General features: G+C 68.2%; 56 protein-coding genes (2 of these 56 running past the window's edge). 27 read left to right on the forward strand and 29 right to left on the reverse strand.

Annotation, left to right across the window (positions count from 1 at the left end; translation table 11 throughout):
• Positions 1-2,354, reverse strand: partial view of a DUF4132 domain-containing protein gene (locus AB0E94_RS05590; protein ID WP_360322946.1) — the 5' portion only. The gene continues 1,030 nt to the left of window position 1, outside the view; 2,354 of the gene's 3,384 nt are visible here — the first part of the coding sequence; its start codon is at positions 2,352-2,354; its stop codon lies beyond the left edge, outside the window.
• A 199-nt stretch (positions 2,355-2,553) separates the two neighbouring features.
• Here AB0E94_RS05590 and AB0E94_RS05595 point away from each other — a divergent pair, with 199 nt between their 5' ends.
• On the forward strand, positions 2,554-3,642 hold the full coding sequence (locus tag AB0E94_RS05595; protein ID WP_360322948.1) for a beta-eliminating lyase-related protein: 1,089 nt from the start codon (positions 2,554-2,556) through the stop codon (positions 3,640-3,642).
• On the opposite strand, the gene AB0E94_RS05600 is transcribed toward AB0E94_RS05595, so the two are convergent.
• Positions 3,639-5,294, reverse strand: coding sequence for a polysaccharide lyase family 1 protein (locus tag AB0E94_RS05600; protein WP_360322950.1), 1,656 nt, complete (start codon positions 5,292-5,294; stop codon positions 3,639-3,641). The two genes, AB0E94_RS05595 and AB0E94_RS05600, sit on opposite strands and share 4 nt — an antisense overlap.
• Before the next feature lie 171 nt (positions 5,295-5,465).
• Here AB0E94_RS05600 and AB0E94_RS05605 point away from each other — a divergent pair, with 171 nt between their 5' ends.
• The 6 genes from AB0E94_RS05605 (at position 5,466) to AB0E94_RS05630 (ending at position 10,838) form a co-directional block, all read left to right on the forward strand.
• Positions 5,466-6,095, forward strand: coding sequence for a hypothetical protein (locus AB0E94_RS05605; RefSeq protein WP_360322952.1), 630 nt, complete (start codon positions 5,466-5,468; stop codon positions 6,093-6,095).
• Positions 6,096-6,198: 103 nt separating this feature from the next.
• Positions 6,199-7,350, forward strand: coding sequence for a Gfo/Idh/MocA family oxidoreductase (locus AB0E94_RS05610; RefSeq protein ID WP_360322954.1), 1,152 nt, complete (start codon positions 6,199-6,201; stop codon positions 7,348-7,350).
• A gap of 1 nt (position 7,351) precedes the next feature.
• Complete coding sequence (locus tag AB0E94_RS05615; RefSeq protein WP_360322956.1) at positions 7,352-8,494, forward strand: dihydrodipicolinate synthase family protein; 1,143 nt, start codon at positions 7,352-7,354, stop codon at positions 8,492-8,494.
• Positions 8,491-9,282, forward strand: coding sequence for a sugar phosphate isomerase/epimerase family protein (locus AB0E94_RS05620; protein ID WP_360322958.1), 792 nt, complete (start codon positions 8,491-8,493; stop codon positions 9,280-9,282). Before AB0E94_RS05615 ends, AB0E94_RS05620 begins: the two co-directional genes overlap by 4 nt.
• A 107-nt stretch (positions 9,283-9,389) precedes the next feature.
• Positions 9,390-9,716 (forward strand): TfoX/Sxy family protein, encoded by a 327-nt coding sequence (locus tag AB0E94_RS05625; RefSeq protein WP_360322960.1) that lies wholly within the window; start codon positions 9,390-9,392, stop codon positions 9,714-9,716.
• A 273-nt stretch (positions 9,717-9,989) separates the two neighbouring features.
• Positions 9,990-10,838 (forward strand): phosphotransferase, encoded by an 849-nt coding sequence (locus AB0E94_RS05630; protein ID WP_360322962.1) that lies wholly within the window; start codon positions 9,990-9,992, stop codon positions 10,836-10,838.
• An 88-nt stretch (positions 10,839-10,926) separates the two neighbouring features.
• On the opposite strand, the gene AB0E94_RS05635 is transcribed toward AB0E94_RS05630, so the two are convergent.
• The gene (locus tag AB0E94_RS05635) at positions 10,927-11,265 is read right to left on the reverse strand and encodes a metalloregulator ArsR/SmtB family transcription factor (protein WP_360322964.1); all 339 of its coding nucleotides are present in this window, start codon (positions 11,263-11,265) and stop codon (positions 10,927-10,929) included.
• Positions 11,266-11,507: 242 nt separating this feature from the next.
• Between AB0E94_RS05635 and AB0E94_RS05640 the strand changes: the two genes are divergently transcribed.
• Positions 11,508-11,879 (forward strand): hypothetical protein, encoded by a 372-nt coding sequence (locus AB0E94_RS05640; RefSeq protein WP_317789618.1) that lies wholly within the window; start codon positions 11,508-11,510, stop codon positions 11,877-11,879.
• A gap of 9 nt (positions 11,880-11,888) precedes the next feature.
• Positions 11,889-12,608 carry a DUF2071 domain-containing protein gene (locus tag AB0E94_RS05645; protein WP_360322966.1) on the forward strand — a complete coding sequence of 240 codons (720 nt, stop codon included), beginning with the start codon at positions 11,889-11,891 and terminating at the stop codon, positions 12,606-12,608.
• Positions 12,609-13,226: 618 nt separating this feature from the next.
• On the opposite strand, the gene AB0E94_RS05650 is transcribed toward AB0E94_RS05645, so the two are convergent.
• The 3 genes from AB0E94_RS05650 to AB0E94_RS05660 all read right to left on the reverse strand — a co-directional run bounded on the left by AB0E94_RS05650 (position 13,227) and on the right by AB0E94_RS05660 (position 16,739).
• Positions 13,227-13,838, reverse strand: coding sequence for a biotin transporter BioY (locus AB0E94_RS05650; RefSeq protein ID WP_360322968.1), 612 nt, complete (start codon positions 13,836-13,838; stop codon positions 13,227-13,229).
• Positions 13,839-13,980: 142 nt separating this feature from the next.
• Positions 13,981-15,957 carry a M4 family metallopeptidase gene (locus AB0E94_RS05655; RefSeq protein WP_360322970.1) on the reverse strand — a complete coding sequence of 659 codons (1,977 nt, stop codon included), beginning with the start codon at positions 15,955-15,957 and terminating at the stop codon, positions 13,981-13,983.
• A 182-nt stretch (positions 15,958-16,139) separates the two neighbouring features.
• Complete coding sequence (locus AB0E94_RS05660; protein WP_360322972.1) at positions 16,140-16,739, reverse strand: DNA mismatch repair protein MutL; 600 nt, start codon at positions 16,737-16,739, stop codon at positions 16,140-16,142.
• A 36-nt stretch (positions 16,740-16,775) separates the two neighbouring features.
• On the opposite strand from AB0E94_RS05660, the gene AB0E94_RS05665 reads away from it, so the two are divergent.
• The 12 genes from AB0E94_RS05665 to AB0E94_RS05720 all read left to right on the forward strand — a co-directional run bounded on the left by AB0E94_RS05665 (position 16,776) and on the right by AB0E94_RS05720 (position 30,622).
• Positions 16,776-17,462: a response regulator transcription factor gene (locus AB0E94_RS05665; protein ID WP_360322974.1), complete on the forward strand. Its 687-nt coding sequence runs from the start codon at positions 16,776-16,778 to the stop codon at positions 17,460-17,462.
• Positions 17,459-18,763, forward strand: coding sequence for a HAMP domain-containing sensor histidine kinase (locus AB0E94_RS05670; RefSeq protein ID WP_360322976.1), 1,305 nt, complete (start codon positions 17,459-17,461; stop codon positions 18,761-18,763). Before AB0E94_RS05665 ends, AB0E94_RS05670 begins: the two co-directional genes overlap by 4 nt.
• Positions 18,764-18,866: 103 nt before the next feature.
• Positions 18,867-19,658, forward strand: coding sequence for a lytic polysaccharide monooxygenase (locus AB0E94_RS05675; protein ID WP_360322978.1), 792 nt, complete (start codon positions 18,867-18,869; stop codon positions 19,656-19,658).
• A complete protein-coding gene (locus AB0E94_RS05680) occupies positions 19,655-20,272 on the forward strand; it encodes a DUF305 domain-containing protein (RefSeq protein ID WP_360322980.1) in 618 nt (205 codons plus the stop codon). The genes AB0E94_RS05675 and AB0E94_RS05680 overlap by 4 nt, the downstream gene beginning before the upstream one ends.
• Before the next feature lie 89 nt (positions 20,273-20,361).
• On the forward strand, positions 20,362-21,450 hold the full coding sequence (locus AB0E94_RS05685; RefSeq protein WP_360322982.1) for a PQQ-binding-like beta-propeller repeat protein: 1,089 nt from the start codon (positions 20,362-20,364) through the stop codon (positions 21,448-21,450).
• A 61-nt stretch (positions 21,451-21,511) separates the two neighbouring features.
• Positions 21,512-22,546, forward strand: a complete 1,035-nt coding sequence (locus AB0E94_RS05690; protein WP_360322984.1) for an MFS transporter — start codon at positions 21,512-21,514, stop codon at positions 22,544-22,546.
• 353 nt (positions 22,547-22,899) lie between these two features.
• A complete protein-coding gene (locus tag AB0E94_RS05695) occupies positions 22,900-25,539 on the forward strand; it encodes a Z1 domain-containing protein (RefSeq protein ID WP_360322986.1) in 2,640 nt (879 codons plus the stop codon).
• Positions 25,536-26,564 carry a PD-(D/E)XK motif protein gene (locus AB0E94_RS05700; protein WP_360322988.1) on the forward strand — a complete coding sequence of 343 codons (1,029 nt, stop codon included), beginning with the start codon at positions 25,536-25,538 and terminating at the stop codon, positions 26,562-26,564. Before AB0E94_RS05695 ends, AB0E94_RS05700 begins: the two co-directional genes overlap by 4 nt.
• A complete protein-coding gene (locus tag AB0E94_RS05705; RefSeq protein WP_360322990.1) occupies positions 26,561-28,477 on the forward strand; it encodes a hypothetical protein in 1,917 nt (638 codons plus the stop codon). The genes AB0E94_RS05700 and AB0E94_RS05705 overlap by 4 nt, the downstream gene beginning before the upstream one ends.
• Positions 28,478-28,779: 302 nt before the next feature.
• Positions 28,780-29,412 carry a hypothetical protein gene (locus tag AB0E94_RS05710; RefSeq protein ID WP_360322992.1) on the forward strand — a complete coding sequence of 211 codons (633 nt, stop codon included), beginning with the start codon at positions 28,780-28,782 and terminating at the stop codon, positions 29,410-29,412.
• Positions 29,409-30,182 carry a DUF6339 family protein gene (locus tag AB0E94_RS05715; RefSeq protein ID WP_360322994.1) on the forward strand — a complete coding sequence of 258 codons (774 nt, stop codon included), beginning with the start codon at positions 29,409-29,411 and terminating at the stop codon, positions 30,180-30,182. The genes AB0E94_RS05710 and AB0E94_RS05715 overlap by 4 nt, the downstream gene beginning before the upstream one ends.
• 5 nt (positions 30,183-30,187) lie before the next feature.
• Positions 30,188-30,622: a very short patch repair endonuclease gene (locus tag AB0E94_RS05720; RefSeq protein ID WP_360322996.1), complete on the forward strand. Its 435-nt coding sequence runs from the start codon at positions 30,188-30,190 to the stop codon at positions 30,620-30,622.
• A 21-nt stretch (positions 30,623-30,643) separates the two neighbouring features.
• On the opposite strand, the gene AB0E94_RS05725 is transcribed toward AB0E94_RS05720, so the two are convergent.
• The gene (locus AB0E94_RS05725; protein ID WP_360322998.1) at positions 30,644-31,726 is read right to left on the reverse strand and encodes a DNA cytosine methyltransferase; all 1,083 of its coding nucleotides are present in this window, start codon (positions 31,724-31,726) and stop codon (positions 30,644-30,646) included.
• A gap of 160 nt (positions 31,727-31,886) precedes the next feature.
• Here AB0E94_RS05725 and AB0E94_RS05730 point away from each other — a divergent pair, with 160 nt between their 5' ends.
• The gene (locus AB0E94_RS05730) at positions 31,887-32,723 is read left to right on the forward strand and encodes a phosphoribosylaminoimidazolesuccinocarboxamide synthase (protein WP_360323258.1); all 837 of its coding nucleotides are present in this window, start codon (positions 31,887-31,889) and stop codon (positions 32,721-32,723) included.
• A gap of 55 nt (positions 32,724-32,778) precedes the next feature.
• Here AB0E94_RS05730 and AB0E94_RS05735 read toward each other — a convergent pair whose 3' ends face one another.
• The 4 genes from AB0E94_RS05735 to AB0E94_RS05750 form a co-directional block, all read right to left on the reverse strand.
• Positions 32,779-33,414, reverse strand: a complete 636-nt coding sequence (locus tag AB0E94_RS05735; RefSeq protein ID WP_360323000.1) for a malonic semialdehyde reductase — start codon at positions 33,412-33,414, stop codon at positions 32,779-32,781.
• Positions 33,415-33,567: 153 nt separating this feature from the next.
• Positions 33,568-33,903: a helix-turn-helix domain-containing protein gene (locus AB0E94_RS05740; RefSeq protein ID WP_360323002.1), complete on the reverse strand. Its 336-nt coding sequence runs from the start codon at positions 33,901-33,903 to the stop codon at positions 33,568-33,570.
• A 10-nt stretch (positions 33,904-33,913) separates the two neighbouring features.
• Positions 33,914-34,069, reverse strand: a complete 156-nt coding sequence (locus AB0E94_RS05745) for a hypothetical protein (RefSeq protein WP_360323004.1) — start codon at positions 34,067-34,069, stop codon at positions 33,914-33,916.
• A complete protein-coding gene (locus AB0E94_RS05750; protein ID WP_360323006.1) occupies positions 34,066-34,368 on the reverse strand; it encodes a hypothetical protein in 303 nt (100 codons plus the stop codon). Before AB0E94_RS05750 ends, AB0E94_RS05745 begins: the two co-directional genes overlap by 4 nt.
• A gap of 318 nt (positions 34,369-34,686) precedes the next feature.
• On the opposite strand from AB0E94_RS05750, the gene AB0E94_RS05755 reads away from it, so the two are divergent.
• Entirely contained in the window at positions 34,687-35,577 is an 891-nt protein-coding gene (locus AB0E94_RS05755; RefSeq protein ID WP_360323008.1) for a helix-turn-helix transcriptional regulator, read from the forward strand.
• Positions 35,578-35,761: 184 nt separating this feature from the next.
• Here AB0E94_RS05755 and AB0E94_RS05760 read toward each other — a convergent pair whose 3' ends face one another.
• Positions 35,762-35,998 (reverse strand): DUF397 domain-containing protein, encoded by a 237-nt coding sequence (locus AB0E94_RS05760; RefSeq protein ID WP_317789642.1) that lies wholly within the window; start codon positions 35,996-35,998, stop codon positions 35,762-35,764.
• Positions 35,999-36,263: 265 nt separating this feature from the next.
• Between AB0E94_RS05760 and AB0E94_RS05765 the strand changes: the two genes are divergently transcribed.
• Entirely contained in the window at positions 36,264-36,512 is a 249-nt protein-coding gene (locus tag AB0E94_RS05765) for a hypothetical protein (protein WP_360323010.1), read from the forward strand.
• On the forward strand, positions 36,505-36,867 hold the full coding sequence (locus AB0E94_RS05770; RefSeq protein ID WP_360323012.1) for a hypothetical protein: 363 nt from the start codon (positions 36,505-36,507) through the stop codon (positions 36,865-36,867). The genes AB0E94_RS05765 and AB0E94_RS05770 overlap by 8 nt, the downstream gene beginning before the upstream one ends.
• Before the next feature lie 199 nt (positions 36,868-37,066).
• Here AB0E94_RS05770 and AB0E94_RS05775 read toward each other — a convergent pair whose 3' ends face one another.
• The 4 genes from AB0E94_RS05775 to AB0E94_RS05790 all read right to left on the reverse strand — a co-directional run bounded on the left by AB0E94_RS05775 (position 37,067) and on the right by AB0E94_RS05790 (position 41,740).
• Positions 37,067-37,888: an SAM-dependent methyltransferase gene (locus AB0E94_RS05775; protein WP_360323014.1), complete on the reverse strand. Its 822-nt coding sequence runs from the start codon at positions 37,886-37,888 to the stop codon at positions 37,067-37,069.
• 110 nt (positions 37,889-37,998) lie between these two features.
• Positions 37,999-39,573, reverse strand: a complete 1,575-nt coding sequence (locus AB0E94_RS05780; protein WP_360323016.1) for a diguanylate cyclase — start codon at positions 39,571-39,573, stop codon at positions 37,999-38,001.
• 143 nt (positions 39,574-39,716) lie between these two features.
• Entirely contained in the window at positions 39,717-41,315 is a 1,599-nt protein-coding gene (locus AB0E94_RS05785; protein ID WP_360323018.1) for an MDR family MFS transporter, read from the reverse strand.
• Positions 41,312-41,740, reverse strand: a complete 429-nt coding sequence (locus AB0E94_RS05790; RefSeq protein WP_360323020.1) for a MarR family transcriptional regulator — start codon at positions 41,738-41,740, stop codon at positions 41,312-41,314. The genes AB0E94_RS05785 and AB0E94_RS05790 overlap by 4 nt, the downstream gene beginning before the upstream one ends.
• A 105-nt stretch (positions 41,741-41,845) precedes the next feature.
• Between AB0E94_RS05790 and AB0E94_RS05795 the strand changes: the two genes are divergently transcribed.
• Entirely contained in the window at positions 41,846-42,454 is a 609-nt protein-coding gene (locus AB0E94_RS05795) for a TetR/AcrR family transcriptional regulator (protein ID WP_360323022.1), read from the forward strand.
• A 52-nt stretch (positions 42,455-42,506) separates the two neighbouring features.
• Here the strand turns inward: AB0E94_RS05795 and AB0E94_RS05800 are convergent, their stop codons facing one another.
• Positions 42,507-43,952 carry a cellulose binding domain-containing protein gene (locus AB0E94_RS05800; protein WP_360323024.1) on the reverse strand — a complete coding sequence of 482 codons (1,446 nt, stop codon included), beginning with the start codon at positions 43,950-43,952 and terminating at the stop codon, positions 42,507-42,509.
• An 82-nt stretch (positions 43,953-44,034) separates the two neighbouring features.
• Positions 44,035-44,598, reverse strand: a complete 564-nt coding sequence (locus AB0E94_RS05805; RefSeq protein WP_360323026.1) for a helix-turn-helix domain-containing protein — start codon at positions 44,596-44,598, stop codon at positions 44,035-44,037.
• A gap of 89 nt (positions 44,599-44,687) precedes the next feature.
• On the opposite strand from AB0E94_RS05805, the gene AB0E94_RS05810 reads away from it, so the two are divergent.
• The gene (locus tag AB0E94_RS05810; protein WP_360323028.1) at positions 44,688-45,437 is read left to right on the forward strand and encodes a dienelactone hydrolase family protein; all 750 of its coding nucleotides are present in this window, start codon (positions 44,688-44,690) and stop codon (positions 45,435-45,437) included.
• Here the strand turns inward: AB0E94_RS05810 and AB0E94_RS05815 are convergent.
• From AB0E94_RS05815 to AB0E94_RS05865, 11 genes are all read right to left on the reverse strand, one after another.
• The gene (locus tag AB0E94_RS05815) at positions 45,430-45,852 is read right to left on the reverse strand and encodes a VOC family protein (protein WP_360323030.1); all 423 of its coding nucleotides are present in this window, start codon (positions 45,850-45,852) and stop codon (positions 45,430-45,432) included. The two genes, AB0E94_RS05810 and AB0E94_RS05815, sit on opposite strands and share 8 nt — an antisense overlap.
• A 37-nt stretch (positions 45,853-45,889) precedes the next feature.
• Positions 45,890-46,231: a hypothetical protein gene (locus AB0E94_RS05820; RefSeq protein ID WP_360323032.1), complete on the reverse strand. Its 342-nt coding sequence runs from the start codon at positions 46,229-46,231 to the stop codon at positions 45,890-45,892.
• A gap of 14 nt (positions 46,232-46,245) precedes the next feature.
• Entirely contained in the window at positions 46,246-47,868 is a 1,623-nt protein-coding gene (locus tag AB0E94_RS05825) for a polysaccharide deacetylase family protein (RefSeq protein WP_360323034.1), read from the reverse strand.
• Complete coding sequence (wecB, locus tag AB0E94_RS05830; RefSeq protein ID WP_360323036.1) at positions 47,868-49,049, reverse strand: UDP-N-acetylglucosamine 2-epimerase (non-hydrolyzing); 1,182 nt, start codon at positions 49,047-49,049, stop codon at positions 47,868-47,870. The genes AB0E94_RS05825 and wecB overlap by 1 nt, the downstream gene beginning before the upstream one ends.
• Positions 49,050-49,098: 49 nt before the next feature.
• Complete coding sequence (locus AB0E94_RS05835; RefSeq protein ID WP_360323038.1) at positions 49,099-50,427, reverse strand: glycosyltransferase family 2 protein; 1,329 nt, start codon at positions 50,425-50,427, stop codon at positions 49,099-49,101.
• Positions 50,428-50,705: 278 nt separating this feature from the next.
• Positions 50,706-51,464, reverse strand: coding sequence for a hypothetical protein (locus tag AB0E94_RS05840; RefSeq protein ID WP_360323040.1), 759 nt, complete (start codon positions 51,462-51,464; stop codon positions 50,706-50,708).
• 123 nt (positions 51,465-51,587) lie between these two features.
• Positions 51,588-52,214 carry an ATP/GTP-binding protein gene (locus tag AB0E94_RS05845; protein WP_093622394.1) on the reverse strand — a complete coding sequence of 209 codons (627 nt, stop codon included), beginning with the start codon at positions 52,212-52,214 and terminating at the stop codon, positions 51,588-51,590.
• On the reverse strand, positions 52,192-52,653 hold the full coding sequence (locus tag AB0E94_RS05850; protein ID WP_360323042.1) for a DUF742 domain-containing protein: 462 nt from the start codon (positions 52,651-52,653) through the stop codon (positions 52,192-52,194). The genes AB0E94_RS05845 and AB0E94_RS05850 overlap by 23 nt, the downstream gene beginning before the upstream one ends.
• Positions 52,650-53,096 (reverse strand): roadblock/LC7 domain-containing protein, encoded by a 447-nt coding sequence (locus AB0E94_RS05855; protein ID WP_093622396.1) that lies wholly within the window; start codon positions 53,094-53,096, stop codon positions 52,650-52,652. The genes AB0E94_RS05850 and AB0E94_RS05855 overlap by 4 nt, the downstream gene beginning before the upstream one ends.
• Positions 53,093-56,092 carry a nitrate- and nitrite sensing domain-containing protein gene (locus AB0E94_RS05860; RefSeq protein ID WP_360323044.1) on the reverse strand — a complete coding sequence of 1,000 codons (3,000 nt, stop codon included), beginning with the start codon at positions 56,090-56,092 and terminating at the stop codon, positions 53,093-53,095. Before AB0E94_RS05860 ends, AB0E94_RS05855 begins: the two co-directional genes overlap by 4 nt.
• A 2-nt stretch (positions 56,093-56,094) precedes the next feature.
• Positions 56,095-56,156, reverse strand: partial view of a hypothetical protein gene (locus tag AB0E94_RS05865; protein ID WP_360323046.1) — the final stretch only. Its footprint extends 985 nt past the window's final position; only the last 62 of its 1,047 coding nucleotides appear in the window; its start codon lies off the right edge, out of view; it ends in the stop codon at positions 56,095-56,097.

A 56,156-nucleotide genomic window follows, 5' to 3' on the forward strand; every position in this document is an offset into this window, starting at 1 on the left:
TGGGCGATGTTGTGCAGATGCATCAGGGCCACGTCGGTGCCGATCCGGGCCAGTACGTTCAAACCGGTGACCGCCCGCTGATGGCCGCCCTCGCCGGGCCACGCGAGGATCAGCGGGGACAGCCGGCGGACCGTGTCGTCGTCGCCGAGCAGGCCGAGCGCGTCCAGGGTCCAGTTGTCCTTCGACGCGGAGCCGGCCGCCTGCCACTGCTCGAAGATGCTCCACGCGAACGTGGCGAGACTGCCCGGCTCACACGCGGCTCGCACCTCGGCCAGGCCGGCCGACGGGGTCTCCAGCCGGGACATCGCCAGCATGGTGATCAGGTTTGCGGTGGGGTCGGCCGGAAGTGACCCGGCGCCGTCGCGCAGGATCACCGGCCGGAGCGCCTCCGGTGCGGCCCAGACCGGCACCGGCGGGGCCTTCACCGGGATCAGCGCGGTCGGGTCGGCGGCGAGCAGGGTCTCGATGGCGGCTGCGGCCTCCGGTCCGTAGGTCCGGGCGGCCTCGCGGATCGTGTCGGCATGACCGTTCTCCCGGAGGGCCAGCAGCGCGGTCCCGGCCTGGCGGCGGGCCACGCCGGCCTTGCCGAGCGCCGCTGGGATCAGGGCCCGGGCCGCCGCCGCGGGGTGCCGGCGCAGCCAGTCGAGGGCCTCCTCCCGAACCGTTTTCAGCCGGGTCAGCCAGTCCGCCATCAGCGTGGCCACCTGCGGTGACGTGAACGGGCGGAACAGCAGCGAGGTCTCGGCCGGCGCGCTCCGGCCGAGCGCGAGGAACACCGGCAGGGCGTCGGTCTCGAACCGGGCCGCCACCGGGCGCAGGTAGGTGTCGGCCGCCCAGGCGTTGTCGGGCCGCCACTCGGCCAGGGCCTTACGGGCCAGATCGTCCGGCAGATCGAGGAGGAAGGCGGCCGCCTCGCGCAGGGACAGGTGGTCCGGGATCACCACGTTGTACGGGACTGCCGGATCCCGGGGCCGGTCGGTGGGGTATCGGCGGGCGACCAGCGTGCCCCATCGCTCGCGCTCGCCCGCCGCCCAGACCGCTGCGGGCGCGTCGTCACAGGTCAGACCGGTGATGACGACCGGCTTGGCGCGCTGGGTCCTCGGTTTCCACGGCGGATCGGCAAGCGCCGGCGGCACCGCGGACATCGGGGCCGGGGAGACGGCCGCCGCGTCGTCGAGGATCTCCCGGACCCGGGCGGCGGGCTCCGGCGCGAGCCGAGGGCCGATCTGCTCGGCGAGGTCGCGGTGTTTCAGCACGTGGGCGCGGAGCAGGACGGCCGCGCCGCGCCGGCCGGTGATCCCGGCGAGCAGCCGCAGCGTCCGGGCCGGGAAACGGTCACCGTGTGCCACCAGGGCCGGTGTGACGTACTTGGCGTCGGCGCGCTCGATCAGGCCGGCGGTGACCTCGTCGCCGGGCAGGACGGCCAGCACCGAGAGCAGGCGTTTCCGGGTGTCGGCCTCCCAAGCCTCGTCGAGCCAGTGGAACAGGGCCGGTGCGATGGCCGGGCCCGCCCCGTCGACCATCGTGGAGAGCAGGACGATCGAGTTGATCACGAGGTTGGCGTCGGCATGTGGGCGGAGGCGCTGCACATCCTTCTCGGTCGCGGCGGCGGTGAGCAGCAGCGCCGACAGGTAGTCGTCGGCCACCCGGACGGTGTCCGCCAGGTCCGGCTCGAACCAGTCGCGCCGCTCCGGCGCCAGCACGGATGCCGCGGCACGGGCGAACAGGCTCGCCTCGCGGTAACCCTCGAGAACGGCCACCACATGCTCGTAGTCGTCGTCGGGGGCGGCCGCGAGGGCCTGCCGGACCCGGAGCACCGCCTGCATGGCCGGATCCGCATACCAGCCCTTGTGGGACTCGCCGGGGCGCAGGTGGCGGACGCCGGGGCAGGGGGCGCCCCGGCTGCCGAAGGTGAGCGGACCACTGTCGTCGACGACGGTCAGCGCCATCATCGTGATCGCGGCCTCGGCGGCGAAGAGCAGACCACGCTCGGTGATCCACACGTCGGCGAACGGGTTGGCCCACTCGTCGCCGGCCCACCGGTACGAATACGCCGCCGCGGCGACGGCGGCCGCACCCAATGGTGTGGCGTCCGGGGCGCCGGCCAGCCATTGCTTCGCCTCGTGGCAGGTGGACTCGGCGGTCGTCGGCGCATCGAGGACGCTGTCGACGTGGCTGCGGGCATCGGCCAGTTTCGCGTCGACGACGCTGCGCGCCTTGGCCCCGGCCACGAACGCGCCGACCCGCTCGCTGCCCCGGCGTGGCGAGCGATGCCGCAGCCAGACCGAAGGAAAGACGAGCCGATCCTCATCAGGGCCGTCCGAGGCGAGATCGGCCGAAGATGGGGCGTCCAAGGCGATATCGGCCGAAGGCGAGGCGTCCAGGACGAGATCGCCCGAAGGCGGGGCGTCGGGGACGGGAACGGCCGAAGACGGGGCGTCGGGGACGGGATCGGCCGAAGACGAGATGTCCGAGACGGGAACGGAACTCCGCATGGCGCGCACACTAACGACAGGGTCCGACAAGAATTGAAGATCATGCGATCATCCGCAGATGTCCGACGAGAGGCTGCGCCGGCTCGGCGCGATGCGCGACTGTGACCGGATCCTGTCCGGGATCCGCCCGAAGACCATGCGGGACCGGCTCGCCGATCTCGAAGCCGGCGGTGACCTGGACGGCTGGCCGGACTTCTACGGCAACGGCCCGGTCGAGACGCTGGAGAAGCGGGTCGCCGACCTGCTCGGCGTCCAAGCCGCGGTGTTCTTCCCGACCGGCACGATGGCCCAGCAGGTGGCGCTGCGGTACGGCGCCGACCGGACCGGAGTCCCAGCGGCCGCGCTGCACCCCCTCGGCCATCAGGAGGTCCACGAACGGCACGCGTATGCCGAGCTCACCGGCCTGCGCGGGATCCGTTCCACGACTGAGCGGCGCAACCCGACGGCGGCCGAGATCGCCCGGCTCGGCGAACCGGTGAGCACAGTGGTCATCGAGTTGCCGATGCGCGACGCCGGGTTCGTGCTGCCGTCCTGGGAGGAGCTGGTCGCGGTGGCCAAGGCGGCCCGCGCGATCGGCGCCCGGGTGCATTTCGACGGCGCCCGGATCTGGGAGTCGACGCCGCATCTGGGCCACTCGTTGCGGGAGGTGGCGGCGCTCGCGGACAGCGTCTACGTGTCGTTCTACAAGTCACTCGACGGGATCAGCGGGGCGGTGCTCGCCGGGACGGCCGATCTCGGCGACTACGCCCGGGCCTGGCGTCATCGGTACGGCGGGACGATCTTCCAGCAGTGGCCGACAGTGTTGTCCGCGCTGGCCGGGCTCGACCGGGAGTTGCCTCGGCTGCCGGAGTATGTGCGCCATGCCCGTACCATCGCTGAGGCTTTGTCGGTTTTGCCGGGAGCCAAGGTCTTCCCGCAGCCGCCGCACACCCATCAGTTCCGGCTCTGGCTGCCGTTTTCGGCGGCCGCGCTCGACGCGGCCGTCCTCGTGATGGCCGAGCGGGACCGGGTCTGGTTCGCCGGTGGCTGGCTGGACGCGGACGTGCCCGGCTACGCGATGACCGAGGTCACGGTAGCCGGGCACGCTCTGGAGTGGACCGCCGCCGACGTCGCCGAGATCGGCGCCCGGCTGCTGGCCGAGATCTAGATCCGGCCGGTGCCGGCACCCGCCTTGACCTTGGCCGACACCGTCGCGGTGGCGTCCAGGGTCACCGAGTAGGGCGCCTTGGTGAACGTGCCGGTCTGGGTGATCACCGGTTCCTCACCGCCGAAGTCGTTGCCGGAGATGTTCGCGAAGCCGTCGAGGTCGGAGTCCTCGGTGGTCCAGACCGGCAGCTTCACGTTGACGAACACGTTGTTCTCGACCAGGCACTGCGACTCCATGAGGCAGTGGATGCCGCTGGTCTTGGCGTTGCTGAACAGGTTGTTGAAGAGGTGCACGGTGCCGAACCGGAGCCGCGGCAGCCGGGAGGCGACGTTGTCGAACCAGTTGTGGGCGTACGTGACGTGCAGCGTGCCGGTGTCCTCGGCCGCGTTGTTGTCGCTGTGGCCGAGCAGCGAGCCCTTCGAGTGGTCGTGCAGGTAGTTCCAGGAGACCGTGACCAGGTCGGTGGCGTGGGTCAGGTCGACCATGCCGTCGTAGAAGTCCTTGTCGTGGCTGGTGTCGTTGAACAGCTCGTTGTGGTCGATCCAGATGTGGTCCGACTTCTGCGCGGCGATCAGGTCGACCGGGGCCTGCGCGAACGAGATCTTCAGGTTCCGGACGATGACGTTGGTGGCCTTCTTGATGTAGATGCCGGCGCCGGTCAGGCCGGCGTTCGCGCCGACGCCCACGAGCGTCTTGTTGGAGGAGACGACGACCTGGTCGGTGCCGCTGCCGGTGAGGATCGTGGAGAGCTGGAGGATCTTCGGGCCGTCCGAGGCGGCCTCGGTGATCAGCTGGTCCAGTGAGGTGATCTTGACGGTGGTGCCGCCGGCGCCGCCCGTGGTGCCCGCGCCGAAGCCGATCGGGCTGGACTCGAAGCTGCCGCCGCTGGTGGGAGCCGTCGTGGGTGACGCGGTCGCGGTAGGTGAGGCGGTTGCGGTGGGTGCGGCGGTCGCGGTGGGTGAGGCGGTTGCGGAGGCCGTCGCCGTTGCGGTCGGGGTCGCTGCGCCATTCAACGACACTGCTACGTCGTCGAACTGCGCGGCCGCGTCGTAGGTCTGCACACCGATCCGGCCGCTACCGAACGCCGAGGCCGTGCCGGACAGGATCGACGCGCCGTTCACCGAGCCGGTCAGGCTGTTGCCGCTCACACCCAGGCCCAGCGTGTAGGCGGTTCCGGGGGTGACGGTCAGCGCGGCCTCACTGAGCACCGTCACATTGCCGGACTTCACCGACTCCAGCCGCACCTTGTTCGCGCCGGTCAGCGCCAGCCGGTAGAAGCTTGTCGAGCTGGTCGACCGGGCCACGATCGCGGCGTATCCGCCGGAGGTGACCGAGAGCGGTTCGACCTTCGCGGTGACCGTGTAGTCGGTCCAGTCGGTGGACCCGGCGAACTGCCGGGCCAGTGTCGCACCGGTCTTGCCCTGCTGGAGCACCTTGCTGCCGTCGCTGACGATCGACCAGGTGCCGCCGGACTTGCTCCAGCCGGCGGTGTCGCCGTCCTCGAAGGTGTCGGTGAATCCGGCCGCGGTGGCGGTGTCGGCATCCGCGAAGGAGACCGAGGCCAGGCCGCCCATGCCGGCCACGACGGCGGCCATGCCGGCTGCGATGACCACCTTCCGTTTACGGCTGCTCTTCTTCGGTGCGCTTTCCATGGTGTTCCTTTCCATGGGGGATGAGAGGCGTTGGGGGACGCCCATCAGGTGCGCAACCTTGTGGTCCGGGACGGTGCCTTGGTTGCACCTCCGCTTATGTGACCCTGATCACTGATCATGGAAGGGCTGGTTGCGGCGGCAGGGGATGATCCGACCGGGAGGGTGATGCCGATGGGCACCTGGCTGGCGACGATCCGATTCCCCGACGGCACCGAGCGATACGCCGACTACAGCACCGTGGTGGAGTCCACCTACAACCCGCTGTATCCCGAGGTGCGCCGGGAGGGGCGCGACAAGGCGGTCGGCGAGCCTCTGCCGTACGACCGCGATGCCCCGTTGTCCTCGCCCGGCGAGATGGTGCTGGTGACGGTGACCCAGCAGCCCGACGACGACGTGTGGCGTGCGCTGTACTGCCCGAGCCGGGCCATGCTGGTCGGCCCGCTCTCGGATTTCTACAGGTATGCGTTGCAGGAGGACTACGACCTGATCCGCGACGACGGCGGTGTCCGGCACCTGTGCAGGTGGGCCGACCCGCCGGCGATCTGTGGCGCGGCGCCGACCGGCGAGCGGCTGGGTCTCCACTTCCCGTCTCCGGGCATGCACTGGAACGAGGAGACCGACGGCCCGTACCCGACGTCGCCGCCGGCGCCGGACCTGTTCGCCGAGTGGAACGCCCCGGACATCTGCCGCCCCTGCCTGCTCGCCTGGCTGCTGACACCGGAGCCGATCACGTCTCCGGACCCGCTACCGGAGCCACCGTCCACATGGTGGACACGGGCGAAGCGGGCCTGGCTGGGCTGACCGCCACCCGAGATCAACCGGGCCTTGTCCCGAGCGCGGAAGACGCCTACGCTGCCAGCAGCAGGAAAGCGCTTTCCTACAAGAATCTCCGGAGGGATACCGAATGGCAGCGCGTAGATCGATCGGCATCGTCGTCAATGGTGTCACCGGCCGGATGGGCTACCGCCAGCACCTGGTTCGTTCCCTTCTCGCCATCCGTGAGCAGGGCGGCGTGCCGCTCGCCGGGGGAGGCCACATCTGGCCCGAGCCGATCCTGGTCGGCCGCGACCCCGACAAACTGGCCGCCATCGCGGCCCAGCACGGCCTCACCGAGTGGACCACCGACCTGGATGCGGCCCTCGCCCGCCCGGATGTGGAGATCTACTTCGACGCCCAGGTGACCGCGCAGCGGGAGAAGGCGATCCGTCAGGCGATCGCCGCCGGCAAGCACGTCTACACCGAGAAGCCGCTGGCCGAGAGCTCGGCGGCCTCGATCGAGCTGGCCGAGCTGGCCGAGTCCGCGGGCATCCGCAACGGCGTGGTCCAGGACAAGCTCTTCCTGCCCGGCCTGCGCAAGCTCAAGCGCCTGATCGACGGCGGCTTCTTCGGCCGGATCCTGTCGGTACGCGGCGAGTTCGGCTACTGGGTGTTCGAGGGCGACTGGCAGGTGGCCCAGCGTCCGTCGTGGAACTACCGGCTCGCCGACGGCGGCGGCATCGTGATGGACATGTTCCCGCACTGGAACTACGTGCTCGAGGAGCTGTTCGGCAACGTCCGCGCGGTTCAGGCGACCACCGCCACGCACATCACCAAGCGGGTCGACGAGCGCGGCGACGAGTACACCGCCGACGCCGACGACGCCGCCTACGCGATCTTCGAGCTGGAGGGCGGCATCGTCGCCCAGCTCAACTCCTCCTGGACGGTCCGGGTCAACCGGGACGAGCTGGTCGAGTTCCAGGTCGACGGCACCGAGGGCAGCGCCGTGGCCGGCCTGCGCGGCTGCAAGATCCAGCACCGGGCCACCACCCCGAAGCCGGTCTGGAACCCGGACCTGCCGCTCACCGGCAGGTCGTTCCGCGACGAGTGGACCGAAGTGCCGGACAACGAGGAGTTCGACAACGGCTTCAAGGTGCAGTGGGAGGCGTTCCTGCGGCACGTCGTCGCGGGCGAGACGTTCCACTGGGACTTCCGCTCCGGCGCCCGTGGTGTGCGCCTGGCCGAGGCCGGTCTCGAGTCGGCCCGTACCGGTCAGCGGATCGAGATCGGGGAAGCCTGACATGAGCGTCGTCAAACTTCCGGGCGGACGGAGGATCACCCTCTCCACCGAGGCGGACTGGAGCCCACCGGCCGCCCCGCCGACCAGCCGGATCGCCTACGCCGCGGCACACGTGGTGGCCAACCCGCTGGCGGAGAACGTGCCGGGCGCCCCGGCCGCCGTCGACTGGGACACCACGCTGGCGTTCCGGCGGCACCTCTGGTCCTACGGTTTCGGAGTTGCCGAGGCCATGGACACCGCCCAGCGCGGCATGGGCCTGGACTACGCGGCCACCAAGGAGCTGATCCAGCGGAGCTCGGCGGAGGCGGCCGCGCACGGTGGCCGGATCGTGGCGGGTGTCGCCACCGACCAGCTGGAGCCGGGCCCGGTCACCCTCGACCAGGTGCGGGCGGCGTACGCCGAGCAACTGGCCGACGTCCTGACCGCGGGCGCCGACCCGGTGCTGATGTGCAGCCGGCATCTCGCCGCCACGGCCCGGGACGCCGACGACTACCTCGGCATCTACCGTGAGCTGCTGGACGCCTCGGACAAGCCGGTGGTGCTGCACTGGCTCGGCACCGCGTTCGATCCGGCCCTGGAGGGTTACTGGGGTTCGTCCGACGTGGACAAGGCCACCGAGACCGTGCTCGAGCTGATCAACAGCAACCCGGCGAAGGTCGACGGCATCAAGATCTCGCTGCTCGACGCCGACCACGAGATCCGGCTGCGCCGCCGCCTGCCGGACGGGGTCCGGATGTACACCGGTGACGATTTCAACTACCCGACACTGATCATGGGTGACTCCCAGGGCTACTCGGATGCGCTGCTCGGGATCTTCGCGGCCATCGCACCGGCCGCCGCAGGGGCACTGGAGGCACTCGACCGGGGCGACCGCGAGACGTACAACCGGTGCATGGACCCGACGGTCCCGCTGTCCCGGCACATCTTCAAGAAGCCGACGTTCTACTACAAGACCGGCATCGTCTTCCTGGCCTGGCTCAACGGCCACCAGGAGCACTTCACCATGGTCGGTGGCCTCCAGTCGGGCCGCTCGGTGCCGCACTTCGCCACGCTCGTCGACCTGGCCAACGAGGCGAACCTGTTCCTCGACCCCGACCTGGCCGCCCACCGGGCGAACCGATTCTTCGAGGTGATGGCCGGATGAGCAGGTTCTCGTTCAACCAGATCACGGCGAAGCACTGGGAGCTGACCGAGATGGTCAAGGGCCTGGTCGACGCCGGCGTGGACAAGGTCGCGCTGTGGCGTGAGCCGGTCGCCGAGTACGGCCTGGAGCGCTCGGCCGCCCTGGTCCGCGACGCCGGCCTGTCCGTCACCACGCTCTGCCGCAGCGGGTTCTTCCAGCTCGACGGCTGGTTCGACGAGAACCGCCGGGCCATCGACGAAGCCTTCGAACTGAAGACAAGAGTGCTTGTCCTGGTCTCCGGTGGGCTGCCCGAGGGCTCCAAGGACATCGCCGGCGCCCGGGCCCACGTCGCCGACGCGATCGCCCAGCTGGTCCCGCACGCTGCGGCGGCCGGCGTCACCTTGGCGATCGAGCCATTGCATCCGATGTACGCCGCCGACCGTTGCGTCATCAACACCTGGGACCAGGCGATGGCGATCGCCGAACAGCACCCGGTCGGCCAGGTCGGGGTCACCGTCGACACCTACCACCTGTGGTGGGACGACACCGTGCTGCCGAAGATCGAGGCGGCCGGCGAGCGGATCGCGATCTACCAGCTCGCCGACTGGATCACCCCGCTGCCGGCCGGCGTGCTCACCGGCCGCGGCCTGCCCGGTGAGGGCTGCGTCGACATGCGGGCCTTCCACGCCGCGGTGGAGAAGGCGGGCTACACCGGCCCGATCGAGGTCGAGGTGATGAACGAGCAGCTCTGGCAGCGCCCGGGCCCGGAGATCCTGGCCGACACCCTGGCCGGATACCAGAGCATCTGAGGGCTGCCGGTTCGTGGTCAACGACGCCCGCGAACCGGTCCCACAGGGCCACCCCGATGGTCCCGCAGGGCCACCCTTTCGTGCCGCCGAGCGGCTAATTTGAGTGCATGGCCTTCGATCAGGCACTGGCAGAGCGTATTCGGGACGGGCTCGATGACGTCGACGGGATCACCGACCGAAAGATGTTCGGCGGGATCACCTTCTCGCTGCACGGCAACCTGGCCGTCGGCGTGATGGGCGACGACCTGATCGTGCGGCTCGGTGCGGAGGCCGCCGAGGCCGCCCTGGCCGAGCCGGGCACGCGGGTCTTCGACTTCACCGGCCGACCAATGCGCAACTGGATCGTCGTCGGTGGCGAGCGGCTCGACGACGAGGGTCTGACCCGCTGGCTGCGCGCCGGGGTCGACTTCGCAGGCTCCCTCCCACCCAAGTAGGACCCCGGCCAGCCGGGCGGGACCGCGCGAGTAATCGATTCGGCGCGGCGGGCGGGACCGCGGCGAGTAGGCGATTCAGCGAGGCGGGCCGAGACCGCGCGAGTAGGCGATTCGGCAAGGCGCGCCGTAACCGCGCGAGTGGGCGATTCGGCCAGGCGGGCGGGACCGTCCGAGTCGGTGGCCCGACCAGGCGAGCGGAAACCGGCCGGGAGGGCGTTGCCGCGGCCGAGCCGTAGGTCACACTACGAGGGGGCGACGCGAGGGAGGGGATACGTGGCGGGGATCGACACCCCGGCCGGCTATACCCGCCTCGAGCGGGTGCGTACCGGCGTTGACGCCGACGTCTACCAGGCATGGGACGAGCGGGCCGGCCGGTGGGCCATGCTCCGGCTGTTCCATCGGTTCGTCGCCGGGCGGGCCGAGGAGGTCGCCTTCGCGACCCATGTCGCCGGGTGGGTCGGGCTGCGCCGTAACACGTCGATCGTGCCGGTCCGGGCCGGTGGGATCACCGCGACCGGCCGTCCCTGGCTGGCCCTCGACCGGGTCGAGGGGCGTCTGCTGGCCGAGATCCTGCGTGACGATCCGCCGTCGCCGGGCGACGCCGTCGACCTGGTGATCCGGCTGGCCGACGCGCTGGCCTGGGCGCATGCGCTGCGCCCGCCGATGGTGCACGGCCGGGTCCGGGCCGAGCACGTCATCGTCGACCCGTCCGGGGTGCCGCTGCTCACCGATTTCGCCACGCCACGGCCCGACGGCGCGCCCGTGCCGACACCGGGCGGAGACGTGACCGATCTGGCGATGCTGCTGTTCCGCGCGCTCACCGGCAACTCCTGGCCGGGCCGCGGCGAGCCGGACGCCCTGGCCATCGCCGTCTGGCCGGGCCTGACCGGGCTGTTCGACGAGGTGCTGACGCCGGTCCCGGCGATCGAGTCGATGGCGGTCTTCGCGGCACGGTTGCAGGCGGTGCGGCACGCGGCCGATGCGGCGGTCCCGATTCCGGCCGCCGCGCCGGGCGATATCACACCGGCTTCGCCGCCGGAGATCGACAAAACTGTGGGGTACGGCGGACGGCGCCCCCTGTCGATGCTGGCGTTCATGGCGTTGCTGCGCCGGCACCGCTGACCGGCCTGACCGGCGGGAGGCCCGGGATCGCGGCCTCGAAGACCCGGCTGCGCGCGGCCAGGACGCACGGGTCCTGACCGCCGCCCGCTCAGCGGCGTTTGCCCTGGGCACGTAGCTCGACGAGGAGCCCGTCCCGGTCGGTGAGGACCGCGCCGAGGATGCGGCGGCCCGCGGCCAGCAGGTCGGCGACATCAGTGGTGCTGAGCGCGTACATGACAAGTGCGCCGTCCCGGAACGAGGTGACGATTCCGGCCCGGCGCAGGACGGCGAGTTGCTGGGACAGGTTCGAGGCTTCCACGTCGATCTCGGCGAGCAGGTCACGGACCGGCTTCGGACCGTCCTGGAGCAGTTCCAGCACCCGGATCCGGACCGGATGACCGAGGGTGCGGAACATCTCGGCCTTCGCCTGGTACAGCGGCACTGACACGTTCCGTCCCCTCCGCCGAGAATCCAGCTCTACCGGCGTCCAACCGTGCAGGTTCGGGCTCGGTTACGGCGTACCGCTGAATGAAATGATGTGCAGTTTCGTATTTGAAGAAATCTTCAACTGATCGGTTACACGATCCATGAACCCACGATCCCCTGGAGCGCAGGCGGACATCGTGTGCGACCGGTTCGGTCCGGTGTCGTACACGCTCGGCGCAGACCCGGACCGAGTGGAGGATCGATATGCCGGACATGGACGTAGCCCTCAAGGATGCGATGCAGATCGACGGCGCCATCGGCGTCGCGCTCGTCGACCGCTCCAGCGGTATGGCGCTGGGCATCGCCGGCGGAGGCCGGGAGTTCGACCTGCAGGTGGCGTCGGCCGCCAACACCGAGGTGGTCCGGGCGAAGCTCCGCACGATGGAGATGCTCAGCCTGCACGAGAAGATCGAGGACATCCTGATCACCCTGGATTCGCAGTACCACCTGATCCGGCCGCTGACCGGACGTTCCGGGCAGGGCCTGTTCCTCTACCTCGCGCTCAACAAGGACCGGGCGAATCTGGCTCTGGCCCGGCACCAGTTGAAGCGGATCGAGGGCAGCCTGGACATCTAGAGTGGGGGCATGCTCGCGCCCCCGATGGCGGAGGTCCCCACCGCCATGATGAGCCAGCAGTGGCGGCGGATGACGTTCCTGCACTGGCGCTATCCGGTCGATGATGTGCGCCCGCTGCTTCCGGAGGGCCTCACGCCTGATACCGACGACGACCTGGTCTGGGTGGGCATGCTTCCGTTCCTGATGGACGAGGTGCGCCCACCCTGGCTCCCGTCGGTTCCGTGGCTGTCAAAATTTCCCGAGACCAACCTGCGGACGTACGTTCGTGGCCCGGACGGCAGCGCCGGGATCTACTTCTTCTCGCTCGACGCGGCCCGGCTGCCCGCGGTGGCGGTGGCCCGGGCCGGGCTCAACCTGCCGTACCGATGGTCCCGGATGTCGCTGCGGACCGACGGCGACCTGACCGAGTACCGGGGCAGCCGGTTCGCCGAGCCGCGCGGCGCCGGGTACCGGCTGCGGGTCCGTTCCGGCGAGCCGTTCCCGGAGCACGAGCTGGGCCGGATCGACCATTTCCTGACCACCCAGTACCGCCTCTACACGGTCGTGGCCGGCCGGCTGGTCAGCGTCGACGTGTGGCATCCGCCCTGGTCGTTGTACCGGGCCGAGGTGCTGGAACTGGAACAGGACCTGACCACGGCGGCCGGCCTGCCACCGCCGCACGGCGGCCCGCTGGTGCACTCGTCGCCGGGTGTCGGTACCCGAATCGGTCTACCGAGGCTGGTCCGCTGACCGGATTAGAACATCAGTTCGAGTTATCCACAGGCTGTGCACACAGCCTGTGGGTTCCGCCCCACGCCGCGCCTGCCGCCCCACGCCGCGCCTGCCGCCCCGCCCCGCGCCCGCCGCGCCCGCCGCCCCGCGCCCGCCGCCCCGCGCCGCGCCTGCCATCCCGTGCCTGCGTCCCGCGCCGGCCGTCCCGCCGCCCACGGCTCGCCTCCCGCGGATCTTGCACGACTTTTCGCGCTCGCGTCGATCTTGCAGCCCTTTCCATGCCCCAACGGGAAGAAAGCTGCAAGGTCTCCCCGGCGCCGCAGACCTTGCAAGACAAAACATGCCCAGACGTGAAGAACCATGCAAGATCGCTATCGGCATGGAGAACCGTGCAAGATCCAGCAAGGCCGGTCAGGGCCCAAATCTCCGCGAATGCGACATTTAGCCTCAGGTTGGTGTCTCGGCCGCCTGCGTGACCGGTGCGACAGCCGGGACGTCGAGACCGAAGGTGGTCCCGGCTGCCCGAAGGCTCGGCGGGAAACATCGCACAGCAGAAGGGATCGACCGCGGATGCGGCGAAAGCCTGAAGGACCTCAGGTGCCGCGGAACTTCACAAGATCGAGATAGGACGACTGATCAGTATCGGTCGTTAGTGTCGATGCGCTTGTGGATCAACAGCCAGGTGGCCGGGAGCAACGCCGCCGCGAAGAGCGTCTTCAGGAGATCGCCGAGCAGGTAGGGCGCCAGGCCCGCGCCGACCGCGGCGGGCACGTCGATACCCGTCGAGAACGCCAGCCACGGCACCCCGACCAGGTAGATCAGGGCGTTGCCGGCGGCCATCAGCCCGATCGTGTGCGACGGGCGGCGGTCCGCGCCGAGCGCCGCGAGCTGGCCGGTCAGGGCCGCCGCGAGTACGAAGCCGATCAGGTAGCCGGCGGTCGCCGAGGGCCAGCCGGATGCGCCGCCGGCGAACCACGGCACTCCGAGCGCGCCGGCCAGAACGTAGACGACCATGCCGGCGGCGCCACGGGTCGCGCCCAGGGTGGCGCCGGCGAGGAGCACGGCGAAGGTCTGCCCGGTGATCGGGACGGGCGATCCGGGGACCGGGATGGCGATCTGTGCGGCGAGGCCGACGGCGCCGGCGGCGCCCAGGGTCAGGAGCACATCGCGTACGGCGGACCGGCCCCACACATCGGCCAGGACACCCGTCGATCTCCCGGGGTGCACGCTGAAAGCGCTGTAAGTCACCGGAGGACCTCCTGTCCGTACATGTAGGAGGAACCTTAGGTCCCACCGTGTTCCGACGTCAGCCGTGCAGAAAGAACTGTGATACGGAAGTGATCGTTTTCGGGCCGTCCCGGCGTGGGACGGCCCGAAACGATCAGGTGGATCAGACGGTGAGCGTCCAGGTGTTGATGTAGCCGGTGTCCGACGAGTAGACATCCTGGGCCTTCAGGCGCCAGGTGCCGTTCGCCGCCTCGGTGGAGAGGTTGACCGTGTAGGTCGTGACGATGTTGTCCGTGCTGTCGGAGCTGGACGTCGCCTTCAGGGCGTAGGTGCTGCCGTCCGGCGCCACCAGGTCGAGCTTGACGTCACCCCGGTAGGTGTGGACGACGTTGACCGCGACCGTCGAGGTGGACGACGCGCTGCGGGCGCAGCCGCTGATCACGATGTCGCTGTAGATCGCGCTGCCGGCGTCCGGGATCGACACGTCGGTGGCGTTGGTGCCGGCGCAACCGGTCGGGGCGGTGGTCGGCGAGGTGGTCGGCGACGCCGTCGGCGACGTGGTCGGGGTGCTGGTGGTGCACGTCGGGTCGGCGGTCTGGGCCGGCACGCTCACCGCGTCCCAGGCGGCCTTCGTCTTGTTGAAGAGACCACAGGTGCTGTCCAGGGCCTTGGCCGAGGTCAGCGTCCAGGTGCGGTACTTCAGGTAGGACGAGCTGCTGGTCTTCATCAGCATCGCGTTGTACATGATCTTGGTGGCGGTCTGGATGCCGACGCCGGTGAGGGCGCCGGTGCCGGTGCACCGGGTGCTCGCGGGCTGCCCGTTGGTCGGGTTGGTGCCCTCGGCGAGCAGGTAGAACCAGTGGTTGCCGGGGCCGGCCGCGGCGTGCACCTCCTGGCTCGGGGTGCTGCTGGAGTAGCAGTTGTCGTCACCGGCGAGCGACGGGTTGTACATGTACCGGATCGGGCCGCTGCCGACCAGGTTGACCTCTTCGCCGACCTGGTAGTCGGCCGGGTCGTTGGCGTTGGCGGCGTAGGCCTCGGTGGCCGCGCCGAAGACGTCGCCGACGAACTCCTGGGTGCCGTTGCCGGAGATGCCACCGGGGGTGTTGTCGTCGATGCCGTGACCGATCTCGTGGCCGACGACGTCGAGCGACGAGATCCACTGGCCGGCGTTGTTCTTGCCGATCTGGACCTGGGTGCCGTCGTAGTAGGCGTTGACGTCGTTCAGGCCGACCCGGATCGGCCAGGCGCCGCCGCTGCTGGTGAAGCCGGTGCGGCCCAGCCAGCTGGAGAGCATCGCCTTCTGCTTCTGCGCCGCGTACAGCGCGTCGACGCAGCCGGTCTCCTTGTTGGTGCCGGTGCCGTTGCCCCACACGTTGTCAGTGCCGCTGAAGGTCGTGTTGGTCGACGAGTCCTGGCAGGTCAGGGTCGCGATCGACGGGTCCTTCAGGCTGTAGGTGCTGCCCGAGAGCGTGGTGTCCAGGCTGACCGAGCCGACGATCCAGCCGGTGCCGGTGCCGGTCGCGTGGGTGACGTTCTCCTTGGTGCGCAACACCGCGCCGGAGGTCGCGTCGACGTCGACGGTGAGCCGGCTGACGTTCTCCTCGCCGTGCTCGTCGATCTTGGTGCCGTTGACGACCGACTCCCAGGCCAGGGCCGGGGCGCCGGTTGTGTTGAGCACGACCAGCTTGGTGCTCTCGACGTTCTTCACGGTCTTGAGCTCGGCCTTGGCGAACGGGACGGACTCGGAGGCGGAGAGCTTCGGGGTGACCGAAAGCTGCCCGATCGCCCGGTCCTGCGCGACCGACGTGTACTTGGTCTGGCCGGAGCGGTCGGTGACGACGACGAAGTCGCCACCGATGACCTGGAGACCCTTGTAGGTGCGCTCGTAGGGGACGTACTGGAGATTGTCTGTCGAGATCACCGGGCGCTGCACGAACGCCTCGTCGGCGCTGGCCAGCAGCACCGCGGGGCGATCAGCGATGAGGGCCGCCGCCGAGTCCTTCGCGAGCGCCGCGACCGCGGCGGGGTCGGTGGGGATCGGTGTCTGGGCGGTCGCCGGTCCGACAACCGCCACCATCGCCGACGCCGCCGCGGTCGCGGCGGACAGGGCGATGACGACTGGGGTACGGGATTTCACGCCTTCTCCTCTCCCGCCCGGGGGATTGGCGGGCGGGCCTCAACCGTCCGAGGACGGCGGGTCACACCGGGGTGACTTGAGGTGAGACGTTATGTATAGACAGGCTTCACCGAATCGGGGAAAACCCTTGCGCTTCTCAGCAAGCGTTCAGGACTCCCAGGAAGTTCACAGAGAACGAGGTCTCAGGAACCGACCTCGCTCACCTCGACGAAGGGCTCGTTGTTCCACCATTGAGCGTGGACGATGAAGCCCTTCTCGGTCCGGATGAAGTAGACAGCCAGGTTCACGTCCGACCCCTGCTTCTCCACTCGGTAGCCGTCGGCGGGCGTGGCAGTGACGAGCGACACTATGCCCTTGCTCGTCATCCGGATCACCGCGATGCCGCCCTCGGTGGTGAACGACTTCACATAGGTCTTCACGCCGTCACTGGTAGTGACGGTCCAGCCGTTCTCCGTGGAGGTCGCCGGCGCCGTCGTGGTGGTCACCGGCGACGACCCGGGGGCCGACGGCGACTTCGAGGTGGGCTTCGGTTCGGCCGACGACGATCGGCTGCGCGACGGAGTGGGCTTCGTGGTGCGCGTCGGGTCGGTGGTCTCCGGCGGGACGACGGCGCCGGTCTCCGACACCGCGGCCGGCGCCGGGAGCTGGTCGATGTCCGGCAGCTCACCCGAATCGGCGCGAGCCGCGTTGAGAACCGGTGAGAGCGCCACCGAGGAGAGCACGATGCTCGTCGCTGTGGCCACACACCACCCGGCTATCGGCACCCACCTGGAAGATCGCACGCGGCCATTCTCGCACCTGGTCCTATGGTTATCGCCATGGCGATGATCCTGTTGGTCGAGGACGACCGCATCATCACGGCCGCTCTGACCAGGGCCCTGACCGATGCCGGGCATGTGGTGCGCCCGGTCGGCCAGGCTGCCCAGGCGTTGAAGATCGTCACCCAGGAGCGGCCCGACCTGGTGATTCTCGATCTCGGACTGCCCGATATCGACGGCACCGACGCGCTGCGGATGATGCGTACCGTCTCCGATGTGCCGGTGATCGTCGCCACCGCCCGGCGCTCCGAGGCGGACATCATCGCGTTGCTCAGCGCCGGCGCCGACGACTACGTGACCAAGCCGTTCTCCGGCGGCCACATCCTCGCCCGGATCTCGGCGGTGCTGCGCCGGGCCCGGACCATCACCGAGCAACAGCCCAACACGATCACTGTGGGTGACCTGGTGATCAAGCCGCGGCAGCGCCGGGTCGAACTCCGCGGCGAGCCGTTGCAGCTCACCCGGCGCGAGTTCGACGTGCTCGCGTACCTTGCCGAGCGGGTCGGCCAGGTGATCAGCCGGCGCGAGCTGATGAACCAGGTGTGGCAGCAGGCGCGGATCGGCGAGGAACAGACCATCGACGTGCACATCTCGTGGCTGCGCCGCAAACTCGGCGAGACCGCCGCAAAACCGTGTTACCTGCACACCGTACGGGGAGTGGGCGTCATGATGGTCGATCCGCAATGAGGTGGGCCCTCAACCGTCTGGCGCTGGCCATCACCTCGATGGTGGCGCTCGCCTTCCTCGTGCCGCTCGCCGTCGCGACCCGGCAGATCGCCTACGACCGGGCCATCTCCGACGCCCGCCAGCAGGCCACCTCGATGGTCACCGTGCTCGGTGTCGACAGTGACCTGGTCACCCTGACCAACGCGGTGGCCAGCACCGCGGCCGGCAGCGCCGGGCGGCTCGCCCTGCACCTGCCGGACATCGACCCGATCGGGACCTCGCACCTCAGCAAGGCGACCGTGCGACGCGCAGCCGAGGAACGGCGGGCCGCCACAGCCGAGGCCGAGGGCGGGGTCGCGTACCTCCAGCCGACCGTGCTCACCGATGGCCGTACCGTCGTGGTCGAGGTTTTCGTGCCGGGTGAGGAGACGCGGCGCGGTGTCGGATTCGCCTGGCTTGCCCTCGGTGGTCTGGCGATTGTGCTGGTCGGCGGCTCGACGCTGCTCGCCGACCGGCTCGGCAGCCAGCTGGTCCGATCCACCCGCCAGCTCGCGGCGGCGAGTCGCCGCCTCGGCGGCGGCGAGCTCAACGAGCGCATCACCCCGACCGGCCCGCGCGAGCTGCGCGACGCGGCCAGCGCTTTCAACACCATGGCCGACGATCTGCGACGCTTGCTGGATCGCGAGCGCGAGCTGGCCGCAGACCTTTCCCATCGATTGCGTACGCCGTTGACGGGCCTCCGTCTCGACGTCGAGGCGATGCCGCCCGGCCCGATCGCCGAACGCATGCGCCAGGCGTGTGACCTGCTCGACGAGGAGCTCGAAGCGATCATCACCGGCGCCCGGCTGGGCAGCATCGAGAAACGCGGCTCCCAGCAGTGCGACCTGGTCGAGGTGCTCGCCGACCGGCTGGCCTTCTGGTCGGTGCTCGCCGAGGATCAGGAACGGCCCTGGGAGGTGGTCGGCGGCAACGAGCAGGTGCTGCTGCCGATGCCGGCCGGCGAGGTGATCCTGGTGGTGGACGCGCTGCTCGGCAACGTCTTCTCGCACACCCCGGACGGCACCGCGTTCCGGGTCAGCGTCTCGGCCAGCGGCCTGCTCGTCGACGACGCCGGCCCCGGCATCCCCGACCCGGAACGGGCGGTGACCCGCGGATTCAGTGGCGCCGGATCGACCGGCCTGGGCCTGGACATCGTGCGCCGGGCCGCCGAGACGGTTCGCGGTCAAATGGTCATCGACCGTAGCCCGTTAGGGGGAGCGCGCATCGGAATCCTCCTGCACGCGCCCGTCCTGGAGTCCGCTGACCAGCGCAAACGTCGCTGATAACGGCTTTAAAAGCGGTTTCCGGTTCCTTTAAGGCTCCGTTATGGCAGCCGCTCCTAATGTTCGCCCGGTAACTGCCAGGTCGAATCATTGGAGAGCTGACATGCGCAGGAAGATCGCCTACCCGCTGGCCACCCTCGGGATGGTCGCCTCGTCGTTGGCGGTCGCGTCGTCGCCCGCCCTGGCACACGGCTACGTCTCCTCGCCTCCGAGCCGTCAGGCGCAGTGCGCCGCGGGCTCGGTCGCGAACTGTGGCGCCATCCAGTTCGAGCCGCAGAGCGCCGAGGCTCCGAAGGGGTCCAAGGAGTGCAACGGTGGTGTCGCCGCCTTCTCGGAGCTGAACAACAACTCCCTGCCCTGGCGGGCCACCGACGTCGGGAAGTCGGTGACCTTCAACTGGGTCCTGACCGCCCGGCACCGGACCGCCACCTGGGTGTACTACGTGGACGGCAACCCGATCGCGACGTTCGACGACAAGAACGCCATCCCGGCGGCCTCGGTCTCGCACACCGTCGACCTGAGCCGCTTCTCGGGCCGTAAGACGGTCCTCGCGGTGTGGAACATCGGCGACACCCCGATGGCCTTCTACAACTGCGTGGACGTCAACATCGGCGGCACCGGGTCGACGACTCCGGCGCCGACTCCGACCACCGCGCCGACGACCGCGGCCCCGACCACCCCGCCGGTCACGACCGCGCCGACCACCGCGGCTCCGACCGCCACCAGCACCTCGTCGTCCTCGGCCTCCGGCAAAGCCTGGGCACCGGGGGTTTCTTACAAGATCAACGACGTGGTGACGTACGAGGGAGTCTCCTACAAGTGCCGCCAGGCGCACCAGTCGATCCGCAGCTGGGAGCCCTCCATCTGGACGCTCGCCCTCTGGCTGCCGCTGTGAAGCGCCGGGTCGCCGCCGCCCTCGTGATCGCCGCCGCCCCGTTCCTGCTGGGCGCCTGCGGAACCGACGTCGACAAGCCGGCCGCACCGGCCGGCACCGTCGCCACCAAGACCGACGTCAAGAACGTCGCCGAGATCACCGCCGGATCGACGTTCAACGACACCGACGTGATGTTCCTGCAGATGCTGATCGACAACCTCGACCAGGGCCAGCAGATGGCGCAGACCGCGGCCAAGCGGGCCACCCGCCCCGAGGTCGCCGAGCTCGCCAAGGCCGTGCAGGTCACCCAGGCCGACGAGATCAAGCTGATGAAGGGCTGGCTCGCCGAATGGGGCAAGCCGGCCACCCTCGACGAGCGGGTCAGCCTGCACGCCGACCACGGTGGCATGCCGAGCACCGGGGACAAGGAGATCGCCTCGCTGACGACGGTGAAGAAGGCGCAGTTCGAGACGGCCTTCCTCAACCTCTTCCTGGCGCACCAGCACAACGCCGTCGAGTTCGCTCAGATGGAACTCGACAAGGGCGGCAACGAGCTGGCCAAGTCCTTCGCGGAACGGGTCAAGCAGTCCCGTACCGACCAGGTCCAGCAGATGCTCAAGCTGCTCGCCGGCTGACGTTCGTTTGGAAAACGGTGCAGTCCATCACGGACTGCACCGTTTTCCGGTTTTCTTACCTAATGATGGTTTTTCCTAGCCTCTCCGCTGTGCTCGTGTCTCTCGTCATGGCCGTTCCACCGCTCTGGGACCACCCCGGATACGACGCCGAGGACAGCCACTACAACCCGGCCGAGACCGTGCTCACCGGCGACCGGATCCGGCATGTGGCCCAAAAATGGCAGGTCAGCCTGCGGACCAGTGACGAGAGCTGTTCCGGGTTCGGTGGGCCGGTGCTGTCCGGTGGGCGGGTCTACGTCAGCGATCAGCTGGGGATCTCCGCTTACCGGGCGGCCGATGGGGCGGTCAGCTGGCGGTACGACTGGGCCTATCCCAGCGACAGCGAGACGCCCCGGCTCGCGGTCAGCGACGGGCTGCTGATCGTCGCAGGCGGGGACTGCAACTCACAGAGCGACCCGGACGGGGAGGTCATCGCTCTCGACGCCCGAACCGGGCTGCCCCGCTGGAAGCTGCGGTTGGACGTGCCGGTCAACTCGGTCGTCGTCGACAAGAGTCTCGTCGTGGTCTCCGGAGGGTCTCCCTCGGACGAGGACGCGGTCGCCGCCTACCACATCCGGGACGGGCGGTCGGCCTGGCGAAAGGCGAAGTACCTGGCGGCCGGGGTGTCCGCGGACGGGACGATCCTGGCGCGGGCCACCGACGGGTCGGACGTGGCGACCGGAGTCAGTGCGGCGATCACCATCACCACCGGCGGTGTGCGGTGGACCCGGAAGGGCAAATGGACCGCGCAGGCCGCCTCACCCGGGAGTGATCGGTTCCTCGTCACCGACGAAACCGGGCTGCTGCGGTCGGTCGGAGTCTCCGACGGGCGGCTGGAGTGGACCGCTTCGGCCTTCGCTTCCTCCACGCCGATCGCCGTTGACCGGGAACGGGTCTACCGCGTGTCCGGGCGGGATGTGGAAGCCCTGAACTTGACCGACGGCAAACGGGTCTGGGCTGCTCGGCAGAAAGTCGACGGGGTGCAGCCGGTCGGGGCCGGCGGGCTGATCCATGCCGGGGCGGCCGTGCTCAACGCTGCAGACGGGAAAGTCGCCGGGCCAGACCTCGCCGGCCGGGTGATCGTTGCGGGCGGACGGATCTATCAGGTGGTGACCGGACAACTCAGGGCCTTCGGGTGATCGTTCTCGGCGGCGAGTCCTCCGGAGCGCCCCGGGCGTGGGCCGGTGCGGTTGGGGAGCGTTGGCCGTACAAACTCGTGGGGTTGCTGTTGGGTTGTTCTTGACTTTTCGAACTTTGCGGCATTTCGGCGATTCCGAAGGGGGAAGTGGCGCCGAGGGACGGCGCCACTTCCCTGTGGGGGTGCCGCTGGCGCTGAACTGGCTGATCCTGTCCGCCACCGGCTCGGCCACCGCGATGGGCGCGGTCGTCATGTTGCAGTCGTTGCCGGTCCTGCTGCTCGGCAGTTGGGGCGGCGCCCTTGCCGATCGGCTACCGGCTCGTCTGATTTTGATTACCTTTCAGGCTGTTCGCGCGCTGCTCGCCCTGGCACTGCTCCTGCCCGGCCTGCCCCAGCCCGGCCTGCTCCCGTCCGGCCTTCTCCTGCTCGGCGGGAACTGGCCGATCTCCGTCGTCGCCCTGGCCTCGGCACTTGCGCTGGGTTCGGTGTTGAGCTCCGCCAGCCGGATCGGCGGAATGACTCTCGGCGGCGTGCTGATCGGCGTCACCAGCCCGTCCGCGCTGTTCGTGATCAACGCGATGTCCTATCTGGCCGTGATCCTCGCGCTGCTGGCCATGCGCCTCGGCGACATGCGTCCGCTCGCCGTGGCGCCCCCGTCCGAAGGCGGGATCGTCGCCGGATTCCGCTACCTGGTCGGTCAGCCGGTGATCATGGTGGTGCTGGCCCTGTCGTTCGTGCTGGGCTCCCTGGGCCGCGACTGCCAGGTCTCGATGGCCGCCATGTGTCCGGACCGCTGGGTGGGACGTCCGGTTCATACGGTCTGTTGTCGACGGTGTTCGCCGTCGGCGCGGTGGTGGGCGGCCTGCTGCTGGCCGGGACCGGCCGGTCGGCACTGCGGATCCAGCTCGACACCCGGGAGGAGATGCGCGGCCGGGCCCTGGCCACGGTCGGCATCGTGTCATCGCTGTCGGGAATCGTCGGGGCGCCGGCGATCGGCTGGCTGTGCGACAACTTGGGCGCACGAGGCGCGCTGGTCACAGCGGGCGCGGTCACCACAGTGGCGGCGGCGGTCGGAGGGGTGGCGTTGGTGCGGTTGACGGGCCGCTCCCTCAGAGTGGCCTTTCTACTCGGCCGCTCAACTCAGCAGCCTGCCTGAACTGCCGCCGTTCGACTTCGTGGGGACCCGGGTGACTCGGGTTGCCTGGTTTCCGATTCGTATGAGTCCGCCGCTGAAGTCGCCACAACCCCTTCTCGGCTCACTTCGACTACTGATGAGCGTTAATTCGCCGGCCCTCCAGGTGGAGTCGGCGTGTCCTCGCGTTACGGGACGCACGGCGTGGCGTATCGGCGAAAATGTGTTCGCGTGGCAGTGCTGCGGCACTGGACGACTCATGCGTGCCGGACAGCACGGATCGGCTCGATCCGTCGATGACCTTGGAGGGTGATGTCGATGCAGGATCCGCGAATGGAGGGTGCATGGGCAGCGTTCCGGAACATCCTCGACACCTCACCGCCTCATGAGGCAACTCAGAACCTTCGTGATCTTTTTGTCCCAGAGGACGTGATCACCGCGCTGATCAATCGCCATGAGAGTGAGGCGACGAAGTTCGTCACGTTGAAGGAACCTCTTGGCGTAGGCAGAGAGAATGCCACACGGTGGTACGCGGGACCCCGCAGTGGGGACAAGAACTGGCCGGCCTTCAAGAATCACATCAAGAAGAGCTTGGGCGAGGAGTCGGTCCGCAAGATCGATGAAGCCTCCGACAAGGTTGTCGCGATGATGGATCATCCGGCGACGTCCGTGTTCAACTCTCGTGGTCTGGTGGTTGGACATGTGCAGTCGGGTAAGACGAGCAACTTCACAGCGGTGATAGCCAAGGCCGCCGACCGTGGCTATCGAATGTTCATCGTGCTGTCAGGAATTCACAATGCTCTTCGGCGGCAGACCCAGGCCAGGTTGATCCGTGATGTGGTGAACCTGAACCCGACGTTGTGGCATCAGATCACCAAACTTGAGCACGACTTCATGCCGCTGCCCAACCCGGCTGCCCTACTGACGGCAAAGGATCAACACCTCCTTCTGGTTGTGAAGAAGAACGCTCCCGTCCTGCGCAAGCTCAAGAAATGGCTGTCGAGTGCCGCGCCTCATCTGCGGAACTGTCCGGCGCTGATCATCGACGACGAGGCGGACCAGGCGACAATTGCCACAAAGAGCATCAATCCACTGATCGCGGGTGTGCTGGAGAGCCTTCCTCGAGTCTGCTATCTCGGGTATACGGCGACGCCGTTCGCCAACCTGCTGGCCGATCCCATGGGAAAGGACTTCTATCCGCGCGACTTCATCCTCAGCCTTCCCCGAAGTGAGGAGTACCAGGGACCGGAGAAGCTGTTCGGTCGTGCGCCGGTCGACGGCGAGGAGCCCGAATCCGTGCCCCAAGGGCTCGACATGATCCGAGAGATCCCCGAGGACGAGGTCGCGTTGTTGCGTCCGGCCAAGCGTTCCGAAGCGGTGACCTTCGTACCGGAGATGACGCCGTCCCTTCGATCCGCCGTTCTTTGGTTCTGGCTCGCATCTGCCGCGCGTCGAGTGCGATCGGGGAAGGTGGATCATTCCTCGATGTTGGTGCATGCTCACTCCGACACGAGAGTTCACGATTCTTACAAAGCGCCCCTGGAGGCGCTCCGGCAGCAGATACTCACCCAACTCTCCGGCTCTGAGGACGCTCTGCTCAAGGAGTTGCAGATCCTGTGGACCACCGAGTCCGACCGGGTGCCGGCCGAGCAGATGCATGAGATTCCGCTCGCCGTTGAGGACGTCATCGCGGCTGTTCCCGAGGTGGTCGCCGATACCCGCATCATCATGGACCACTACCGGAGCACGGATCGACTGGACTACGAGTCCGGTCCGGCCACTGTGATCGCGGTTGGTGGCAACACGCTGTCTCGTGGGTTGACCCTGGAGGGTCTCGTGGTGAGCGTGTTCGTCCGCTCCAGCGATGTGTACGACACTCTGCTGCAGATGGGTCGATGGTTCGGCTATCGGCCTGGCTACACCGACCTTCCACGTATCTACATGCCTGCGGAGATGCGGCGCTGGTTCGCTCACCTGGCCACGGTCGAAGCCGAAATGCGCATTGAGATTGATCGACTTCTGACCGAGCACAAGACCCCGCTCGACCTTGCGGTACGGATTCGCTGCCACCCGAAGATGCTGGTGACCGCGCCGAGCAAGCGGAAGGCAGCAGTACGTGCAGCCGCTGCGTACGGCGGTGCCCTCGTGGAGAGTCGGTACTTTCCCACCGCTCCTGAAGAAGAGGCCGAGGCTTGGCTCGAATCCAACGCGAAGGCCGTCGATCGACTGGTGGAGGCTGCGGCGCGACACGGGCGCCATGACCCCTTGGGCGAGGGGAAGGCGCTGTGGCGTGAGGTGCCAACCGAATACCTCCTCAAGTTCCTCGACGGGTACCGGTTCCACAAGATGACGACCGAGGCGCCAGGGAAGCTGATGTCGGCCTACGTCACCAAGCGGCGCGCCATGGGTGGGCTCCACTCGTGGAATGTGGCTGTCGTGGGTAACAGGCCCAGCGCCACTGGTGGGAACGTGACTTTGACGACAGGTCTGACCGCGGGCCTGGTCGTGCGTACCCGTACGGCCGCCAGCAAAGGCGATGCCGTGGCGGACATCCGGACGTTGACCGGGCCGCGAGATGAGGGAATCGACCTGGACATCGACGGCAAGGGGGCCGTCAACCGTACGAAACTCAAGGGAATCCGTTCGACCAAGCAGCCGGAGCGAGGATTGGTCCTCCTCTACCCGATCAATCCGGATTCTGCCCCGGCGGAGCCGGTCGAAGAAGACGCGGTGAGCAAGAAGCAACGAGACCGTGCCGCGCTGGCGGCCCCTGGCAAAGTGGTGTGGGGTGTCGCGCTGGTGTTTCCTGACCCGAGCGGGGGCAAAGATGTGGAGGTCGAGTACGACTACGTTTCCGCGGATCTCTCCAACGCCTTTCCTGCCGTCTCCGACGAGGACGACGAGGACTTCACCGTTCTGGAGCAGGATCTCGACATCTACGATGAGACAGCATCGTGACGACCAGGGACGGAAGCCGGGCGCTGGAACTGCGACAGATGCTCGAGCGGTTGTGGTCCGAGGTCGCGACCAGAGTTCCGTCGACCGACTCGGATGCACTGGCCAGTGCCGAGTTGGCGCTGACGACGTCAGCGGGACCATTGCTTCTCTCAATCGACCACCTCGGATACCGCCATCTCCTGGTGCCGGCGGCAGCTGATGACCGCGGGCCGGTGGACTGGCTCAGTGCCGGCGTGCGAATGTCGACTCGAGTGAAGGTGGTGGAGGAACGCCCTGTTCGGTTCCTCGATCTCGAGTGTCGACGGGATGACCTCAACGGAGTCTTCACCGGCCTGGTGGCCGATGTGTGTGCTGTCGTCGCGTTCGAACGGGAGATCTCCGCGCGGAGTTTGTCTGCGATGTTGGAATCCTGGCGTAAGTTGTTGGCCGGCAGTCCACAGGAATGGACCGTACCGCGATTGGCTGGACTGTACGGCGAACTGGTGGTGCTGGAACGGTTGTTGGATCGCGATTCGACAGCCACCGGAACCTGGGTCGGTCCCGCCGGGGCTCCGCAGGACTTCCAAAGCCATCCCCATGCCATCGAGGTCAAGTCGACGACTGCTGCGACGGGGCGACTCGTGCACGTTCATGGCGTGGACCAGCTTGAGCCGCCGGCCACCGGCTCGCTCGCCCTCGTCTGGACCCGATTCGCGTTGATGACCGGGACCGACGTAGATAGCATCGCGACGATCGTAGAACGCTGCCTGGCAAAAGGAGCCAGTTCGAGTTTGTTGTCTCGTCTCGACCAGATCGGCCTGCCGTCCCTGACCTCCGAGGACTTGCGTGGGGTGGGCTTCGAGCTGGTGGAGCGGCGAATCTACGAAGTCGACCCGCACTTCCCCGCCATCACTCCGATCCGATTCGCAGGTGGGTCGGTGCCGGCCGGGGTGCGCAGCATCGAGTACGTCGTCGACCTCGACACCGTGACCGCGCTCGACGAGGATCTGGATGCACTCGTCGATCGATTCTTGGGATTCTCATGACCGACCCCACGTGGTTCTCCCAGCCATTTCGTCCGGACGGTGGTATCACCGCTGAGGGTCTTCGTAACCAGCTGGGCCGACCGGCGCTCTCGGTCCTGACCGTTCTGGTGCGGGAGTCGGCCCAGAACAGTTGGGACGCGAAGACATCTGCCGATGTCGACTACAGCCTGGACCTTACAACCGTATCCCCTGCTCATCGGCAGGCGTGGGCCGAGTTGTTGTTGCCAGGTGCGCCACGGGAGTGTGCGGCCGGCCGGGCTGTTCCGGATCTACTTCGAAGTCAGAGCATTCGCTATCTGGCGGTCTCGGACCGGGGAACGATCGGGTTGGGTGGACCGACTAGATCGGATGTCCACGCCGAACCGAATCAGCGGGCCTGGTTGTCATTCGTGCTGAACAGCGGGGAGAAGCAGGACGTCGATGGTGGTGGAGGGACCTACGGTTACGGAAAGGGCGCCTTCTTCCTTGCCTCGCGGGTGAGCACGATCCTTATCTACACCCGATTCGTCGCCGAGGGCAGGCTGCATTCCCGACTGATCGGCTCGGCTCTCCTGACCTCCACGACCATCAATGACGTTCCCTACACGGGGCGCCATTGGTGGGGGGTCCCAGCCGACGGCTACTGCGAGCCCCTGGCCGACGCGGCCGCGGACAACACCGCTGCGAGTCTCGGTCTACCGGGCTTCCGTGGAAATGAGACCGGCACGACGGTAGTCGTCCTGGATCCCGATCTGACCGATCCGTCCGTCGAGGACCGAAGCGAGATGTCTGTTGAGGAAGCGGGTCGGTTCATCGCGGACGCGGCGGGTTGGAACCTCTGGCCGCTCACCATCGAAGGCCGCGCCCATCGACTCAACATTTCAGTGAGCGCTCACGGCGTACGCGTGGAGGTGCCATCTGAGCAGAACGATGCCGTACTGGCGAACTTCGCCGCGGCGTATCGACTCGCGGCTGCCGAATCGGAACCGAATATTCGGTGCGGCAATCCGAAGAAAGGTCTAGGTAGATTCGCTTATGTCGATACATTTGGTGCGAAGGCCACGGCGGCTGCTGCGGCCGAGCTGGGGTTGAGCGGGTCACCGCATCATGTCTGTTGCATGAGGTCGCCCGACCTGGTGGTGCAGTATCTGGAGCAGCCTGCGAAGGCGCATCCTGAAGTCGGCTATGCAGCAGTGTTCAAGGTCGAGGAGGATTTGGACGCGACCTTTGCGAAGTCGGAGCCACCCACACACGACGCATGGGTGGATGCTCAACTGTCGGGGCGAGAAGCCACCTTTGTGCGAGTTTACCGTCGACGGCTCAACGAGAATTGCGCGGCAGTCGTCGGACCGAAGGCCAAAGAGGCCCGAGTCGCACAGGTTCCGGTCGGTCCTGTTGCTCAGAGACTTGGCTTTCTTCTCTCCGCCGTTGGCGGCAGCGGTGCCGCGGAACCGGTTGTATCCGGCCACGCTCTGGACGACGGAGATCTGCCGGCAGACGGATCTACCCCAACAGCCGGATTGCTGCCGCGATTCGCGCCGACGGGGGAGGGGGCATCCGGATCAGCACAAGGGTCGACAGGTCCCGGTGGCGGGATCCCCGATGCTTCGGGCGGGCGGAGGCGAAGCCGCCCGCACCTGATCGGATCACCGTACTTCCGGTCGCGAAGTGGAAGGGTGATTCTGGCGCAGAAGGTCCGAATCTTTGCAGAGACCGCCGTTCGCGGAACAGCTGCAGTGATCACCGGCGAGGGCGGTACGGAGACAGCCAAGCCTGCCGGTAGTTCTCAGCCGCAGGTATTGGGCTGGCAATGCAACGGTGTTTTCGTCGCCGGCGACATCTTCGAGGCCCGCGACGAGTCAGTAGAGGCTGATTTGTTGATTAGCCCTGTCGAGGATGCAGCCATCGAGATCGCGGTCGAGGTGGCGGCCTGATGGCGGCGAGGGCCTACCCGTACCGAACGGCTCCGGAACATGTTCACGCAGCAGAATGGATATCGACGGAGGACGGGAGACCGATCGGGGACTTCCTACCGTCCTGGGACTACGGATCGGTTATCCGGCTGCAGAGGAGCATTGAAGTCGACATGCTCGCACTGTTAGGCGAGTGCGGGCTGACACCGAGCGCCAGGCTTGGGCTCAACGTCCGTTGTTGGCCGGGGACGTCCTTGCTTCGGCAGACTGTGCTCCAAATGGGACTCGGTGTCCCTGAATCGGCATCGGGTCGAATGACGAACGTGTTGGACGTCGAGATTCCGGGAGCAGGTCTCGCTGCGACATTGACCATTGAGACGACCCTCGTGCTACTTGAGAACCCGTCGGGCGGCGATGAGCCGTTCGTGGCACGAAGGACGGGAAGCATCGTGTGGCGTGACGAGGTGTCCGTACGCCTCGAAGGAACTGCTGGATTGTTGCCGGTGGCTCCTGTCAGCTTCAAAGAGCAGGGACTTCCTCCTCAGGCCGCGTGGTATGTCAGCGTGGACTCCTCCGAGTGGACGAGCGCCGCGATGGGGAATCTTCTTGTCCTGCTGAATGACGACAACTTGGCGGTCCGGAAGGCGATAACTGCACCGAGCGAGCCCGATTCCGCGGTCCTGCTGGATGCGCTGACCGTGGATGTGGTTTGCGACCTTGTCGGTCGTGCGCTTCTCGACGAGGAGTTTCCGGTGACGGCCCCGGTCGGTGAAAAGCGTTCCGAGCCGTCGACAGCGGCGCTGGTACGAGGTTTGATCGTCTCCTTTCTCAGTCTTCCGACGGAGAGTGTCGAGACTGCCTTCAGCCGACTACGGGACGAGTGGCAGCGTGACCCGTCGAGGGTGAGAGCCAGAGCCCAGAATAATCTTCGGTTCCCAGGGAGTCGCGATTCATGAGCATCCTCTTTCCTCGCCTGCTGCCCAGTGAATCCGATCGGATTTTTAGTGGTATTCGCGGTCGTGCGCCATCCGAACTGAGTGCGCAGGCCGGAAACAGTTCGTTGCGCGCGGTCTTCGCCGCCACCGGCGGCACGAGGGTGACTCGCGACGAATTGCGGCTGCTTGCGGCCACCATTGAGAAGCTGGCGATCGAGGCCGGCTATCCGGACGCGTCGAGCACCGCGCAGCGGAGTCAGTTCGACCGAGCCGTGGCACGGCATCTGCACCAGAGCTCCGGGATGACCCCGGGAGAGGCGTCGCAGCGACAGGTCTGGGCATTCCTGGGGCTGGTGCTTGTGCCGCATGTGTGTGCATGGCGATTTCCGATGAAGGATGGTACCTATGTTGCGGACCGGTTCAAGGGAAGTGACCTGACGCGTCATACCCTGGCCAGGCTGTGGACCCGTGCTCATGTCCTGCACGACTCGGCCGCCCCCGATCCCTACGCGCTGTTGGACGCTCTCGGTGAAGCCGACCTGGACCAGGTCATGGCGCGCCGCAGAGCGATCGCAGCGACGCCGACGTTGGTGCGGGCCATCGTGCGGGCGCATGTCGAGGACTCGAACATCGGGGAGGACATCCCGGCCAGGGCGGTGCTTCGTGACTCCCTTCAAAGGCTGCTGCGGTTGACCGCCTTCCTCGATCTCGACTGGCTTCCCGAGGAAGAGATCCTGCAACTCGTTCGGGAACAGAGAATCGAGTCGAGGAAGCACTTGGATGTAGCGTGAAGGTGATGGCAGCGAATCAACGTCCCGTACCCAGCTCGGTGGGCGTCTCCGGGCGCATGAGCAGGCAACGCCGACGCGACACCGCCCCCGAGGTGCAGATTCGCCGACTCCTGCACGCCGCTGGCCTGCGTTTTCGCGTCACGTGGCCCATCCCGGGAATGCCGCGCCGTTCGATGGACATCGCATTCACGAAGGCGAGGGTGGCGGTGTTCGTGGACGGCTGCTTCTGGCACGTCTGTCCGGAGCATGCAACCATGCCGGCCGCCAACTCGGAGTGGTGGGCCGAGAAATTGGGTAAGAACCAGACGCGAGACCTGGCCACGAACGCCCATTTGAAGGCCGCCGGATGGACGATTGTCCGGGTATGGGAGCACGAGGATCCGCGGGCAGCGGCGGACCGGATCCAAGCGGTAGTCAGGCCCGTCGTCGGCAGCGGGTAGGCGCGTGCCATCAAACGATGCTCACATCTGTGCGTCGAGACTTTCGGCGATGTGGGCCCCGATGGCTGTGGCAAGCTCGACGGGCACGGCATTACCGATCTGACGTGCGATCTGAACCTTGGATCCGCACCACTTGAAGTCCCTGTCGAACCCCTGGATGAGCGCCGCTTCCAGATGTGTGATGGCCCTGTGCTCGGTTGGATGAATGTATCGACCTTTTTCCGGCTTGAAGAACTCTGTCCTGATGGTCACTGAAGGGCGATCCCATCGGAGGCGACCCATGACGTCTCCGGAACCTGATGTGTGCTTCCGCCAGCACGGACTCTTGAGTTCATCGGGAAGATCGAACCTGTTGCCGCCTGCCGGGATCCTCCGAAAACGTTTCTGTGAAATCGGCTCATAGTGTCGTGTCACGTGCAGCGTCAGTCCTCGGTAGGCGCCCGGTACCGGTGTCCCGTGATGGGCAACTGTCACCTCAGGGAGAAGCTGATTTTCCTCCGGCACGAAACTCGGCAGCTTGGCGAGGCTGGTAGCGACCGTCTTCCACTCACTGCGAGAGACGGTGGGCGAAGGGATTTCGATCGGTGTCAGGTCCCGCCTGGTCCCGATGACAATTGCCCGACGACGAATTTGTGCTGCTCCGAAGTCCGCGGCGTTGATGACCTCGAACCGAAGTCTGTACTGCTCCAGCGAGCGTCCGGGCTCGGTCTCGGATTGGAGAGCGTGGAACTCGTCACTCCGGAGAAACCGATCAACGTTCTCGATGACGAAAGCGGCCGGGCGAATCTTCGTCAGGACTCTTACATACTCGCGCCAGAGCTGGTTTCGAGGATCGTCCAGCCGTTTCGCACCCAAGTTGGAGAAGCCTTGACAGGGTGGTCCGCCCACCACCACATGTGCGGAGGCCGCCGCCTTGCTGATCTCCCACTTGGCGATGTCGCCGTGATGGATGAGCTTCTTGCCGAAGTTCTCGGCGTAGGTCGTCGCTGCGGCGAGGTCGATCTCGACGGCACCGACAGTCTGGTAGCGGCCTGTTCGGTGGAAGCCGGCGGTGAGACCGCCGCAGCCTGCGAATAGGTCGACCACCTGGAACGTCTGTGCCATGGTAGCTACCTTAGCCGGCGATCATGATCATTGTCTTACCTCCCCGCTGTGTTGCTGGCTGCACTTGCATACCTGGTTTCTGGATACTGCGCCCCGATCAGTCGGACGACGTTCGATAGCGTGAACGGGCATGCCACTGCGTCAGCATCGAGGGGAACACGTGGAGCTCCTGCACTCCGGCAAGGTCCGGGACGTCTATGCCGATGGCGGGGACCTCGTCCTCGTCGCCTCGGATCGGATCTCGATCTATGACGTCATCCTGCCTACCCCGATTCCGGACAAGGGGAAGATCCTCACCCAGCTGTCGCTCTGGTGGTTCGACCAGCTCAGCGACGTCATCCCCAACCACGTCATCTCGGCCACCGATGTGCCAGCCGAGTTTGCCGGGCGGGCCATCCGGTGTGAGCGGCTCGACATGGTCATGGTCGAGTGCATCGCTCGTGGGTACCTGGCCGGGTCGGGCCTCAAAGACTATGAGCGGGAACGGATGATCTCCGGCAACCCGCTGCCGGACGGGCTGATCGAGTCGTCGAAGCTGCCGGAGCCGATCTTCACGCCCAGCACCAAGGAACCCGTCGGTGGCGGGCACGACGCGCCTCTGACATTCGACGACACCGTCGAGCGGGTCGGCAAGGAGCTCGCTGAGGAGCTGCGTCGCGTGACACTCGAGGTCTATCGGCGCGGGTCGGAGATCGCCGCGGCTCAGGGCATCATCATCGCCGACACCAAGATCGAGGTTGGGTACGCGAACGGCGTCCTCAAAATGGGCGACGAGGTCCTGACGCCCGACTCGTCGCGGTTCTGGGAAGCCAGTGAGTGGCAGCCGGGACAGGTGCCCCGCTACCTGGACAAGCAGTTCCTCCGCGACTGGGCCACGAACAACACCGACTGGGACCGCACCGAGCCCGGCCCGGTGATCCCGGACGAGGTCGCCGAGGCCACCCGCAACCGGTACGTCGAGGTCTACGAGCGGCTCACCGGCGACCGCTGGAACTGATCAGCCCGGCCCACCGTGGGCGCCGCATCGGCCGGCGTCCACAGCAGAGTCGCCCTCACGCCCACTGGACGGTGGTCTCCGGTGACAGCCGTGGCAGGCGGTCCCGCCACGGGGTCTCTCCCGGGTGACCGAGGTTCACCACGACAAGTGACTTGAATCGCCCATCCGGGAAGAACTCGGCGTCCACCGCGGGCTTGTCGAAACCGGTCATCGGCCCGGCGACCAGGCCCATCGATCGGGCCGCGAGGATGAAGTAGCCGACCTGGAGCGCGGCGCTGAACGTGCCGTTGGTCAGGCGCAGCGGCTCGTTCGCCTCGTAGACGTCCCGCAGGCCCGGGTTGTGCGGGAACACCTCGGGCACGTACTCGTGGAACGCCGTGTCCAGGGCGAGGACCGCGACGACGGGCGCGCTCTGCGACTTGGCCCGGTTGCCTTCGGACAGGTGCGGGATCAGACGAGCCTTTCCTTTTTCGGTACGGACGTAGAGCACCCGCAGCGGCTGTGTGTTCGAGGCGGTCGGCGGCCACTTCGCGAGATCCCAGATTTCGGCGAGTTCACTGTCGGACACCGGCGTGGCTGCAAACGACGTTGCAGTCCGTGCTTCGGTGAACAGCAGCGCCCGGCCGTCGTCGCCCAGCCGGGCCGGAGAGGTCGAGCCCACGGTCAGAGCCGCTCCAGAAAGAGTATCCACTTCTAAAAAGCTAGCGACTTACCGACAGAAAGCCACCCTTGGTCCGGTGAACTCGATCACCGGCAGAGGCTGGCGCGATGGTCGGCGGAACAAGCCACCTGCGGCGCGTCGTAGTGCGGGACTGCCTCGGATTTCGGGGAGGCGTGGCCGTACTCAGGGGATGTGCTCGTCGGCCCAGTCGGCGATCTGGTCGAGGGCCGGCATCAAAGCGTGACCGGCCGTTGTGAGGCCGTAGGAGACCGCGACCGGCGGGCCCTCATCGACGGCCCGGACGATCAGGCCGGCCGTCACCAGGCTGGACAGGCGGTTGGAGAGGACCGAGTCGCTGATGCCCGTGATGCTGCGGGACAGGTCTCGGAAACCGACCGGCCCGTCGCGGAGTTTGCCGAGGACCGCGGCGTTCCACCGGCGGCCCAGGAACTCGAACGCGCGGGACAGAGCGGCATCGCGGCGAACGCACGTCGTGTGCTGCTCGTCGACCGCTGTCATGGACGTAAAGCTACACGCCTGGTCGCTGCAACGAGTTGGGCAATTGCTCGGGCTGGGTGCACTCGGCGCACCAGTCGTTGCTGCTACGCAGGTACCACCCGAGGGCCACGCCGGCGAAGAGGCTGAGCAGGCCGACGACGGCCGAAACGGTGACCGCGCCGGTCATGTCAGCGGGCTCCGGCGGACCAGCCTCAGGCCGCGGTGGTCGAGGTCGGGGGCGCTGTCGGCACGAAACGTCACATACGGCGCGGTGAACGTGTCGACGCCGGTGCCGCGGTGGTGGTTGCTCGGCTGGTAGGTGACCGTGACCGCCCGCGGGGACGCCGCCTCGATGATGCCGGCCCGCCAGCCGTCCCGATACACCCACACCGGGTCCGCCGGGCGGTAGCTCTCGGCTGGAGCGACCTCGGCCGGATCTCGGTGCACCGGGGTCACGGTAGGCGTGGACGCCGTCAGGTTCGGCATGGAAATGCCTCCTATGGCTTGAGGCGGACTCTTGCCGGGACGCGACGCAACATCTGAGCAGGCGAAGATTTCGGCACGCTGTGTCAGCGGTCGGATCGTGTCTGTCAGCTATCATGCTCGTCATCAAGTGCGTTCGCAAGGCCGTCTGCACGTGCATCCGCAACGGCGCGCCGCGCGAGGGCACCGGATGAGCGGTCCGAAGGAGACGACGGAACGGCGCGGGAACGACGCTCCGCACCGGTTTCGTGGTTGACGATCTCCGCTCTAGGATGCGTAAGGACTGCGCCGGGCAGTCACAGAGCAGCGACAAGGAGTCAGGTGAGCGCGGGTTCGCAGGAGGAGGCGCCAGGTGGCGGCCCCACCGTGCTGCGCATCCTGCTCGGCTCTCAGCTTCGTAAGCTGCGGGAGTCGAGGGGGATCACCCGGGAGGCGGCCGGCTACGAGATCCGCGCCTCCGGTTCCAAGATCAGCCGCATGGAGCTCGGCCGCGTCAGTTTCAAGGAACGCGACGTCGCCGACCTGTTGACCATGTATGGCGTGTCCGACTCCGCCGAGCGGGACGCGCTGATCGGCCTCGCCCGCCAGGCCAACAACCCGGGCTGGTGGCAGCACTTCGGTGACGTGCTGCCGACCTGGTTCCAGGCCTACCTGGGGCTGGAGGCGGCCGCCTCGCTGATCCGGACCTACGAGATCCAGTTCGTCCCCGGTCTGCTCCAGACGCCCGACTACGCCCGTGCCGTGATCATGCTGGGTCATGCCGGCGCCAGCTCGGATGAGATCAACCGCCGGGTCGACGTGCGGTTGCAGCGGCAGCAGATACTCACCCGTTCCGGTGGCCCCCAACTGTGGGCGGTGATCGACGAGGCGGTGCTGCGGCGCCCGATCGGCGGCATCGACGTGATGCGGGCGCAGATCGAGGCGCTGATCGAGGCGTCGAAGCTGCCGGGTGTCCGGCTCCAGATCATCCCGTTCCTGGCCGGTGGGCATGCCGCGGCCGGTGGGCCGTTCGCGATCCTGCGGTTCCCCGAGCCGGAGCTGCCCGACGTGGTCTATGTGGAGCAGCTGACCAGCGCCATCTATCTGGACAAGCGCGAGGACGTCGATCACTACGCGATGGCGATGGAGCGGGTCTGTATCGACGCCGAGCCGCCGAACCACACTCCCGAGATCCTCGGCAAGCTGCTGAACGAGGTCGGCCGCCCGGTCTGAGCGAAAGAACAAGCTCGGCTGCCCGGTCTGAGGGGAAGGACGAGCTCGGCTGCCCGGTCTGAGGGAAAGAGCGAGTGTGGGCCGAGAACGAGTCTGAGCCGAGAACGAGCTCGGCCGCCCGGTCCAGAGGGACCGAGCGGCCGAGTGTTGCGTCGCCTGGGGAAGATCAGGCGATTGGGAAAGATCAGGCGATCAGGTTGTCGAAGTCTCCGTCGCGGACGCCGCCGAGGAAGGCCTCGATCTCGGCGCGGTTGTAGATCAGTGCAGCACCCTCGGGATCCCGGGAGTTACGCACAGCGACGTCGCCGTTGGGCAGGACGGCGCACTCAACGCAGTTGCCACTCGGGTTGCTGCGACGGCTCTTCTGCCAGGTGACTCCCTGGAGTTCGCCGGCAGGCATGCCGTTGACCACGTTGGTCATTCCAAGCTCCCTAGATTTGCCCCCGGATCGCCCATCGATCCGGAGTCGGTGGTGTCCGCGTGCCCAATTCAGGTCGTCGATGCAAATGCACGTGCATCTGGCCTTGCGTAGTCACGGGATTCTGAGCATGATAACGCACGTACTACTCCCTAGGGGTGTCACTCAGGGTGACATCTTTAGGTGACGGGTCGGTCGCGGAGCGACAGTCTGCGGCCTCGGCGCGAGGCTCCCTGGCGGGGGCGTCCTTAGCGAGAGGTGACAAGCAATGTCGATACCCAACGCCGGCCCAGAACTCCCCGAACCGGGCGACCCCGGCGTGGCCGACGGACCGCGCTGGGGAAACTCGTTGGTTCACCGGGACGCGCCGTTCGCCGACGAGGTGTTCGCGGCGTCGACCCGGGCGACCATGGTGACGCATCGGTTCGGAGGGGTCAGGTATGCGTTGAGCCGGCCCGGCGGGACGACCGTCCGCAGGCCGCCTGCCGAGGAGGGTGAGTCCGACGCGCGTGACTGAGCTCGTTCGTTGCCACCGCCAGCAGCGACCTGCCCGGCCCCCACAGACGCAGGGGCCGCATGTCCGCGGCAACCGGCTACGGCCCAGTGGGCCGTCCTGGCCGGTCTACGAGTTCGCCGAGACGGACTACTGCTACGGCATCGGTCCGATCCGGCTGCGCCTGGAGTGGGTCAACTGGGCCAAGCCCATTCCCCACGAGGGTGACTACTGGCTCGCCGTGCGCGGTGTCGTGATCGATCGCTACGGGTGTGACGGCGCCGTCCGCGAGATGCTCGTCCGTGCGGCGTGTGTGCCGATCCCGCCCGTCCCCAGGCGGCCTCGCTTGCGGGTGTTGCGCAGCAGCACACCCGTGTGAACGCCGGGTGGGCGGCGCGGTTCCCCGTGCTGGGCCGCCCACCCGGTCCGAAAACAAGGCCTGAACGCTGCGCCGCTCATCCGGTCCGAAACAAGGCCTGAACGCTGCGCCGCTCATCCGGTCCGAAACAAGGCCTGAACGCTGCGCCGCCCATCCGGTCCGAAATAAGGCCCGAAACGCCGCGCGGCGAAGCAAGCCGTTACGGCTTGCGGGCCACTCCAGCCCAGTAGTAGGCCGCCTCCGGGTTGTCCACCGGCTCGTCCGGGCGCCACGCCGACACCGGGGAGACACCCGGGTCCAGCAGCTCCCAGCCGCCGAAGAACCGCTCGACCGCCTCGCGGGTCCGGGCGACCAGGGTCATGCCGGCGCCGGTGGCCGCGGCGACCGCCGCATTCACCTCGTCGGGGTTGAAGTCGGCGGTCGGGTGGGTGATCGCCAGGCAGCTGCCGGACGGCAGGGCGTCGGCCAGCTCCGCGACCTTCGACCACGGGTCGTCGGCGTCGGAGAGCAGCATGAGGATCGCGATCAGGGTCAGCCCGACCGGCTGCTTCAGATCCAGGGTGTCGAGCAGCGCCGGGTCGGTCAGGATCGAGACCGGCTTGCGGATGTCGGCGGCGATGTACTCACTGCGGCCGGACGGGTGGCTCAGCATCAGCGCCCGGGCGTGCACCAGCACGATCGGGTCGTTGTCCACATAGACCACCCGCGTCGACGGCTCGATGCCCTGCGCGACCTCGTGCAGGTTGGGCCGGGTCGGGATGCCGGTGCCGATGTCCAGGAACTGGCGGATGCCCTCTTTCCGGACCAGGTCACGGGCGACCCGGTGGACGAACTTCCGGTTCTCCTTGGCCATGTACCGCATACCGGGGATGGCCTGGATCATCGCCTCGCCGACCGCCCTGTCGACGGCGAAGTTGTCCTTACCGCCCAGCCAGTAGTCGTAGATGCGGGCCGAGTGCGGAGCATTGATGTTGACCCCGGGCGGGGCGACCTCGGTAGGTGGGGAACTGCCCTCTGCCACGACCCGCCTCCTTGCGAAAGAACGCGGCGATACCTCGCGTCGACACGCCGCGTCACGACCCGCCAAGCCTAGCCGCAACGATCGACCGACTTAACCCCCGGAATCCGGTTTCAGGCGGCGGAGGCGAAGCCCCGAGGCGCGGCCGAGACGACGCGATCACGTCCGGCGTGCTTGGCAGCGTACAGGTGACCGTCCGCAGTGGACAGTAGGGCGGGCTGGGTCAGAACCGGTGTGTCGGCGCTGGTGGCGACTCCGATGCTGATCGTCACCGGCAGGCCCCGGGTGATCCCGTGCCAGTCGTGGTCGCGGACCGTGCGGCGGATCCCGTCGAGCAGGGCGACGGCCCGGCCGGTGGTGGTGCCGGGCAGCACGATCAGGAACTCCTCACCACCCATCCGGGCGGCGAAACCACCCGGGCAGCTGCTCGCCACCCCGTCGGCGAGCAGCCCGGCCACCCGGACCAGGACCTGGTCGCCCACGTTGTGCGAGAGCCGGTCGTTGATCTGCTTGAAGTGGTCGAGGTCGACGAGCGCGATGGTGAGCGCCGGGTCGGACTCGATCAGGGCCGGCAGTTTCTCGTCGATGTGGCGGCGGTTGTGCAGGCCGGTCAGCGGGTCACGGCGGGCCTGCTCACGGAAACGCTCCGCCTCCTGCCGAGCCTCGACCGTCTCGAACATCGCCTGTCTGGTCCGGGCCCGCGCCTCACGCTGGAGCGAGTGCTGGTTCTGGTACGCCGAGAAGAACGTCTGATGCGCCGCGAAGGCGGCCTGGTAGTCACCGCGGGCCGCGAACAGCTCGGCCTGCTCCTGGTGCATCCGGACCAGGGACTCGCCGAGATCACGCTCGATGCACTGCTGGTGTGCCTCGTCCAGGCTGGCCTGGGCCAGGTCGAACCGGCCGAGACCACGCTGCGCCTGGGCCAGGGTCACCAGGTACTGGGCCATGTCGTTGGCGTCGTCCCACTTGCCCTCGGCGTGCCGCTCCAGGCACAGCGCCAGGGTGCGCTCGGCCTCGGCATACCGGCCGTTGCCGATCTGGATCGAGCCGATCGTGTCGAGGTAGGCCGGCTCGAGCGCCATCTCCCACTCGTCGGCCAGCCGTAGCAGACGGTCCGCCACCTCCTCGGCCCGCTGCTGGTCGCCGGAGTCGTACTCGGCGTACGCGTGGTTGTTGAGCAGGCACAGCAGGGCCGGGTGACCGGCCTGCACGGCCAGCTCCTCCGCCTGCGCGTATCGGATGCGCGCCGCGTCCATCGAGCCGGCCGCCCAGAAGGCGTCGGCCAGCTTGGTGCGGTGCCAGATGTGCATGTGCGTGGTGCAGTCGTCGTCGAGCAGCTCGACCGCGAGCAATGCCTGCTCGAGGCCCTGCTCGGCGTCGCCGAGGTGCTGGTGGATGTAGGCCCAGAGCATGTGCATGCGGGCCATCAGGACGCGGGCGTCGTTGGCGACCACCCACTCGTGGACCTGCCAGATCTGCTCGGTGGCCGCGCTGATGTCGCCGAGACGCATCAGCATGTTGGCCTGGCAGAGTCGGGCTCGCGCGATCAGCAGGGGATCGCCGAGCGACTGAGCCGCCTCTTCCAGACGGATGGCCCGCGCCAGCTCGGCGTGGGCATCCCAGGAGCGTCTGTCCTCGATGTCGAGAAGGGCAGCCGAGAGCATGTCGGCGTCGATCGGGTACTCCATCAACCGCCTCCCTCCTCCGGCGCGTGCATTTCCTCAGCGAGGCCATCGGCGTACGAAAGCCGGGTCTGAGGGAAAACGCCGGGCTCCCTGAGGCTAGCTCTGCGTGAGGAGCCGACCCCAGGGAGTACGGAGTGATCTGCGACCTATTCAGCCGAGGCGGCCGGGGATGAAGAGGAGGAGGAGACCAGCGGCCGTGACGGCGCCAGGTCGACCGTCGACCGCAGCTTCGTCGGCTTCATCGCCACCGCGGCGATCACACCCACCACGGCCACCGCGGCCGAGATCAGGAAGATGTGACCGGTCGCGTCGCCGTACGCGACCCGGACCACGTGCTGGATCGCCTCCGGCAGGCTGCTCAGGTTGAGGCTGCCGCCCCCGCTCGACGCCGCGCTCGCCGGCACGCCCATCGCGGTGAGCTGCTCGGTCATCGAGTCGGCGACCTGCCGGGCGAGGACCGCGCCGAGCACCGAGACGCCGATCGTGCCGCCGAGCGACCGGAAGAAGGCGACCGTGGAGCTGGCCGCGCCGATGTCCTTGAGCGAGACGGTGTTCTGCACGGCGAGGACCAGGTTCTGCATCGACATGCCGACCCCGATGCCGACGACGGCCATCGCGGCGCCGATGTACCAGAGCGGGGTGTCGTGGTCCAGGAACGAGAGCGCGGCGAACCCGGCGACCAGGGTGATCGTGCCGGCCACCACGTACGGCTTGATCCGTCCGCTCTTGGTGATCGCCCGCCCGGCGAGCGTCGAGGAGACCAGCACGCCGCCCATCATCGGGATCATCAGCAGGCCGGCCTCGGTCGGGCTGTAGCCCCGGCCGATCTGGAAGTACTGCCCGAGGAAGACCGAGCCGCCGAACATCGCCATGCCGACCGCGAGACTGCCGATGATCGCCAGTGTCGTGGTGCGCTCCCGGACGATGGGCAGCGGCACGACCGGCTCGGCGACCCGCGACTCGACCCAGACGGCGAGGGCGAGCAGCAGCACACCGCCGCCGACCATGGCCCCGGTCTGCCAGGAGAGCCAGGCGAACGAGTCGTCCACGAAGGACACCCAGACCAGGATGACGCTGACGCCCGCTGCGATCAGGGAGGCGCCCAGGTAGTCGATCTTCACGTTCTCCCGGCGCATGACCGGCAGGTGCAGGGTCTTCTGGAGGACGATCAGGGCGATCACGGCGAACGGCGCGCCGATGAAGAAGCACCAGCGCCAGCCGAGCGCGTCGGTGTCGACGATCAGGCCGCCGAGCAGTGGGCCGCCGACCGTGGCCAGCGCCATGACGCCACCGAGGTAACCGTTGTAGCGGCCGCGCTCCCGGGGCGGGATCATCGCGGCGATGGCGACCTGGACCAGCGCCTGCACGCCGCCCATACCCAGGCCCTGGAAGGCGCGGGCGGCGATGAGCTGCTCGGTGTTCTGCGTGAAGCCGGCGATCAGCGAACCCAGGATGAAGATCACGATCGAGGCCTGGACCAGGACCTTCTTGCTGTAGAGGTCGGCCAGTTTGCCCCAGATCGGGGTGGACGCGGTGGCGGTCAGCAGGGTCGCGGTGACCACCCACGTGTACTGCGTCTGGGTGCCCTCGAGGTCGCCGATGATCTTCGGCAGGGCGGTGGAGACGATGGTGGAGCTGGCCATCGCCACGAAGAGCACGAGCAGAAGGCCGGACAGTGCCTCCATGATCTCGCGGTGGCTCATCGGGCCCTGCTGCTCCACCCGATCTTCAGTGGTAGCGCTCATCGTGAGGCCTCCAGGATCAGGTCGTTGGCGAATCGGTTGAGTGACGTGGTGAGCGTGGCGATCTCCTCCGGCGTCCAGTCCCGCAGCGCCGCGGTGATCTGGTCCTCGTAGCGGCTGCGGACCTCGTCGAGGACCGTGTTGCCCCGGTCGGTGAGTCGCAGGGTGCTGGCCCGTCCGTCGCACGGATCGGCGATGCGCAGCACCAGGCCGTCGCGGACCAGGGTGGCGACCGCCCGGCTGACCGTGGACGGGTCGAGCGCGTGCTCGGCGGCCAGCTCTTTCATGTGGCAGTTGCCGGCCGGCTCGTGGCGGCTGATCGCGGCCAGCATGCCGAGCGGCGCGATCGAGGGTTGCTGCTGCTTCAGGAGGCGGACGGCTTTGAGGAGGTCATGGAAGGCATCCATCAGTCCGCGCCGTTCGTTCATGATCGCCTCCTCGTGATGCTTGCTGCATACAACTATCTCCCCAAACTTGCCCACTGTGCAAGTTTGCTCATTGGGAACTGAATCACACGCCGGTACGCTCAGATCATGAGTGCGGCGACCGAGCAGGGCCTTCGCGAACGCAAGAAGGAGGCCACCCGTCAGGCCCTCTACGAGGCGGCGTTGCGGCTGGCTCTGGAGCTGGGGCCGGACCGGATCACGGTGGACGCCATCGCCGACCGGGCCGGGGTCTCCCGGCGGACCTTCTCCAACTACTTCGCGAACAAGGAGGAGGCGCTCTTCCACGGCGACCGGCGCCGGATGCTGCTGCTCTCCGGCCTGGTCCAGGCCCGCCCGGCGGCCGAGCCGCCGTGGACCGCGCTGACCGCGGCCGCCGCCGAGTTCTACGCCGAGCTGGGCGACCTCGATCCCGAGTGGATCGCGCAGAGCCGCCTGATCCGGCAGCATCCGTCGCTGGCGGCGGCGCAGGTGCAGACCTTCGCCGCGCTGGAGCGCGAGCTGAGCGACCAGGTCGCGGTCCGATTCAAAGATCAAGACCCGTCGGGGGTACGCGCAAGGCTCGTCGCCGCCACATTCCTGGCCGTGCTGCGGGTCTCCCTCAACGTGTGGCTGGAGCACCCGGCCGAGCTCAAGTTCTGGGACGTGGCCCGCGACGCCCTGGAGATGGCCGGCCGGGGATTCGACAGCCGGACATGACCGAAACGCGGCCCCGGGGTGTGGTCACCCGGAGCCGCGCTCGATGTGCAGCTCAGCCCTTGAAACCGGCCAGGATCCGGGTGAACTCGAAGGCCGTCTGGCTCACGTTGGTGCACTGGAAGAGCGCGCCGGAGCAGGCGTTCTTGTCGCGGTGCGCCTCCCACAGCGAGACGAAACCGATGTGCTTGGCGTTGGCGTGGGCGACCAGGTCACGGGCGTCGGCCTGGGTGAAGACGCCGTTGTCGTCGTTCACGCCGATCATCGGGGTGACACCGACCATCCGGTACGCCGCCGCGTCGTTGTTGCCGTAGATCGACTTGATCTGCGCCTGGGTCGAGTCGACAGCCTGGATGGCGAGGTTGCCGTAGTCCTGGCCGGCCCGGCCGTAGTCCATCGCCATGATGTTGACCAGGTCGAGGTCGACTCCGGCGTTCTTGGCCGACTTCACCACGTTCAGGCCGTCCGCGGTGAGGCCCTCGGGCAGCACCGGCAGGGTCAGCGAGATCTTCAGGCCCGGGTTGGCCTTCTGGAGCGCGGCCAGGGCGGTCGAGCGGCGGGCCACCGAGGCCGGGTCGGCGACCGCGGCGCCCTCGATGTCCAGGTCGATGTACTTCAGCTGGTACGCGTCGACGACCGCCTGGTACTCGGCCTGGAGCGCGGACACGCTGGTGCACGCCTGGGCCAGCTCGACACCCGTGGCGCCGCCGAAGGACACCTTCACGTCACCGCCGGCCGAGCGGATCGCCCCGATCTGGTCGGCGAACTGCTTCTGCCGCGGGTCGAACGCCGCGAACCAGCTGGCCTTGCAGCCGGCGCTGGTGACGAACGCGAGGCTGAACGACTTCACGCCGCCACCGGAGGCCAGCGACGACAGGGTGGTCGCGCCGTTGGAGAGCAGGCCCATGTCCACATAGGGGGCGACCAGCACGCCGCCGCCGGCCGGTGTGGTGGCCGTGGCGGTAGCGGTGGCGGTGGCCGTCTTGGTGGGCGTGGCCGTGGCGGTCGCGGTCTTCGTGGGCGTGGGCGTCGCGGTCGCCGTCTTCGTCGGAGTGGCGGTCGCGGTGGCCGTCGGCGGGGTGACCACGCCGCCGGAGCAGGACGCCCCGTTGATCGTGCAGCTCGTCGGGTCGCCGCTGCCGGTCACGATGAACCCGAACGAGACCGTCGCCCCGGCCGGGATCGTGCCGTTCCAGTTCGCGTTGCTCGCCGTCGTCGACGTCCCCGAGCCGGTGACGTTGGTGTCCCAGTAGCTGGTCACCTTGGCCGTCGACGGCAGGCCGAAGACCAGCTTCCAGCCCTCGACGGCCGTCCCGCCGCTGTTGCGGATCGTGTATTTGGCCTGGTAGCCGGTGCCCCAGTCGCTGTCCTTGGCGAAGGACGCGGTGAGCGACGCCGGGGCGGCGGGCGTGGTCGCGGCGACCGCAGCGCCGATGCCGCCGCCGACGGCCAGCACGGCGGCTGACGAGTAGATGGCGAACCGCAGACGGCTGCGTTGCATGGGGGACTCCGATCGATCGAGGACGGAGTCGATTCTTCGTCCGGATGGCTTAAGAGCGCTCCGGCCGTACCCTTAAGGATCTTTAAATCGCCTTGGCGCCCAGGCCGCCGATCACCAGGTTGAGGGCGCGGCGCCAGGCCTGGGGGTCGGATGAATGCTGGGCCACGCCGGCGTTCGCCATCATCAGCAGGGCGAAGTCGCGGCCGGTGAAATCGGCACGCAGCCGGCCGGCCCGCTGGGCGCGGGTCAGCACGTCGACCGCCCGCTGATAGGCGGTGGAGCGGAGCCCGGCAAGCCGTTCGTCGTCGTCGAAGGCCGAGGTGACGAGTAGTTCGGCCAGACCACGATCGGTGGCCTGCAATTCACACACGCGGGTCAGGTAACCGACGAACGCGGCCCACGGGTCGGGGTGTTCGAGCGCCTGCTCGGCGAGCTGAACCGCGGCGGTCATGTGGCTCGCGAAGACCTCCGCGATCAGGTGCCGCCGGCTGGGGAAACGCCGGTAGAGGGTGGCGTTGCCGACCCCCGCGCGCCTGGCGATCTCGTCCAGCGAGGCATCGAGACCCTGCTCGGCGAAGACCTCCCGCGCCGCGGCGAGCAGGGCCGCGCGATTGCGCCGCGCATCCGCGCGCAGCCGGGTGGCCATGCGCCACAGGATACGACGTTCCGCGGGAAAGGCAGAGATCCGATGTTACCGTCCGCATGATCAGCATGAATGGTGCAGGAGGTGCGGGAATGCCACAGATCGAGTTAGAGGTGCCGGCCGCGGACGGTTCGGCCGAGGCGTACTTCGTCACGCCGGAGGGCTCCGGGCCGTTCCCGGCGGTGCTGATGTTCATGGATGCCTTCGGCCTGCGGCCGAGGCTCATGGAGATGGCCGTCCGGATCGCCGGGCAGGGGTACGCCGTCCTCGTGCCGAACCTCTTCTACCGCGACGCCGGCGGGCAGCTGGTCACGCCTGACGAACTGACCGACCCGGAGAAGCGCGGCGCCGCCTTCGGCCGGCTGATGCCGATGATCAGAAACCTCACGCGCGAGCGGATCGGCGCGGACGCGGCCGCCTACCTGGACTTCCTGGCCGGCCGCGACGAGGTGGCAGCCGGGCCGGCGGGGATCGTCGGTTACTGCATGGGCGGCCGGAACGCGCTGGTCGCGGCCTCGGAGCACCCGAACCGGTTCGCCGCGCTGGCGAGTTTCCACGCCGGCGGAGTGGTCACCGACGCCGCGGACAGCCCGCACCTGGGTGTGCCGAACCTGACCGCGGAGGTCTATTTCGGACACGCCGACAATGACGGCTCGATGACCGCGGAGCAGATCAAGGCGCTGGAGATCACCCTCGCCGAGGCCGGGGTCGAGTACACCTCGGAGCTCTACGAGGGCGCCCCACACGGCTTCACCATGAGCGACACGTCGATGTACCACCCGGAGGCCGAGAAACGGCACTGGGCGGCGCTGCTGCCGCTGCTGGACCGTGCCCTCAGCTGATGCAGAACTCGTTGCCCTCCGGGTCGGCCATCGTGAACCACGCGTGCGGGCCCTGACTGGCCTCCCAGAGGAAGGTGGCGCCGCGCGCGACCAGCTTGTCGCGCTCGGCGTCCCGGTTCTCGGCACTCACCCGGACGTCGACGTGCCAGCGGTTCTTCACCGTCTTGGCGGCCTCGTCGAACTGGAACAGCAGCCGCCGGCCGTTCTCCGGGTGCAGGATCGCCGCGCCGGTACGCCAGACGAGCTTCCCGTTGTGATGGGTGGTCTCGTCGTCGGTGGCATACCCCTTGGCGATCATGTCCTTGATGAACGCCTCGTCCTGGGGCTCCACGTTCCAGCCGAGCGTCTCGGCCCACCAGTCGGCGAGGGTGTGCGGTTCGGTGCAGTCCACGGTGACCTGGAAGTCGTAAGCCATGAGGCGAACGTACCCAGGAATCAGGACAGCATCCGGCCTAATTGGCGTAGAGGCCCGGGAAGTACCTGTCGATCGCGGTCACGTCGTACACGTGCCGCACTTCGTTGATCTTGTCGTTTTCCACGCCGAGGAACTCGACCAGGCGGGCCGTGCCGAACGGCGCCGCCAGGTCGTAGATCAGCGCCGCACCGTCCACCGCGTCGGTCCGGGCCACCACGGTGACCCCGTCCGCGAACGCGGCGATCCGGTGCAGCACCTGGAGCAACTCCTCCTCGTCCACCGGCGCGTCGAGGTTCCACTCGGCCTCCACGTCCGGGGCGAGCAGTTTGCGTGCCCCGGTCAGGTCGTCGCTGGTCCACGACCTGACCCAGAAATCCACCACGTCCAAAGTTCTCAGCCGTTCAGCATGGTCTCGGCGCTCACGAAGGTGTAACCAGCCTTGATGATGCCCGGCACCAGCTGCTTGAGGTAGTCGGTGCCCAGATACCCGTGGTAGAAGAGGCTCGCCACGCCGTCCCGGATCACCAGGTTGCGCTCGGCGCTGGCGATCAGGTCGGCCGGCAGCCGCGGCGGGTGCCCGTTGTAGGCGTCCGGCTCCACGTTGCCGATGTTCTCCGGCACCACGACCGAGCCGTACACGTCCCGGACCGTGTACGGGAAGAACTGGCCGAACTGGCGGGGGTAGTCGTACTTGGCGCCGGTCAGCACGCCCGGGAAGTAGAGGCCACGGTCGTACCGTTTGCCGAACAGGGTGTTCGCCGCCTGGTAGTCGGCCGGGCTGGCCGCATAGTGCGGGAACTCGAAGATCTTCGGCATGCCGAGACCGGTGGCGGTGAAGACCGCGCCGGAGGCGACCATCCGCGCGGTGGCCCAGGCGACCGAGTCCTCCTTCACCGGGCCGTCGTAGATCACCCGGTCGTTGGCGTCGACGTGCGCCATGAAGAACTCGAAGTCGTTGGCGCTCACCCCGTCGTACGGGTTGGCGACCGAGCCGTACTGGTGGGTGTAGCCGTGCATCAACAGCGTGCCGCCCTTGGCCTGCATGTACTTCAGGGCGGCCACCACCAGCGGCTTCTTGGCGAGGGTGTAGTCCTCGGCCTTGCCGTCGTTCAGGGCGCCCTTCGGGTCCCGGTAACGCGGGTAGACGGCGACGCTGAACGGCACCTTCTGCGACGACAGGTAGTCGGCGATCGCCTTCAGTTCGTCCGGGTCCGAGTCCGGGCCGATGTCCTCGATCCGGATCAGGGCACGGTGCCGCTCGGCGGTCTTCGGGGCGAGGGCGTCGAACAGCAGGTCCGCGAAGATCAGGTAGCGGTCGTCGTGCGTGACGTACGAGAACGGGATCTCACCGACGTAGGTCAGGTTCCCGGACCGCACCGCCCACGGCAGCGTCGACCCGTCCGCGCGCTTGGCGGCGGCCAGCGTGCTGACCTTCGAGGCGTCGGCGACCGACAGGTTCATCAGGCCCGACTTGTTGTCCGCGCCACGGGTCAGCGAGCGGCCCTTGTAGGACACCTCGGGCACGTCGGCGAAGTCGTAGAGACCACTGGTGAAACCGAACTTCGCGGCGAATCCGTCCAGCTTGGTCAGCTGCCAGATGTTGTCACGGACCCAGATGACGGGCTTCGTGGTGGCGGCCACGTCGGTCAGGAACGCGGCCGGCAGCGGCTCGTCGTAGGTCGAGCCCAGGTAGATCAGGGCCGAGTGGTTCGCCAGATCGCCGGCCTTGTAGGAGGACACCGGCGCGGCCGTCCAGGAGCCGAAGTGCGAGCTCAGGTTCGCGACCTGGGTGGCGTAGACCTCGCCCAGCCAGCCGTAGTCGCCCGTGTTGTCGTACAGCACAAGGGTTTTGGCCGTGCCCCCGCCGGGAGCCGCCTTGCCGGTCTTGACCGACGAAGTGGTCGCGGTGGCGGTGGCGGCGTCCGCCTCCATGGTGCTGAAACCGACGGCGGCGACCGCGGCCGCGGCGGCGCCGGCGGCGAGAACGTTGCGACGAGAGACGATTGCGGTACGCATCAGGCGACGGCTCCGGACGTGAGGGCGGACGGGGCGACGGGCATCGCGTCGGGGAAACTCGCGAGACCGAGGAGGGCGGCGGTGGCCTGGGCGGTGCGCTGCGCGGCGAGACCGTCGCCGTACGGGTTGCCGCCGGCCGTCATCGAGTCGCGGCGGCTCCGGCTGTCCAGCAGCAGCGACGCCTCCGACACGATCAGCGCGGGGTCCGAGCCGACCAGCTTGGCGCAGCCGGCGTGCAGCGACTCGACCCGCTCGGTCACGTCCCGCAGTACCAGCGCCGGAACGCCGAACGACGGAGCCTCCTCCTGGATGCCGCCCGAGTCGGTGAGCACCAGGTAGGCCTCGGAGAGCAGCCGGGACAGGTCCGGGTAGGGCAGCGGGTCGGTGACCGTCACCCGCTCCACCCCGGCCAGGGCGGCGTCCACCTGCTCGCGGACCGCCGGGTTGGGGTGGCTCGGCAGGATCACGTCGATGTCGTCGTAGCGGGCGATCAGCTCCTTGACCGCGGACAGGATCCGGTCGAGCGGCTCACCCCACGACTCACGGCGGTGCGCGGTCACCAGGACCAGGCGGTTCGTGCTGTTCGCCCGGGCCGCGGCCACGGCGGTGTTCTCGAACGGCAGCTTGCGGCCGGCCACCGCGAGGGTCGCGTCGACCACCGTGTTGCCGGTGATCAGCACGTCGGTGACCGGGATCTTCTCGTCCAGCAGGTTCATCGCGGCCAGCGGCGTCGGTGCCAGGTGCAGGGCGGCGACCTGGGCGACCAGACGGCGGTTGCCCTCCTCCGGGAACGGCGACTCGAGGTCGCCGGAGCGCAGGCCGGCCTCCAGGTGGACGACCGGGATGCGCCGCCAGAACGCGGCCAGGGCGCCGGCCAGGCTGGTCGTGGTGTCGCCCTGCACGATCACGGCGGCCGGGGTGCGTACCGACCAGAGCTCGTCCAGCTCGCGGATCATCGCGGTGAGCAGCTCGGCCTGACTGCCGGTCTCCCGCTCGACCTGGAGGGTGATGTCCGGCGCCAGGTCGAAGGCGGCGAGCGCCTGGGTGACCATCGTCGGGTGCTGACCGCTGGCCAGCAGGATCGGGGTGAGCAGGCCGGCCTCACGCATGGCGAGGGCGACCGGGGCGAGTTTGACTGCTTCGGGGCGGGTGCCGCCGACGAGGTGGACTTCACGAGACACGGGGGGAGCCTTTTCTCTCGTTCGTTACTTGAAGGGGGGCGGGAAGGCCTCAGGCGGGGACGGCCAGAGGTTCTTCGACGAGGCGCTCGGTCTTGGCCCAGGCCTGGCGGCCGCTGGCCTGCCGGCCCAGAGCGCGATAGGTGGCGGCCAGACCGAGGATCAGGAAGGCGGGGTACGCGAGAGCGGCGGTCAGCATCCGGGGCATGCCTTCGTCGCCGTGCTTGCGTTTGTGCACCAGCGCCCAGAGCACACCCGGGAACGTGGTGACTCCGAACCAGACACCCAGGCTCTCGCCCAGCGCGGCCCAGGTCGGGATGAAGACGATCGGGTGACCGACCAGCAGGCCGCCCAGTCCGGCGATCCCGGTGCCGATCAGCAGCACCGTGACGATCGCGTTGGCCCACGGCGAGAGCAGGTAGTGCAGCATCTCGGCCAGGGCGATCCGGGCCACCCGCGGCGACTCGAAGAGCCGGCCCAGGTAGCGGGCGCACTGCATGTTGCCCTGCGCCCAGCGGGTGCGCTGCCGGGTCAGGCGGCGGACGTCGACGACCGCCTGCTGGGTCACCGAGGCGCGGGAGGTGTAGCGGATCCCGACGCCGTTCAGGTGCATCCGCAGGCCCAGCTCCAGGTCCTCGACGAGGCAGCTGGACCAGGGCGCCGTGCCCAGCGTCTGGAGCGTGGAGAGGCGGCTGAACTGGCCGTTGCCGCCGAGACCGACGGTGTCCAGGGCGTCGCGCATGTTCTGGCAGGCGTCCACGATCGCGCCGAACTCCAGGTCCTGCACGGCGCCGAGGAGGCGGTTGCGGTTGCGGATGCGTACCTGCACCTGCGCCGCGCCGACCCGCTCGTCACGCATCAGCCGGGACACCTCGACCAGGATGTTCTCGCTGCCCTGGCCGTCGCCGTCGATGATCCCGACGACCACCTTCTCCGGAGCCATGCCGGCCTGGGCGGTGAGCATCGAGATGTGCCGGTACGCGGCGTTCAGCGCCTCGCCCTTGCCCTGCCGGGCCTCCGGCAGCTCGCGCCGCATGATGTGCAGCCGCGGGTGATCGATTCCGGCCAGCACCTCGGGAGTGCGGTCGTCCGAGCCGTCGTCGACGACCAGCACCCGGGACAGGGTGCCGGCCGGGCCGCGCAGGTTGAGGGCCGCGCCGACCGTGTTGGCGACGACGGCTTCCTCGTTCAGGGCCGGGACGATGATCCAGAAGTGCTCGGGACGGCCGTTGCCACCGGCCAGCGAGCGATTGACGACCTTGGCACGGTGGGTGCCGTGGTAGCGGAGTGCGAACCAGACCAGGATCACCGTGGTGATCGGCCAGGCCAGCAGGACCGCGTAGCCGGCGACCGCGAACTGCCAGCTGTCCGACGCGGTCATCGGAACCTCCCCCGTAGTCGTTACCGTCCGTGCATTTGCCCTGGACGTAATAGGACATTAGGGAACTACCGAGCGTCACTCAAGGGCGTTCAGCGGAACGGAGGAGGAGACCGGCTAAAAGGGCGAACCCAGACATCTCAGACTGCGCTCAGCAGGCGAAACCGGGCGCGTTCAGCGCCATTTCCGGCAAATGGGGTTAGCTCCGGCCCGGAGTCGCCTGGGCACGGAGCGTGACTTTCGAGATCGCGTCTGGCTGAATACGCTGAGTGAGCGAGAAGCTACTGTGGGCCGTCGAGCAGGGTCGGGTCACTGCGCAGCATCGCCGCCAGGCGACGGGCCGCCATCTCGGTCTCCTCCGGGCGCTCCACCTGCAACGGGATCGGCTCCGGAAGCGGCTCCGGGAACCCCTGCTGCGGCTGTGGCTCGGCATGCTGGGCCGGATAGGACGGCGCATACGGATGCGGCTCCGTGTAGCCCTGCGGCTGCGCGGCCGCATACGGGTGCGGTGGAACCGGAGGCGGCGGTGCCGGCGCGAACGGATGCGGCGTGATGTTGCCCTGATCGGCATAGCCGGCCTGGTCATAACCGAAGGCCTGCTCGTGCCGGTTGGTGACGAACGGCTGCTCGGCAGTCGTCGGCTCGACATAGTCGAAGTCAGTGGTCGGGCCGAATCGGTCCTGATCGTCGCGGCTCGCCCGTGGGGGCGCTGCCGACGATGGCTCCTCGACCGGTTCCTCGACATCGATCTCGAAGTCGGCATGCCTGGGGCCGGCCTCGGTGGCCCGTGCCGTGACCGCGTTGTCGGCGGTCACCTGGACCACACCGTCGGCCATCGCGAAGTGGAGCAGCACCGGATCACCAGCGCCCTCGACGCCGACTGTGACCGTCATCTGGGGATTGCGGGAGACCACACCCGCTATCGCCTCGACCAGCTCGGTCACCGCCGGCGGAGTGCCGCCGCTCTCTCCGGCGGCCCGGCGCCTCAGCTCGTCCCGCCGGGCGAGCTTGTCGAGCGCGTCGTCCAGTCCGCCTCGCACGTCACCGTCCTCTTTCCTACGCGGTCGCCCGGTACCCCAACTGTGCCCCTCCGTGGGCAGGTTTGGGAACCGCTCTGCTCCGGGTTCCATGGGAAACCGTCACCGGGCGACCCGGACCACACCCTACGACTTCATCCGAATGGCCTTGTCGAGAGCCTGGTCCAGTACCACGAGCAGAGCGTCCCGTACCGAAGCACGGAATCGCGCATCGAAGGATATGACCGGCACGTCTTCACGCACCGCGAGGGCCCACCGAACCTCCTCCACGCTGTAGCTCATCTGCCCGTTGAAGGTGTTGATGCCGACCACGAACGGCAGGCCGGCCCGCTCGAAGTAGTCGACCGCCGGATAGCAGTCGTCTATTCGATTGGTGTCGACCACGACCAGCGCGCCCAGAGCGCCCTTGACCAGGTCGTCCCACATGAAGGCGAACCGCGTCTGGCCGGGCGTGCCGAAGATGTAGAGCTTCAGCGTCTGGTCGATGGTGAGGACACCGAAGTCCATCGCGACCGTGGTGCCGGTCTTCATCGTGGCCTGGCCGGGATTGTCGATACCGACCGACTCCGAGGTCATCTCGGCCTCGGTGGTGAGAGGCGAGATCTCGGAGATGGCGCCCACGGTGGTCGTCTTGCCCACCCCGAAGCCGCCGGCCACGATGATCTTGACCGGGACCGGCGCCTTCTTGGGCGCCGGAGCACCGGGTATGCGCGCGGTACCGACGACGCGGTTAGCTGATGGATCGAAGTCCACGGATCACTCGCATGATGGTGTCGGGGTCAGGTGTGTCGTTCTCCAGCACATGGACGTCGAGCTGGCCGGTGGCGCGAAGGTCGCCGACCAGGATTCGGGTGACACCCAAGTGCAGGCGAAGTCGTGCGGAGATCTCAGCTACCGAGATCGGACTCTCCTCGCAGAGAGACACGATCGCCCTGGTTTCCGGAGAGAGCCGGGACGGTGGCGCACCGGGCACCAGCGTCACCTGAGTCTCCATACCGATGTCGGGGTCTCCTCCATCGGTCCGCCCGGACGTGATGACGAACGGGCGCAGCGTATTGGTCGATGACTCGACCGGCGGTTGCTCCCCGGTAGGGGTATAACCACCGGCCGAGTGCTGAGGACCGGATTGCAGGAAGGGCCGGACTCCGGTTCGCGCCGGAGGTACCGGGTCGTCGGGGTCCGGATAGGTCACTGCTGGACTGCGTTCTTAAGCTCGGCGATCAGGCGCGGGCTCAGAGCGCCACCGGCGCGGGTGGCGAAGAGCGTCATCTCGTACGCCAGCGTGCCCAGGTTCGCCGAACGGTCGGCGATGACACCCAGCACCGAGCCGGCGCTGATCGCGGTGACCAGGAGGTACCCGTCCGCCATGTCGATGATGACCCGGTTCAGCGCGCCGAGGCGGTACCAGCTGGCGGCGCCACCGGCGAGGCTGGTCAGGCCCGAGACCACGGCGGCGAGGCGCTCGGCGTTGGGCCGGTCCTTGATCGCCGACATGGCCATCAGCAGACCGTCCGAGGAGACGGCGATGGCTTCGATCACACCCGCGGTGCCGGAGGTGAACGAGTCAAGCAGCCAGTTGAAGGTTTTGGCTTCAGCGCTGAGCTGACTTTGCGCGGGGGAGTAAGGGGAAGTCATCGCGGTTGTCCCTCGTGTTGTGGCTGACTTTCATTCAGTGCGAGTGCGACTCCGTACTCGAACTGATCCATGAGAGCCCGGGCGGCCTCGGGGTCCAGCGTGGACGGGGCCGGCGGGGTGATCGGTTGATGCATCTCGTCGCGCGGGAGGGTTGCTCCCGGCACTCGACGGGTCAGCGCCGAACCACCGTTGGAGGACGGCGGCGCGGGCGGTGCGGCCGGCGCGGGCGGCGCCGGAGGTGCCCACTGCTGCTGCTGCTGCGGAGCGGGCGGCGGAGACACCGGGGCGGGCGCGTTCCAGCTGGGCGCGGGGCTGTCCCAGCTCGGGGTGGAGAAGTCCGGCATCGGGATCGACACGCTCGTGTCGTGAGCGCGGCTGACACCCGCTTCGAAGGCGTCGAACGCGGCCCGGGCGGCGAGCGCGTCGTCCTGCGTCTTCGGCGCGGCCAGCTGGTGCGGCGCGTGCTCCTCCGGGAGCTGGCTGCCGGGAACCCGGCGGCGCAGCGGAGCACCCGTGCCGTTGCGCTGCGGCTCGGGGGCGACCGGGACCGGCGGGACAACGGGCGGGGCGACCGGGATCTCCGGAGCGGCCGGGGCCGGAACGTTCCAGCTCGGCTGCACGGCCACCTCGGCGCTCCAGCTGGGCTGAGCCGGGGGCAGCTCGGGCAGTGCGGCCGGAACCCGGCCGGCGACCGGAGTGCCCATGTCGTACGACTGGACCGGCTCCGGGTAGCTGCCGGCCGACGGGTACGCCGGCTCCTGGTACGCCGGACCCGGCGAGTAGACCGGCTCGGCGTCGTAGACCGGCTGGCCCGCGTACGGGTCGGCCGGAGCGCTGCCGAGCGCCGGTGCGCCAGACCCGCCGAACGCGTTCCACGACGTGCCGGCCTCGACGACCTGGGTGGCCCGGCTCAGCTTCGCCGGGTCGAACGGCTGCTGGCTGCCGGGCACCGACCGGACCGCCGAGCTGGCGATCGCGACCTCGGTGGTGTTGCCCCGCAGCGCCCCCGAGTAGGCCGGCGCCACCGGGTACTCGGCGGACTGGATCTGCGGCACCATCGGAGCGGCCGGGAAGGCGGCGACCGGGGTCGTCGCCGGGTAGGCCACCGGAGCCATCGGGGACAGGTTCTCCACCCGGCCGATCAGGTGCGACGGGCTCAGGTCGATCCAGGCGGTCAGACCGCCGTCCGGGGTGTCGGTCAGGGTCACCTCGATGCCGTGCCGGCGGGCGAGCCGGCCGACCACGAAGAGACCCAGAACCTCGGTGGGCGCCAGGTCGAGGCGCTCACGGCGGGTCAGTCGCGCATTTTCCTCGGCCAGACGCTCGGGCGCGAGGCCCAGGCCGTGGTCGATGATCGCGAGGCGGGCGCCGCCACGCAGCTCGTCGGCGCTGACCGTGACGTTGGTGTGCGGCGGGGAGAACGTGGTGGCGTTCTCCAGCAGCTCGGCCAGGAGCAGCGTCAGGTCGGCCAGGACGGCCGGCACCACGACGATGTCCTCGGGGATGTCCACCTCGACACGGGTGTAGTCCTCGATCTCACCGAGGGCGAGACGGACGACGTCGGTGAGGCCCAGCGGCGCCATGTGCTCGTTCGCACCGGCGCCACCGGAGAGCACGACCAGCGCGGACGCGTTCCGGCGCAGACGGCTGGACATGTGGTCCAGACGGTAGAGCTCGCGCAGGCGGTCGCTGTCGGTCTCCTTGCGCTCCAGCGTGTCGATCAGGGACAGCTGGCGGCCGACCAGGTTCTGGGTACGGCGACCGACGTGGCCGAACATCTGGGCGACGTTACGGCGGCCGAGCACCTGACGTTCCACCAGCCGGGCGGCGGTGGTCTGCACGCGGTCGAAGGCTCGGGCCAGGTCACCGATCTCGTCCTGGGCCTCGACGTCGACCGGGTCCAGTCGGATCGGGCGGACCTGAGCCTCGGCCTCGTCGTCGGCCACGCGCTCGAGCTCGGACTCGGCGGCGCGGGCGATGCGGTCGGCCGAGACGGTGAGACGCCGCAGCGGCCGGGCGACCGCGCGAGCCATGAAGATCGACAGCGTGACCACCAGGAGGAGCAGCAGGAACGCGCCACCACCGATGAGCAGCGACTGCTGGATGGCGCTGTCCCGGTTGTTCGCCACGGTCAGGCCCACGTCTTGGGCCACGCGCTTCTCGACGAAGCTACCGAGGATGGTCACCGACTGAAGCGACGGGAACAGCAGCTGGATCCGCAGGCCCTTCAGCGCCAGCGTCGGGTTGGTCTCCAGCGCCTCGGTGAACTTCGGGCCCACGCGCGCGGTGAACGCCTGCTGGGTGCTCAGGTAGAGCTTGTACTGGGTGTCGGTGAAGTACACCTTCGACGACGTGATGATCGACTGGATCTGCGCGAAGGTCGAGGTGAACTGGCTCAGCAGCAGCGCCGCGTCCTGCGGGTTGCTGCCGGAGACCACCGCGGTGGCCAGCCAGCACGACGCCTGGCTGATCAGGTCGTCGGAGCGCATGGCCCGGTCCAGGGCGTAGACCTGCTGGCCGACACCGGTGGACAGGTCGGCGCTGGTGGCCAGGCCCAGGCCCTCGATCAGCGGGTTGATCGCGCTGGTGAAGTCGGTGATCACGGTCGGCGGCTTGATCGACCGGTTCAGAACGTTCTGCCGGGTGCTGTTCAGCTTGGCGGCGCCGGCGATGGCCCGGCGCAGCGCGAGCGGAGCGTCCTCGTCCTCGGCGAGGTGCGCCACCGAGTCGGCGGCCTCCGCGCTCTGCACCACCAGCTCCGGGCGCTCGACCAGACCGAGCAGGTAACCGACCGAGAGCAGTCGTTCCTCCTGCAGCTCGATCAGGGCCGAGCTGACCGCGGTGGCCCGGACGACGGTGTCCGCGGTCTCCTGGGCGGTGGTGGCCGCGTCGATGCGCTCGTAGATGACCGGGATGGCCAGGCCGACGACGCCGAGCAGGGGCACCAGGATCAGCAGGGCGAGTTTGCCCAGGATGCGGAACTTTCCGAATAGCACGTTTAACGCTCCCAGGCCGGCGAGCCGCCGAAACCGCCTCCGGCGAAGCCGGGCGGGTTGTCAC

It is taken from the genome of Actinoplanes sp. NPDC026670 (genome assembly GCF_040638175.1).
Lineage (GTDB): Bacteria > Actinomycetota > Actinomycetes > Mycobacteriales > Micromonosporaceae > Actinoplanes.

Excerpts from the sequence above, each read along its gene's own strand:
- AB0E94_RS05595 (WP_360322948.1), top strand. The coding sequence starts at position 2,554 with ATGTCCGACGAGAGGCTGCGCCGGCTCGGCGCGATGCGCGACTGTGAC.
- AB0E94_RS05600 (WP_360322950.1), bottom strand. The coding sequence starts at position 5,294 with ATGGAAAGCGCACCGAAGAAGAGCAGCCGTAAACGGAAGGTGGTCATC.
- AB0E94_RS05605 (WP_360322952.1), top strand. The coding sequence starts at position 5,466 with ATGGGCACCTGGCTGGCGACGATCCGATTCCCCGACGGCACCGAGCGA.
- AB0E94_RS05610 (WP_360322954.1), top strand. The coding sequence starts at position 6,199 with ATGGCAGCGCGTAGATCGATCGGCATCGTCGTCAATGGTGTCACCGGC.
- AB0E94_RS05615 (WP_360322956.1), top strand. The coding sequence starts at position 7,352 with ATGAGCGTCGTCAAACTTCCGGGCGGACGGAGGATCACCCTCTCCACC.
- AB0E94_RS05620 (WP_360322958.1), top strand. The coding sequence starts at position 8,491 with ATGAGCAGGTTCTCGTTCAACCAGATCACGGCGAAGCACTGGGAGCTG.
- AB0E94_RS05625 (WP_360322960.1), top strand. The coding sequence starts at position 9,390 with ATGGCCTTCGATCAGGCACTGGCAGAGCGTATTCGGGACGGGCTCGAT.
- AB0E94_RS05640 (WP_317789618.1), top strand. The coding sequence starts at position 11,508 with ATGCCGGACATGGACGTAGCCCTCAAGGATGCGATGCAGATCGACGGC.
- AB0E94_RS05645 (WP_360322966.1), top strand. The coding sequence starts at position 11,889 with ATGCTCGCGCCCCCGATGGCGGAGGTCCCCACCGCCATGATGAGCCAG.
- AB0E94_RS05665 (WP_360322974.1), top strand. The coding sequence starts at position 16,776 with ATGGCGATGATCCTGTTGGTCGAGGACGACCGCATCATCACGGCCGCT.
- AB0E94_RS05670 (WP_360322976.1), top strand. The coding sequence starts at position 17,459 with ATGAGGTGGGCCCTCAACCGTCTGGCGCTGGCCATCACCTCGATGGTG.
- AB0E94_RS05675 (WP_360322978.1), top strand. The coding sequence starts at position 18,867 with ATGCGCAGGAAGATCGCCTACCCGCTGGCCACCCTCGGGATGGTCGCC.
- AB0E94_RS05695 (WP_360322986.1), top strand. The coding sequence starts at position 22,900 with ATGCAGGATCCGCGAATGGAGGGTGCATGGGCAGCGTTCCGGAACATC.
- AB0E94_RS05705 (WP_360322990.1), top strand. The coding sequence starts at position 26,561 with ATGACCGACCCCACGTGGTTCTCCCAGCCATTTCGTCCGGACGGTGGT.
- AB0E94_RS05715 (WP_360322994.1), top strand. The coding sequence starts at position 29,409 with ATGAGCATCCTCTTTCCTCGCCTGCTGCCCAGTGAATCCGATCGGATT.
- AB0E94_RS05720 (WP_360322996.1), top strand. The coding sequence starts at position 30,188 with ATGGCAGCGAATCAACGTCCCGTACCCAGCTCGGTGGGCGTCTCCGGG.
- AB0E94_RS05725 (WP_360322998.1), bottom strand. The coding sequence starts at position 31,726 with ATGGCACAGACGTTCCAGGTGGTCGACCTATTCGCAGGCTGCGGCGGT.
- AB0E94_RS05740 (WP_360323002.1), bottom strand. The coding sequence starts at position 33,903 with ATGACAGCGGTCGACGAGCAGCACACGACGTGCGTTCGCCGCGATGCC.
- AB0E94_RS05745 (WP_360323004.1), bottom strand. The coding sequence starts at position 34,069 with ATGACCGGCGCGGTCACCGTTTCGGCCGTCGTCGGCCTGCTCAGCCTC.
- AB0E94_RS05750 (WP_360323006.1), bottom strand. The coding sequence starts at position 34,368 with ATGCCGAACCTGACGGCGTCCACGCCTACCGTGACCCCGGTGCACCGA.
- AB0E94_RS05760 (WP_317789642.1), bottom strand. The coding sequence starts at position 35,998 with ATGACCAACGTGGTCAACGGCATGCCTGCCGGCGAACTCCAGGGAGTC.
- AB0E94_RS05765 (WP_360323010.1), top strand. The coding sequence starts at position 36,264 with ATGTCGATACCCAACGCCGGCCCAGAACTCCCCGAACCGGGCGACCCC.
- AB0E94_RS05780 (WP_360323016.1), bottom strand. The coding sequence starts at position 39,573 with ATGGAGTACCCGATCGACGCCGACATGCTCTCGGCTGCCCTTCTCGAC.
- AB0E94_RS05785 (WP_360323018.1), bottom strand. The coding sequence starts at position 41,315 with ATGAGCGCTACCACTGAAGATCGGGTGGAGCAGCAGGGCCCGATGAGC.
- AB0E94_RS05790 (WP_360323020.1), bottom strand. The coding sequence starts at position 41,740 with ATGAACGAACGGCGCGGACTGATGGATGCCTTCCATGACCTCCTCAAA.
- AB0E94_RS05795 (WP_360323022.1), top strand. The coding sequence starts at position 41,846 with ATGAGTGCGGCGACCGAGCAGGGCCTTCGCGAACGCAAGAAGGAGGCC.
- AB0E94_RS05800 (WP_360323024.1), bottom strand. The coding sequence starts at position 43,952 with ATGCAACGCAGCCGTCTGCGGTTCGCCATCTACTCGTCAGCCGCCGTG.
- AB0E94_RS05805 (WP_360323026.1), bottom strand. The coding sequence starts at position 44,598 with ATGGCCACCCGGCTGCGCGCGGATGCGCGGCGCAATCGCGCGGCCCTG.
- AB0E94_RS05810 (WP_360323028.1), top strand. The coding sequence starts at position 44,688 with ATGCCACAGATCGAGTTAGAGGTGCCGGCCGCGGACGGTTCGGCCGAG.
- AB0E94_RS05815 (WP_360323030.1), bottom strand. The coding sequence starts at position 45,852 with ATGGCTTACGACTTCCAGGTCACCGTGGACTGCACCGAACCGCACACC.
- AB0E94_RS05825 (WP_360323034.1), bottom strand. The coding sequence starts at position 47,868 with ATGCGTACCGCAATCGTCTCTCGTCGCAACGTTCTCGCCGCCGGCGCC.
- AB0E94_RS05835 (WP_360323038.1), bottom strand. The coding sequence starts at position 50,427 with ATGACCGCGTCGGACAGCTGGCAGTTCGCGGTCGCCGGCTACGCGGTC.
- AB0E94_RS05855 (WP_093622396.1), bottom strand. The coding sequence starts at position 53,096 with ATGACTTCCCCTTACTCCCCCGCGCAAAGTCAGCTCAGCGCTGAAGCC.